This window comes from Neorhizobium sp. T6_25 (genome assembly GCF_002968555.1).
Classification (GTDB): Bacteria; Pseudomonadota; Alphaproteobacteria; order Rhizobiales; family Rhizobiaceae; genus Neorhizobium.
In genome coordinates, this window is sequence record NZ_PVBL01000036.1 from 1 (window position 1) to 49,346 (window position 49,346).

At 60.4% G+C, this 49,346-nt stretch carries 43 protein-coding genes, 1 tRNA gene and 2 pseudogenes; 18 read left to right on the plus strand and 28 right to left on the minus strand.

Annotation, left to right across the window (positions count from 1 at the left end):
• Both C5L10_RS30515 and C5L10_RS30520 read left to right on the plus strand, forming a co-directional pair.
• Positions 1–644: pseudogene (locus tag C5L10_RS30515) on the plus strand (calcium-binding protein); the annotation flags it as partial.
• Between the two features lie 108 nt (positions 645–752).
• Positions 753–938 carry a hypothetical protein gene (locus C5L10_RS30520; RefSeq protein ID WP_105432756.1) on the plus strand — a complete coding sequence of 62 codons (186 nt, stop codon included), beginning with the start codon at positions 753–755 and terminating at the stop codon, positions 936–938.
• 24 nt (positions 939–962) lie between these two features.
• Here C5L10_RS30520 and C5L10_RS30525 read toward each other — a convergent pair whose 3' ends face one another.
• From C5L10_RS30525 to C5L10_RS30535, 3 genes are all read right to left on the minus strand, one after another.
• Positions 963–1,610 carry an imm11 family protein gene (locus C5L10_RS30525; protein WP_105432757.1) on the minus strand — a complete coding sequence of 216 codons (648 nt, stop codon included), beginning with the start codon at positions 1,608–1,610 and terminating at the stop codon, positions 963–965.
• Between the two features lie 104 nt (positions 1,611–1,714).
• The gene (locus C5L10_RS30530) at positions 1,715–1,978 is read right to left on the minus strand and encodes a hypothetical protein (protein WP_172717272.1); all 264 of its coding nucleotides are present in this window, start codon (positions 1,976–1,978) and stop codon (positions 1,715–1,717) included.
• A 1,504-nt stretch (positions 1,979–3,482) separates the two neighbouring features.
• Complete coding sequence (locus tag C5L10_RS30535) at positions 3,483–4,766, minus strand: cystathionine gamma-synthase family protein (protein WP_105432759.1); 1,284 nt, start codon at positions 4,764–4,766, stop codon at positions 3,483–3,485.
• A 229-nt stretch (positions 4,767–4,995) separates the two neighbouring features.
• Between C5L10_RS30535 and C5L10_RS30540 the strand changes: the two genes are divergently transcribed.
• Positions 4,996–6,405 (plus strand): mannitol dehydrogenase family protein, encoded by a 1,410-nt coding sequence (locus C5L10_RS30540; RefSeq protein ID WP_105432760.1) that lies wholly within the window; start codon positions 4,996–4,998, stop codon positions 6,403–6,405.
• Between the two features lie 30 nt (positions 6,406–6,435).
• Here the strand turns inward: C5L10_RS30540 and C5L10_RS30545 are convergent, their stop codons facing one another.
• From C5L10_RS30545 to C5L10_RS30585, 9 genes are all read right to left on the minus strand, one after another.
• Positions 6,436–7,713 (minus strand): L-fuconate dehydratase, encoded by a 1,278-nt coding sequence (locus C5L10_RS30545; protein ID WP_105432761.1) that lies wholly within the window; start codon positions 7,711–7,713, stop codon positions 6,436–6,438.
• A gap of 17 nt (positions 7,714–7,730) precedes the next feature.
• Positions 7,731–8,465, minus strand: coding sequence for an SDR family oxidoreductase (locus C5L10_RS30550; RefSeq protein WP_105432762.1), 735 nt, complete (start codon positions 8,463–8,465; stop codon positions 7,731–7,733).
• Between the two features lie 66 nt (positions 8,466–8,531).
• A complete protein-coding gene (locus tag C5L10_RS30555; RefSeq protein ID WP_105432763.1) occupies positions 8,532–8,861 on the minus strand; it encodes an L-rhamnose mutarotase in 330 nt (109 codons plus the stop codon).
• A gap of 11 nt (positions 8,862–8,872) precedes the next feature.
• Positions 8,873–9,880: a zinc-binding alcohol dehydrogenase family protein gene (locus tag C5L10_RS30560; RefSeq protein WP_105432764.1), complete on the minus strand. Its 1,008-nt coding sequence runs from the start codon at positions 9,878–9,880 to the stop codon at positions 8,873–8,875.
• 4 nt (positions 9,881–9,884) lie between these two features.
• On the minus strand, positions 9,885–10,703 hold the full coding sequence (locus tag C5L10_RS30565) for an amidohydrolase (RefSeq protein WP_105432765.1): 819 nt from the start codon (positions 10,701–10,703) through the stop codon (positions 9,885–9,887).
• A gap of 3 nt (positions 10,704–10,706) precedes the next feature.
• Positions 10,707–11,720 carry an aldo/keto reductase gene (locus C5L10_RS30570; RefSeq protein ID WP_105432766.1) on the minus strand — a complete coding sequence of 338 codons (1,014 nt, stop codon included), beginning with the start codon at positions 11,718–11,720 and terminating at the stop codon, positions 10,707–10,709.
• Positions 11,721–11,795: 75 nt separating this feature from the next.
• Positions 11,796–12,737 carry an ABC transporter substrate-binding protein gene (locus C5L10_RS30575; RefSeq protein WP_105432767.1) on the minus strand — a complete coding sequence of 314 codons (942 nt, stop codon included), beginning with the start codon at positions 12,735–12,737 and terminating at the stop codon, positions 11,796–11,798.
• A gap of 98 nt (positions 12,738–12,835) precedes the next feature.
• Positions 12,836–13,864 (minus strand): ABC transporter permease, encoded by a 1,029-nt coding sequence (locus C5L10_RS30580; protein WP_105432768.1) that lies wholly within the window; start codon positions 13,862–13,864, stop codon positions 12,836–12,838.
• 9 nt (positions 13,865–13,873) lie between these two features.
• Positions 13,874–15,424, minus strand: a complete 1,551-nt coding sequence (locus C5L10_RS30585; RefSeq protein WP_105432797.1) for a sugar ABC transporter ATP-binding protein — start codon at positions 15,422–15,424, stop codon at positions 13,874–13,876.
• A gap of 295 nt (positions 15,425–15,719) precedes the next feature.
• On the opposite strand from C5L10_RS30585, the gene C5L10_RS30590 reads away from it, so the two are divergent.
• Positions 15,720–16,421, plus strand: a complete 702-nt coding sequence (locus tag C5L10_RS30590; protein ID WP_105432769.1) for a FadR/GntR family transcriptional regulator — start codon at positions 15,720–15,722, stop codon at positions 16,419–16,421.
• A gap of 33 nt (positions 16,422–16,454) precedes the next feature.
• Positions 16,455–17,987, plus strand: coding sequence for a UxaA family hydrolase (locus C5L10_RS30595; protein ID WP_105432770.1), 1,533 nt, complete (start codon positions 16,455–16,457; stop codon positions 17,985–17,987).
• Between the two features lie 69 nt (positions 17,988–18,056).
• Here the strand turns inward: C5L10_RS30595 and C5L10_RS30600 are convergent, their stop codons facing one another.
• Positions 18,057–19,292 carry an OpgC family protein gene (locus C5L10_RS30600; protein ID WP_105432771.1) on the minus strand — a complete coding sequence of 412 codons (1,236 nt, stop codon included), beginning with the start codon at positions 19,290–19,292 and terminating at the stop codon, positions 18,057–18,059.
• A gap of 196 nt (positions 19,293–19,488) precedes the next feature.
• The gene (locus C5L10_RS30605) at positions 19,489–23,004 is read right to left on the minus strand and encodes a PAS domain-containing hybrid sensor histidine kinase/response regulator (protein WP_105432772.1); all 3,516 of its coding nucleotides are present in this window, start codon (positions 23,002–23,004) and stop codon (positions 19,489–19,491) included.
• A gap of 195 nt (positions 23,005–23,199) precedes the next feature.
• Between C5L10_RS30605 and mscL the strand changes: the two genes are divergently transcribed.
• From mscL to C5L10_RS30630, 5 genes are all read left to right on the plus strand, one after another.
• Entirely contained in the window at positions 23,200–23,625 is a 426-nt protein-coding gene (mscL, locus tag C5L10_RS30610; protein WP_105432798.1) for a large conductance mechanosensitive channel protein MscL, read from the plus strand.
• 117 nt (positions 23,626–23,742) lie between these two features.
• Positions 23,743–24,912, plus strand: coding sequence for a pyridoxal phosphate-dependent aminotransferase (locus tag C5L10_RS30615; protein ID WP_105432773.1), 1,170 nt, complete (start codon positions 23,743–23,745; stop codon positions 24,910–24,912).
• Between the two features lie 159 nt (positions 24,913–25,071).
• Entirely contained in the window at positions 25,072–26,106 is a 1,035-nt protein-coding gene (gene galE, locus C5L10_RS30620; protein WP_105432774.1) for a UDP-glucose 4-epimerase GalE, read from the plus strand.
• Positions 26,107–26,208: 102 nt separating this feature from the next.
• Entirely contained in the window at positions 26,209–26,541 is a 333-nt protein-coding gene (locus C5L10_RS30625; RefSeq protein ID WP_105432775.1) for a hypothetical protein, read from the plus strand.
• Positions 26,542–26,666: 125 nt separating this feature from the next.
• Positions 26,667–27,455: a polysaccharide deacetylase family protein gene (locus C5L10_RS30630; RefSeq protein WP_105432776.1), complete on the plus strand. Its 789-nt coding sequence runs from the start codon at positions 26,667–26,669 to the stop codon at positions 27,453–27,455.
• A gap of 98 nt (positions 27,456–27,553) precedes the next feature.
• Here C5L10_RS30630 and C5L10_RS30635 read toward each other — a convergent pair whose 3' ends face one another.
• The 3 genes from C5L10_RS30635 to C5L10_RS30645 all read right to left on the minus strand — a co-directional run bounded on the left by C5L10_RS30635 (position 27,554) and on the right by C5L10_RS30645 (position 29,045).
• Positions 27,554–27,919, minus strand: a complete 366-nt coding sequence (locus C5L10_RS30635; protein ID WP_245448310.1) for a DUF1236 domain-containing protein — start codon at positions 27,917–27,919, stop codon at positions 27,554–27,556.
• A 105-nt stretch (positions 27,920–28,024) separates the two neighbouring features.
• Complete coding sequence (locus C5L10_RS30640) at positions 28,025–28,210, minus strand: hypothetical protein (protein ID WP_105432778.1); 186 nt, start codon at positions 28,208–28,210, stop codon at positions 28,025–28,027.
• A gap of 22 nt (positions 28,211–28,232) precedes the next feature.
• Positions 28,233–29,045: a DUF1236 domain-containing protein gene (locus C5L10_RS30645; RefSeq protein WP_172717273.1), complete on the minus strand. Its 813-nt coding sequence runs from the start codon at positions 29,043–29,045 to the stop codon at positions 28,233–28,235.
• Between the two features lie 514 nt (positions 29,046–29,559).
• On the opposite strand from C5L10_RS30645, the gene C5L10_RS30655 reads away from it, so the two are divergent.
• Positions 29,560–30,147, plus strand: coding sequence for a hypothetical protein (locus C5L10_RS30655; protein ID WP_105432781.1), 588 nt, complete (start codon positions 29,560–29,562; stop codon positions 30,145–30,147).
• Here C5L10_RS30655 and C5L10_RS30660 read toward each other — a convergent pair.
• The 5 genes from C5L10_RS30660 to C5L10_RS30680 form a co-directional block, all read right to left on the minus strand.
• On the minus strand, positions 30,121–30,795 hold the full coding sequence (locus tag C5L10_RS30660) for a response regulator transcription factor (protein WP_105432782.1): 675 nt from the start codon (positions 30,793–30,795) through the stop codon (positions 30,121–30,123). The two genes, C5L10_RS30655 and C5L10_RS30660, sit on opposite strands and share 27 nt — an antisense overlap.
• On the minus strand, positions 30,792–32,198 hold the full coding sequence (locus C5L10_RS30665) for a sensor histidine kinase (RefSeq protein ID WP_105432783.1): 1,407 nt from the start codon (positions 32,196–32,198) through the stop codon (positions 30,792–30,794). Before C5L10_RS30665 ends, C5L10_RS30660 begins: the two co-directional genes overlap by 4 nt.
• A 143-nt stretch (positions 32,199–32,341) precedes the next feature.
• Positions 32,342–33,034 carry an FkbM family methyltransferase gene (locus C5L10_RS30670; RefSeq protein WP_105432784.1) on the minus strand — a complete coding sequence of 231 codons (693 nt, stop codon included), beginning with the start codon at positions 33,032–33,034 and terminating at the stop codon, positions 32,342–32,344.
• A 209-nt stretch (positions 33,035–33,243) separates the two neighbouring features.
• Positions 33,244–34,161 carry a hemolytic protein HlpA-like protein gene (locus C5L10_RS30675; protein WP_105432785.1) on the minus strand — a complete coding sequence of 306 codons (918 nt, stop codon included), beginning with the start codon at positions 34,159–34,161 and terminating at the stop codon, positions 33,244–33,246.
• 354 nt (positions 34,162–34,515) lie between these two features.
• Positions 34,516–35,334: a class I SAM-dependent methyltransferase gene (locus C5L10_RS30680; RefSeq protein WP_172717274.1), complete on the minus strand. Its 819-nt coding sequence runs from the start codon at positions 35,332–35,334 to the stop codon at positions 34,516–34,518.
• 309 nt (positions 35,335–35,643) lie between these two features.
• On the opposite strand from C5L10_RS30680, the gene C5L10_RS30685 reads away from it, so the two are divergent.
• Positions 35,644–36,489, plus strand: a complete 846-nt coding sequence (locus C5L10_RS30685; RefSeq protein WP_105432787.1) for a hypothetical protein — start codon at positions 35,644–35,646, stop codon at positions 36,487–36,489.
• A gap of 12 nt (positions 36,490–36,501) precedes the next feature.
• Here C5L10_RS30685 and C5L10_RS30690 read toward each other — a convergent pair whose 3' ends face one another.
• Positions 36,502–37,734, minus strand: a complete 1,233-nt coding sequence (locus C5L10_RS30690; protein ID WP_105432788.1) for a hypothetical protein — start codon at positions 37,732–37,734, stop codon at positions 36,502–36,504.
• 230 nt (positions 37,735–37,964) lie between these two features.
• Positions 37,965–39,746, minus strand: coding sequence for an ABC transporter ATP-binding protein (locus C5L10_RS30695; protein ID WP_105432789.1), 1,782 nt, complete (start codon positions 39,744–39,746; stop codon positions 37,965–37,967).
• A 372-nt stretch (positions 39,747–40,118) separates the two neighbouring features.
• Between C5L10_RS30695 and C5L10_RS30700 the strand changes: the two genes are divergently transcribed.
• The 3 genes from C5L10_RS30700 (at position 40,119) to C5L10_RS30710 (ending at position 43,250) form a co-directional block, all read left to right on the plus strand.
• Complete coding sequence (locus C5L10_RS30700) at positions 40,119–41,066, plus strand: UDP-glucuronic acid decarboxylase family protein (protein ID WP_105432790.1); 948 nt, start codon at positions 40,119–40,121, stop codon at positions 41,064–41,066.
• Between the two features lie 101 nt (positions 41,067–41,167).
• Complete coding sequence (locus C5L10_RS30705) at positions 41,168–42,223, plus strand: DUF563 domain-containing protein (protein WP_105432791.1); 1,056 nt, start codon at positions 41,168–41,170, stop codon at positions 42,221–42,223.
• Positions 42,224–42,485: 262 nt separating this feature from the next.
• Complete coding sequence (locus C5L10_RS30710) at positions 42,486–43,250, plus strand: class I SAM-dependent methyltransferase (RefSeq protein WP_105432792.1); 765 nt, start codon at positions 42,486–42,488, stop codon at positions 43,248–43,250.
• 4 nt (positions 43,251–43,254) lie between these two features.
• Here C5L10_RS30710 and C5L10_RS30715 read toward each other — a convergent pair whose 3' ends face one another.
• From C5L10_RS30715 to C5L10_RS30720, 3 genes are all read right to left on the minus strand, one after another.
• Complete coding sequence (locus C5L10_RS30715) at positions 43,255–45,063, minus strand: ABC transporter ATP-binding protein (RefSeq protein ID WP_105432793.1); 1,809 nt, start codon at positions 45,061–45,063, stop codon at positions 43,255–43,257.
• Between the two features lie 503 nt (positions 45,064–45,566).
• Positions 45,567–45,953 (minus strand): hypothetical protein, encoded by a 387-nt coding sequence (locus C5L10_RS34010; RefSeq protein WP_172717275.1) that lies wholly within the window; start codon positions 45,951–45,953, stop codon positions 45,567–45,569.
• Positions 45,954–46,208: 255 nt separating this feature from the next.
• Positions 46,209–46,283: transfer RNA gene (locus C5L10_RS30720), tRNA-Thr, on the minus strand.
• Positions 46,284–46,435: 152 nt separating this feature from the next.
• Here C5L10_RS30720 and C5L10_RS30725 point away from each other — a divergent pair.
• The 3 genes from C5L10_RS30725 (at position 46,436) to C5L10_RS30735 (ending at position 49,066) form a co-directional block, all read left to right on the plus strand.
• Complete coding sequence (locus C5L10_RS30725; protein WP_105432794.1) at positions 46,436–46,666, plus strand: hypothetical protein; 231 nt, start codon at positions 46,436–46,438, stop codon at positions 46,664–46,666.
• Between the two features lie 124 nt (positions 46,667–46,790).
• Positions 46,791–48,083, plus strand: coding sequence for a UDP-N-acetylglucosamine 1-carboxyvinyltransferase (gene murA / locus C5L10_RS30730; RefSeq protein WP_105432795.1), 1,293 nt, complete (start codon positions 46,791–46,793; stop codon positions 48,081–48,083).
• A gap of 140 nt (positions 48,084–48,223) precedes the next feature.
• Positions 48,224–49,066 (plus strand): oxidoreductase, encoded by an 843-nt coding sequence (locus tag C5L10_RS30735; protein ID WP_105432796.1) that lies wholly within the window; start codon positions 48,224–48,226, stop codon positions 49,064–49,066.
• A 150-nt stretch (positions 49,067–49,216) separates the two neighbouring features.
• Here C5L10_RS30735 and C5L10_RS30740 read toward each other — a convergent pair.
• A pseudogene (locus tag C5L10_RS30740) lies at positions 49,217–49,346 on the minus strand (SAM-dependent methyltransferase); the annotation flags it as partial.

Consider the following 49,346-nt stretch of genomic DNA (forward strand, 5'->3'; position numbering starts at 1 on the left):
CATTGGCGAATATCGAGAACCTCACCTACACCGGCACCGGCAATTTCTCGGGCACCGGCAATGGTGCCGCCAACACGATCGCCGGTGGGGCGGGCAATGACACGCTGAACGGCGGAGCCGGCGCCGATACGCTGATCGGCGGCAGCGGCGACGACACCTATGTGATCGACAACGCCGGCGACGTCGTCACCGAAAACGCTGATGACGGCATCGATACCGTGCGGGTTTCTCTTGCCAGTTACACATTGGGCACCATCGGTGATGTGGAAAACCTCATCTATACGGGCAAGGCAGCATTCACGGGTATCGGTAACGAGCTGGACAATCTCATCGTCGGCGGTGCGGGCTCCAACACGCTAACGGGTGGCGCAGGCAACGATACTCTCACTGGTGGAGGGGCCGCAGACTTCTTCGTGTATCTGCCAGACTGGGGCCACGATACGATCACAAATTTCGTGGCAACCGGCACGGCGCACGACACGATCAAGATCGATGACAGCATCTTTGCCGATTGGGCGTCGCTTCTCGCCGCATCCAACCAATCTGGCGGCGATACGCTCATTATGGCCGATGCGAACAATACAATCACGCTGCAGAACGTGCTCTTGTCAAGCCTTCAGTCGGGGGATTTCCAGTTCACATGATCTTCGCTCGGACTTCCCCGCGGGACGCCTGTCGGGGAAGAGTGGCGCGAAGTTCTATTGTCCGACAGCGTGCCTTGACCTGCGTCCCCGGACGACGGACGGCGACCCATGCCTCCGCGCCCGGTGCGTTTCGAGCACCGGTGCGAATATCCCGACTGCAAACAGTGGGGAGGCCTCGGCTTCGAGCGCGATAAGTCGAAGACCGACTGGTTCTGCATGGAGCATCGGCCGGAGATCTACCGCGGCATTCAGGTCCGGTGGGCCGCAGAAGGAAAGGAAGAGGCCGCGGGTTGAGGATACGGAGCTTGAGATCCGCAGTCACGCGCGTATCGACACGTCCCGGAAGTGGAGGGGTTTTTTGATTCCCGCGTCTACGATCGCCTGTTTCAAAAGCGCATCGCAGAATACGCCGGGCATGTCTTTCTGTCGGAAGATGTGAGCGTCTCCCAACGCTTCCCGCTTAAACGAGACTTCAGGGTCGCCCGCCAGAGTGTAGTATCTCACGTCTTCGATGACCTCATATCCTACTTTAGAGGCCGTCTCGTCGAGTGCGTCGACTTCCCTGATAACATCACACAGGTAGTGTTTCGGCTCGACCGGTCTTCCGCTGATGTGAAAAACTTCGCAATCGGCAAATGAAACACCGGCTGCGTCGATTTTCTCCAGCACCTCCCTGAAGCGTTGCGAGATAATCCAATAGAAATTAAACTCTTCAAGGTCCTTTGGTGGGCGATCATATCCATTCTTTTCGGGTCGGAATCTCGGAATCTCCGGAAACGCTGGAAAGCCATATTTTTGGCCCGATCCCGGTCCGAGCAGTACACGTGGAGGGGTGATAAGCTTATCTCTGTTCTCGAGTTCAAGGCCATGAGAGCCGCCTGAGTAAGTTGGCCCTAGTTGGAAATATGCGCCTATACGCTTTGGTGCGCGCACGCGCTTTGGCCTGAGCGATACGACGTTGGACATGTTTGCCTTCCAGTGGTCTGCGTGCCTGACTTCAGCCTAGTCTAGCTGGACGCTGAAAGAATGTCTCCGCGGCGCCGATGGACGCTTCCCGGAAGGTGCTGCGTCTAGACCTGATCCTGAGCTATGCCGGAATCTAGCGCGTCTTTGATTTCGATAGCAGCGGCGACAAAGCTCTCGAATTCACTCCTCTCGAAGGGGTAATACTGCCGGTTGCCGGCAGAGGTACACGCGAGCACGACATAGGCGTCTTCGCTATCACGTTTCATGCGAAAGGAAATCGCGCACGTGCCGTTCATGATATGAAGGTCCGTGCGCTGGACTACCCGCCCCGTCAGCACACGCTTCATTGACTTAAAAATCCCTGACATTGCAACCTCTTGCGTCGACATCCGACGGGCAGTAAAACTGCCATCCTTAAACTATCCTGTGCAAGACCATAGGGTTGGGGGTCATGCTGACAGGCAAAGACTGCCGCGACGCCGGGTGGGTATGCTCGTCTCACCCAACAAAGCCATTCACCGGAACACACGAATGCGCGTGCGGCGCCGCCGGCATACCATACCCCCGTTGCTCACCGGAGCTCGCATGGATAAGGCGCCGGACTACTCAGGATCTTCAGGTCCGTAACGCACATCGCCGGCAAGAAGGCCAATTGACCTTCATGCGGTCCCGCGGCATTAACTGCCGGCATGGATAGTGAACCCGAGCCTGACCCTTGTAACGGGCGCAGAACGCTTCGGCGCGGTTAAGGTCGCGACCGCAGATTAGAAGATCGATCTCCGGGATATTGGACAACAGTTCCGTCAGGCGGCCACCGAAAACGCCGTACCCACCGATAATCAGACGCAATCTCTCTGCTCGCACAACCTATTCCTATATTCCTGTGTGGCTCACGATGTGAAGGTCATCTTCGCCAAGAGACTGGTTAGCGCCACGTTCGTCTCTGCAGTCACCGAAAGAAGCAGGGGGTATGCAACTACCGTGAATATCAGCCCGCATGCCGGCGAGCGAGATTACGTCATTTGGCGTAACCTGAACGGGGGATGACGTATCTCAGGTTATCTGCGATGTTCCCGCCGCCAAGAGACTGTTGAGGGCTCGAACGGGAAAAACGGGCGAGCCCTCTTCTTTTTGAACCTGTTTGTTCTGCGTCGGGTTGGGGGCCTGCACCACGGCGGACCGGCGCAGGCCCTTGCATCGGCAAATGTTCTTCCCAGAGGCTCGGCAAGGGCGATCGGCGCCTATGGCCGCTGATGAAGTCTCCAGTGGTCGACGGCGCTGCTTCGCCGGCCTAGTCGGCGGCGAAGTTCTGGAACAAGTAGCCAATACAGCGTCCCGCCGTGCAATGAAGGCGGTCGCCTCGGCAGCCCTTTGCGGCTCGCGGTGCCGCCGAGGTAGCCAACAGTCGTCGATCGGCTCCTGTATCTCCACTGCTGCGCGAGGGCTGTGGTCACCGAACGCCAACCGTTAGAGTGCTAACGCCTCTTCGAGGAAGAGGACAAGTAACCCTACCTGCCCGGATTGACCTGGGACGCGTTCAACGCGTTGTCGAAACGCCGGAAATCCCGTGAGAGCTTCAGAAACTCGCCCAGTATTTCACGACCTATCTCGGCTTCGGGAGGCCTGTGACCGTTCTTGCCGCCGCCGGGGCCAGACCTGCAGAGGGTTCTTCGCGGAAGAGCAAATCGCCAAGCTGCGTTACCACGAGGTCTTTCCGCCCTGTATAGGCCCTCGGTGCGCGTCAGAAAGTGCTGGCGGGTATGAGGTGGCTCGGCTGCGAGGATGACGACGAGCCGAAATAGGGCGGTAGGACGGAGGCCCAGGCGAGTGACGGCCCCGATGCCGGCCGGCTCCAGGCGCGACCATCCGCTGTCACGCCTTGTCGAGCGCGATCGTCAAGTCGGCGATCAGGTCGTCGGGATGCTCGATGCCGATCGACAGGCGGATGGTCGAATCGAGCACCCCGATCCTTAAGCGCACCTCGGCCGGCACGCCGGAATGGGTCATGGTCGCCGGGTGGCTGGCAAGCGATTCCGTGCCCCCGAGGCTCACCGCCAGCTTGAAGATCTGCAGCGCGTTCAAGAAACGGAATGAAGCGGGCTGGCCGCCCCTGATGTCGAAGGAGAAGGTCGAGCCGCCGCCCGTGCACTGCGCCGCAAACACTTGTCCGACCGGCGATGCCGGGTCGTGATAGGGCAGGTAGTGGATGTTCTCGACATTCGGGTGCCCGCGCAGGAAGTCGGCGACGGCGAGCGCGTTGGTATTGGCCTTCTCCATGCGGATCGACAGTGTTTCCAGGCTGCGCCCGAGCATCCAGCAGGAATGCGGGTCGAGCTGCGTGCCGATCGCCCCGCGCAGCGCCTTCACCTGTTTCATCACCGCCTTGGAGCCGAGTGCGGCGCCGGCGATCAGGTCCGAATGGCCGCCGACATATTTGGTCAGCGAATAGAGCGAGATATCCGCCCCGTGCTCGATCGGCCGCTGGAAGACCGGGCCGAGCAGCGTGTTGTCGCAGGCGATCACCGGACGATGACCCTGTTTTTCGCCGATCGCCTCGGCCACTCGCCGGATCATCGCCACGTCCACCAAGCTGTTGGTCGGGTTCGCCGGCGTCTCGATCAGGATCACCGAGACGCGGCCCTTGCCCATCGCTTCTTCGGCCGCCGCCGTCACCGACTGCTCGTTGACCCCGTCCGCGAACCCTACCGCCGCAACCCCCATGTTGAAGAAGGTTTTCGAAAGCAGGGTTTCGGTCCCGCCATAAAGCGGCTGCGAATGCAGCACGCTGTCGCCAGGGCGCACGAACGTCATCAGCGTCGTGGCGATTGCCGACATGCCGGAGGAAAACAGCACGCAGCTCTCGGTGCGCTCGTAGACCGCCAGCCGGTCCTCGACGATCTCGCTGTTGGGATGGTTGAAGCGCGAATAGACCAGCCCCGCCCCGGTGCCAGCCGGCGGCTCGCGGCGGCCGGAAACGAAGTCGAAGAAATCGCGGCCCTCCTCGGCGGACTTGAATACGAAGGTGGAGGTGAGGAAGACCGGCGGCTTGACCGCACCCTCGGAAAGCTCCGGGTCGTAGCCGTAGTTCAGCATCTGCGTTTCGGGATGGAGCTTGTGATTGCCGATATGCGTCTTGGAGGGATGCGGGGCGGTCATGATCGGTCTCCTGGTCTGAAAAAAGCGGATGCCATGACCGGAGATAATATCGGAAAAGCCGCCGCCAAGGGGCGGTACCTGCGAAAGCCGGATGGTCTGTGCGGGATCGGGTGATGCGGCTGCGAACGTCCCAAGTCTGTCGTTGACCCGTGCGCTTCGGCAAGGCTATCACTGCTTGCGTCAATAAGGGAGGATGCCCGCGAGTATTTCAGGGCATCATGATCAAAGAATGCCACGCCTTTCCGCCTCCACCGCACTTGCCCCCCATGTCGCCGGACCCGGTTTCGACCGGGCTCTTCTGAAGCCCGGCATTCTGCATATCGGGCTTGGCGCATTCCACCGTGCCCATCAGGCGGTCTATACGGATGCCGCGCTGGCCGCGGAGTTCGGCGACTGGGGTATTGTCGGCGTCAGCTTACGCTCGATCGATATTGTCCAGGATCTTGCGGCGCAGGATGGGCTTTATTCGGTGGTTACCCGCAGCGCCGCAGGCGACAGCGCCCAGGTCGTCGGCTCGGTCGCAAAAGGCCTGTCGGGCGTCGAGGACCAGGCGGAGATCCTGGCGCTGATGGCCGATCCGGCAATCGGGATCGTCACCATCACCGTCACCGAAAAGGCCTATGGCATCGATCCGGTATCCGGTGGGCTCGACCGCACCCATCCCTCCGTCCAGGCCGATCTTGCCAATCCCAGTTCGCCAAAAGGCGTGATCGGTTATCTGGTCGAAGGCCTTTCGCGCCGCCATGCCGCGGGCCTGCCGCCTTTTACCGTGCTTTGCTGCGACAACCTTCCGACCAACGGCCGCATCGTGCGGCGGCTGGTGATCGAACTGGCCGGCGCCCGGGACCCGGCGCTCGCCAACTGGATCGCCGGCCACGGCGCCTTTCCGTCCAGCATGGTCGACCGCATCGTGCCGGCTGCCACCGACGAGACGCGGGAGCTTGCTGCAACGCTGATCGGCGCCGAAGACAGGCTGGCGCTCGGCACGGAACCCTTCATGCAATGGGTGATCGAGGACCATTTCCTCGCCGGCCGGCCCAGGTGGGAAGCCGGCGGCGCGCTTTTTGTCGACGATGTCGAGCCCTATGAGAAGATGAAGCTGCGGCTGCTCAACGGTTCCCATTCCCTGGTCGCCTATCTCGGCCAGTTGAAGGACCTCACATTCGTCCGCGACGTCATGGCCGTGCCGGAATACCGGGCACTGGTGCGCCGCCACATGGCGGAGGCGGTGAAGACGCTCGATCCGGTGCCGGGCATCGATCTCGGCGGTTACATGGACCAGCTGATCGAGCGTTTCGAGAACCCGACGATCGCCCACAAGACGCAGCAGATCGCCATGGACGGCACCCAGAAACTGCCGCAGCGCATCTTCGCAGGCGCGGTGGAAGCGCTGGCGAAAGGTGGAGATGCGTCGTCTGCGGCTTACGTTGTGGCGCTCTGGATCGCCTATGCGCGCAAGACTGCGGAAATCAACGATCCGCGCGCGGCTGAGCTGAAGGCTGCCGCCGCCAGGATGACGGCGGACGATCCGTCAGCACCCTTCTTCGCGCTTCCGGGCCTGTTCCCCCAGGCTCTCACGGAAAATAGCGCATGGCGCGCGCAGGTGAACGCGGAGCTTGAAAAACTGAATGCCGGCTGATGCCGGCATCCTCGTGGGCGAGCTCGTGTATCAGCCCTTGAAGGTGTAATCAGCGATCGATTGCGGTTTCATCTCGATCGAGAAACCAGGCCGCACCGGCGGCATATAAGCCGCGTTCTCGATGATGCAGGGCTCGACGAAATGCTCGTGCAGGTGGTCGACATATTCGATCACCCGGCCTTCCTTGGTACCGGAAACAGCGATGTAGTCGATCATCGACAGATGCTGCACATATTCGCACAGGCCGACGCCACCCGCATGCGGCCAGACCGGAAGGCCGTATTTCGCCGCGACCAGCAGCACTGCAAGCACCTCGTTCAGACCGCCCATGCGGCATGAATCGATCTGGACGATGTCGATCGCGCCTTCTGCGATGAACTGCTTGAACATGATGCGGTTCTGGCACATCTCGCCGGTCGCGACCTTTACCGGGTGAATGCCATTGCGGATCTTGCGGTGCCCGGCAATGTCGTCCGGGCTGGTCGGCTCCTCAATGAAGAAGGGTTTTGCAAAGGCGAGTTTGTTGACCCAGTCGATCGCCTGGCCAACCTCCCAGACCTGGTTTGCGTCGATCATCAGGAAGCGATCGGGGCCGATCACCTCACGGGCGATCGTCAGGCGCCTGATATCATCTTCGAGATCGCGGCCGACCTTCATCTTCACATGGTTGAAACCCGCATCGACGGCCTGCCTGCACAGCCGGCGCAGCTTCTCTTCCGGATACCCGAGCCAGCCGGCCGACGTCGTGTAACAGGCATACCCCTCGCGCTTCAGCACCTCGATGCGCTCCGCCTTGCCCACTTCCGCCCGGTTCAGGATCGCCAGCGCATCCTCGCGCGACAGCACGTCGGTCAGGTAACGGTAGTCGACGATATCGGCGATCTCCTCGGCCGACATCTCTGCAACCAGTTGCCAGACCGGCTTGCCCTTCTGCTTGGCGAGCAGATCCCAGAAGGCGTTGACGATTGCGCCGGTGGCGAGGTGGATGGCGCCCTTGTCCGGCCCGATCCAGCGCAGCTGGCTGTCGCTGGTCAGATGCCGCCAGAACTTTCCGGGCGCCGTGGCGAAGCTTTCAAGTTCCTGTCCAACCACCAGATGCCGCATCGCCTTGATCGCCATGCAGCAGATGTCGTTGCCTCGCCCGATCGTGAAGGTCAGGCCGTGGCCGGCAAGATCTCCGCTATCGGTATCAAGGATGACATAGGCCGCCGAATAATCCGGGTCCGGGTTCATCGCGTCGGAGCCGTCGAGGCTCTGCGATGTGGGGAAACGAAGATCGAAGACGCGGAGATCGGTGATGCGGGTCATGGTTCTCTCGTATTGCCTCAGATGGTCCAGCCGCCGTCGATGGCGTAAGCCTGGCCTGACGTATAGGTGGCGCCGGCGAGGTAGAGGGCGAGCTCGGCGATTTCTTCCGGAGTGCCGAGCCTGCCCATCGGCTGGCGGGCGATGAAGGCGGCGCGGGCCTCGTCGTAATTGCCCTGGGCCCGCATGCGGTCCTGCAGCGAAGGGCTTTCGACGGTGCCGGGGCAGATGGCGTTACAGCGGATGCCGTCGGTCACATAATCGGCGGCGACGGATTTGGTGAGCCCGATCACGGCGGCCTTGGTAACGCCATAGGCGAAGCGGTTGGGCACGCCCTTGATGCTGGAAGCAACCGACGACATGTTGATGATCGCGCCGTCCTTCTTCGCAAGCATGCCGGGCAGCACCGCCCGGATGGTGCGGATCATCGCCCTGACGTTGAGGTCGAGGGCGAAGTCGAAGTCGCTGTCCTTCATCTCGAGGATCGAGCCCCCATGGACGAAGCCGGCGCAGTTGAAGAGGATGTCGACCGTGCCGATGCGCTCGACACAGGCGACGATCGCCGCGTTGTCCAGCACGTCGAGCCTCGCCGTCGTCAGGTTGTCGAGTTTCGGCAAGGCAGCCAGCAAGCTTTCGTTGATATCGGTCGCATGGACGGTCGCGCCGGCTTCTGCAAAGGCGAGCGCCGCCGCCCGGCCGATGCCCTGGCCTGCGGCCGTCACCAATGCGGTTTTTCCATCAAGTCTGATCGTCATGTCTTATCCTCGAATTGCCGGTTCTCATACCGTTTTGGCCGGCCGTCAGTCTGATTGAGGAAATCCTCAATCATGATGAAAGACCTCTTCCATCATCGCCCACCACTCGCCTTCCTTGCGGCTGTCGAGCGGCTTCTGGCAAGGGATGGTGAGAGACCACCACTCCTGATTTTTAGGGTCGGCGGCTATTTTCGCCATATCGGCTTCGAAATCGCTGCCGTGATATTCCCAGGTGCCGAACAGCAGGTTTTCCGGCTCGCGCAGGAAGATCGTATAGTTCCTGATATTGGCGCGGCTGATGAGGGCGAGCACGTCCGGCCAGACGGCCGCGTGCAGGCGCTTGTATTCCGCGATCATCTGCGGCTCGATGCCGATCACCATGCCCATTCGCTGCATCTTCGCCTCCTTCAGACTTCCACCAGCGCCTTGACGACCCCGGCCGCCGGATCGGTCAGTCCCGAAAAGCGTTCCGGTACCTCTGACAGCATCATTCTATGGGTGATGAGGGCTGCGGGGATCCTGCCCTCGCGCATGGCCTGCATCACCCGCTCGAAATCCACGGCCGTCGCATTGCGGCTGCCCAGCAGCGTCGTTTCGCGCTTGTGGAATTCCGGATCGGAAAAGGTGATGTCGCTCGAAACGATCGAGACCAGCACGTAGGTGCCGCCATGGGCGACGAAACCGAATCCGCGTTCAATCGCTTTCGGATTGCCGGTCGCATCGAAGACAGCATCGAAGAAGTCGCCGCCGGTCAGCGCCGAAAGCTGCCCCTGGTCGTCCGGACCAAGTTGAACCGTGGAGGCGAGCCCAAGCTGCTGGCGGGCGAAGTCCAGCCGGTCGCCACGACTGTCGAGAAGCGCCACCGCAGCGCCCTCGAGCGTCGCGAAGATTGCGACCGCCAGCCCGATCGGCCCCGCGCCGGTGACCAGAACGCTCTGTCCCGGCTCGATCCGGGCGCGGGCAACCGCATGGGCACCGATTGCCAGAAATTCCACCATTGCCGCCTGGTCGAGCGAAAGCCCGTCGGCCTTCATCACGAATGCTTCCGGCAGGCTCAGATATTCGGTCATGCCGCCGTCGCGATGCACGCCGAGGACGCCGAGGTTGCGGCAGCAATTGGTCCGGCCCTTGAGGCAGGCATGGCAGTGGCCGCAGGAGATGTAGGGCATGACTGAGACGGTATCGCCGACCGCAAGCGTACTGCCGGCCGGTGCTTCCTCGACCGTGCCGGCGAGCTCGTGACCCATGACGCGCGGATAGGACAGATAGGGCTGGTTGCCGGTGAAGATATGCAGGTCGGTGCCGCAGACGCCGATGCGCTGCAGCTTCACCAGCACTTCGCCTTCACCGCGAAGAGGCTTGGGACGGTCGATGGCGCTGAGTTTGCCTGGTTCGTCGCAGATGATAGTCAGCATGTTCTTACGCTCCGAGTCGATAGAAACGCTGGGCATTGCCGCCGAAGACCTCGCCATGAGCGTCGGCGGGCACGATATCGAGGCATTGGTCCAGCCAGGCCTGGTAATCTCCGGCAAGCCTCAGCACCGGCCAGTCGCTGCCCCAGATGACCCGTTCCCGGCCGAACAGGTCGAAAATGGTTTCGGCATAGGGCCGCACCGCCTGGGGCTTCTGGTCGCCCGCCTCGGTCAGCAGGCCGGACAGCTTGCAATGAACGTTCGGCAGTTCGGCGAGCACTTTTATGCGCGCATACCAGTCGATGAAACGGCCTTCAGAGATCGGCGGCTTGGCGCCATGGTCGATCACGATCGGCAGACCGGGGTGTCGCCGGGCGAAGGCGAGCAGCGGTTCGAGATGGCGCGGCAGCACCAGCGCATCGAAGACCAGATGGTGCTCGCGCATGGCGGCAACAGCGGCGTCGAGCGCCGGATCGCCGATCCAGTGGTCGTCGGCGATATCCTGCAGCATCGGCCGCAGCCCTTTGAGCTTCGGATGCCGGGCCAGTCGGGCTATGGTGGCCGGCGCGCCCGGCGCTTTCATGTCGGTCCAGCCGACCACGCCGAGGATGAAAGGCGTGCTGTCGGCGAGATCGAGCATGAAAGCGGTGTCCGCTTCGCTCTCCATGGTCTGCACCAGCACCGTACCGTCGATGCCGGCGACCTTAAGAAGCGGACGCATATCGCCGGGCAGGAAGTCCCGATGAATCGCCTGAAGCTCGGCCGGCGGCCATTGTCCGGTCCGGTCCGCGATCCGCCAGAAATGCTGATGCGCGTCGACCCGCATGGTTCAGCCCTCCTGGCCGGGCAGCGGTGCGCCATCGGCGATCAGCCCGCGGGCTTTCAGGCGGGACCAGAAGGAGGCGGGGATTTCTTCTCCGAACCAGTCGACATTCGCCCTGATCTGTTCGGCGGTGCGTGCGCCGGAGACGACCGTCACCACGGCCGGATGGGCCAGCGGAAACTGTAATGCCGCCGCCTGCAGGCTGACGCCCTCTTCCTCGCAGGCCGCCCGCAACACGTCGACGCGGGCGAGGATATCGGCCGGCGCGTCCGCATAGTTGAATTTGCGGTTGCCGGCGAGCAGGCCGGAATTGAACGGCCCGGCCACCACGATGCCGACCCCCTGGCTGGCGCAGTCGTCCATGAAGGAGAGGCTCTGCTGTTCGAGCAGCGTATAACGGCCGGCGAGCATGGCGACGTCGATATCGAAGACCTGCATCGCGTCGCGGATGATCTCCCATTCGTTGACGCCGAGGCCGACCGCCTTGGTAAGTCCTTCCTCACGCAGCTTTTTCAGCGCGCGAAAGCCGCCGCCGGCGGTCAGCTGGTACCAGTAGTGTTGATGGCGGTCGCCATGGGTCATGCTGCCGATGTCGTGGATATAGAGAATATCGGGCTTGAGGATGCCGAGCCGCTGCTGGCTTGCCTCGAAGGACCACATGATGCCGTCGTAGCTGTAGTCGAAGACCGGCCGGAAGGGCAGCGGCTCGACATATCCGTCTTCCTGCGAACCGACCGTCTCGTCCGGCTGCATCAGCCGGCCGACCTTGGTGCTGAGCACGAAGTCGCTGCGCGGCAGGTCCGTCAGCATGGTGCCGAGCCGCCGCTCCGAGCGGGTGTATCCGTAGAAGGGCGCCGTATCGTAATAGCGGATGCCGGCCTCCCAGGCGGCTCCAAAAGCGCCGGCGGATTCCTCGTAAGAGGTCTTGTGGTAGAGACTGCCCATCTGCGCGCAGCCGAGCCCCATTTGGGTCAATTCGACGGAGGCGTGGGGCAGCTTGCGGCGCTCAGTGACATTCATGGGATCGTCCGAAGTCCTTTGGAATAGGATCACGGACGCGCATCATTCGCGATGCGCGCCCGCTGGGGGGTAAGGTTAGTAGAGAACGTTCTTGGCTTCCGGCTTGTCGATATTGTCCTTGGTGACGACGACGACACCGGTATCGACGAACTTTTCGACCTTCTCCTTGTTGATCGACTGGAGCACGGTCTTGACGCCGAGTTCGCCCATCTGGAAGGAGCCCTGTACCGCGATGGCGGAAAGCGTCCCGTCCTTGACGAATTCCTGCAGGTCCTGGTTTCCGTCAAACCCGATCGCAACCACTTTGCCGGCCTTGCCGGACTGTTTCAGCGCGCGGCCCATGCCGATCGCCGTCGGCTCGTTGGCGCCGAAAATGCCCTTGAGGTCGGAATTGGCGGCAAGCACGTCGGTCGTCTGGTTGAGCGCGGTCGCCATCTGGGACTGCGAGTAGAACGGTCCGACGATGGTCAGCTTCGAGTTCGCCTTGATATAGTCGGTAAATCCGCCGACGCGGCCGATTTCGGAGCCGGCACCCGCCACGTAGGACATCACCGCGATCTTGCCTTCCTTGCCGACCTTGTCGATCAGCGCCTTGGCGGCAAGCTCGCCGGCCTTCTTGTTGTCGGTGGCGAGGAACGACTGGTAATACTGCTCGGATCCCTTGGCGAGCAGCGAGTCGACGATGATAACCGGAATGCGGGCTTCCCAGGCCTTCTTGACGGCCGGAACCAGCGCGTCCGGATCGGACGGCGCCAGGACGATGCCGGAAACCTTGCGGTTGACGGCGTTCTCGACCATGTTGACCTGGTCGGCGATCGCGGATTCCGCAGCCGGTCCCTGGAAGGTCATGGTGTTGCTGCCTCCGCCGGCCTTTATGGCGGCATCGGCACCCTTCTGGACATTCTGCCAGAAGGTGGAATTGACGGTCTTCACGATGACGGCGATTTCGCCGGCCTGAGCCGAGAACGCAGTCAGTGCGATCACGGATGTCAGCAGTGCGGCAGCAAGCTTTTTCATGTCTTCCTCCTCTTTTCGTTGGCCTGAAACGGCCGGTTTTTCTAGAGAGCTCCTCACTCCCTTGACGTCCCGCGGGTAAAGGTCCGCGTGCCCTTATCTCAGCGGCGGTTGCGCAGCTGGTCGATCCAGACGGTGACCAGAATGACGAGGCCGATGATGATCTGCTGCGTGAAGGCGGAGACGCCGTTCATGTTGAGGCCGTTGCGAAGGATGCCGATCACGAAGGCGCCGATCGCGGTTCCAGAAATCGTGCCGACGCCGCCGATCAGCGAGGTGCCGCCGATGACGGCGCTGGCGATCGCGTCGAGCTCGTACATCACGCCCTCGTTCGGCTGGGCGGTGACGAGGCGCGACATCAGCACGCAGCCGGTCAGGCCGGCGAGCGTGCCGGAGAGAACATAGGTGAAGCTGACGATGCGGGCGACATTGACGCCGGAAAGCCGCGCCGCATCGGCATTCGAGCCGACCGCATAGATATGCCGGCCGAGCACCGAGCGGTTGAGCATGTAGGAGACGGCGATCGCGATCGCGATCATCAGGATGACCGGGTAGGGGATGCCGGGGAAAACGATGGTCGGGAAGCCGTCGTTGCCGATGGTGACGACCCGGAAGAGCGAACCATTGCCGAGCTCGCCGAAGGATTCGCCAAGCCCCGAGACGGCCCGCGCACCGGTGATCTGCAGCGCCACGCCGCGGGCGATCAGCATCATCCCGAGTGTCGCGATGAACGGCGGCAGCTTCATCTTGGTGACGAGAATGCCGTTGACGTAACCGCAGGCCGAGCCGGTAAGAATGCCGCAGATCATGCCAAGCCAGACGGGCGTTCCGAAATCCTTGACCGCCAGCGCCGCGACCACCCCGGAAAGCGCCAGGACCGAGCCGACCGACAGGTCGATGCCGCCGGTGATGATGACGCAGGTGGCGCCGATGCCGAGAAAGGCGATCGAGGTCACCTGCAGCGCGACCGTCATGCCGTTGTCGATGGTGAAGAAGGCGCTGCTGGTCGCCGAAAACACCCCGATCAGCACGAACAGGCTGCCGAGCGCGGCGAATTTCTGGATGATATCCTTCTGGCGGTCGCTGAACGTGCCGCTCTTCTGTTTGGTAATTTCGGTAATGTCAGCCATGTAATGCCCTCATCCTGCCGACCGAGCGTAGCCGGAGGCGTATCGCATGATCTCTTCCTGATCGGTTTTCGCAGTCTCCAGCACGCCGGTGATGCGGCCCTGGTGGAAGACGGCGACGCGGTCGGTCATGCCGAGAATTTCCGGAAGCTCGGAACTGATCAGCACGACGCCGATGCCGTTTGCCGCAAGCTCGTCCATGATCCGGTAGATCGCCAGCTTGGCGCCCACGTCGATGCCCCGGGTCGGTTCGTCGAAGAACAGCATCTTCGACTTCCGGAACAGCCATTTGCCGATGATGATCTTCTGCTGGTTGCCGCCCGAAAGCAGCCGCACCGGCTGCTTGATCGAGGGCGTGCGGATGTTCAGGAGGTCGATGTACTCTTTCGTCGCGCGGGCATGCTTGGCAAAGTCGATCAGGCCGAAGCGGTTCGAGACCGCCTCCATGTTGGCGAGCGTCATGTTGGCGTCGACGGGCATCTTGACCGCCAGCCCCTGCGCCTTGCGGTCCTCGGACAGATAGGCGATGCCGGCGGCGATCGCATCGCGCGGCGAGGTGATGGTGAGCGTATGGCCATGCAGGGTGACCGTGCCGGTATCGAGCGGATCGGCGCCGAAGATAGCGCGCGCCACTTCCGTGCGCCCGGCACCCATCAGGCCGGCAAAGCCGAGGATTTCGCCGCGGCGCAGCGTGAAGGAAATGTCACGGAAGACGCCGGCGCGCGAAAGGCCCTGTGCCGAGAAGATGACCTCGTCGCCCGGAACCGAGGTCCGCTCCGGAAACTTCTCCTCCAGCGACCGGCCGACCATTTTGGAGACGATCGCGTCGATGCTGGTGGCGGCAAAATCGTCGGTGGAGATGTAGCGGCCGTCGCGCAGCACCGTGACGCGGTCGACGATCTCGGACATTTCGTCCAGCCTGTGCGAGATATAGACGATGCCGACGCCCCCCGCCTTGAGATCGCGGATGACCTTGAACAGCAGCTGCGTCTCCTGCTCGGTCAGCGAGGACGTCGGTTCGTCCATGATCAGCACTTCGGCGTCGAGCGACAGCGCCTTGGCGATTTCGACCATCTGGCACTGGGCGACGGACAGACCCCTAACCGGACGATCCGGATTGATGTCGACCCCGAGCCGGTCGAGGCAGCGCTTGGCGTCGGCGCGCAGCGTCTTGCGGTCGACGAGAAAGCGTCCTGCGAGGAAACCGCGGCGCGGCTCGCGGGCAAGATAGATGTTTTCCGCCACCGTCAGGTGCGGCACGAGGTTGAGTTCCTGGTGGATGATGGCGATACCGGCGGCTTCCGATTCCCGCGTCGAGGAGAAATGCCGTTCCTCGCCCTTGTAGGTGATCGTGCCGGCGCTCGGCTGGTAGACGCCGCTGACGATCTTCATCAGCGTCGATTTGCCCGCGCCGTTTTCGCCGCAGACCGCATGAACTTCACCGCGGCGGAGGTCGAAATGGACGTTGGCAAGCGCTTTGACGCCTGGGAAGTCCTTGCTGATATTGTCGAGGCGGAGCAGCGGCTGGGTTGTCGAAGCCGATGCGGCACGGCCCGGCAGCATGGCGGCGCCATGCATAGTCTGCCCAAGCTCGGCCGGACGGTTTTCCACATTTGCCTCCCCGGGCCGGTCAGGCCCATTCGCCGGCGGCTCCTCCCTCCGGCGTTGATAATGGGTAAACCTGAGGGCGGAAGTGGTCAAGCCAATTTTTTCAGAATGCAACGGCAGACCCCTGACGGCGAAAGGCACAGGAGGGAAAAGGGATTAAAGTCGTTAGAAATCAACGACGGAAATTTCATTGTTGCTCTCCTCGCGCCTGCTGATATGGTAAGGCCACATTGTCAGGACGATCGAATTCATGAACGGACCCATCAAGACGGCAGAACCGCGGCGGCTGTATCAGCAGATCGCCGATCAGATCCGGGTGCTGATCCAGGGCGGCCAGTTTCCGGCCGGCGCACGCCTGCCGGCCGAGCGGGAGCTTGCCCAACAGCTTGGCGTCTCGCGTCCGTCCTTGCGCGAAGCGCTGATCGCGCTTGAGATCGACGGAAGCGTCGAAATTCGAATGGGGTCGGGCATCTACGTGACGGCAGAGCCGGACCGCCGGCCATGGCAAAGCGGCTCCATGGGCGAAAGCCCGCTTGAGCTGATGCAGGCAAGAGCCGCCGTCGAAGGCGCGGTCATCCTGCTTGCAGCGGCAAGGGTCACGCCGGAGACATTGCGATCGCTGCGCCAGACGCTCGACCAGATGCGCACGGAAATCGCCGAAGGGCGCAAGGCGCTCGACCTCGACCGGCTTTTCCATCTGACCATCGCCAGCCAGTCGGGCAATTCGGTGCTGGCGCATATCGTCGGCGACCTGTTCGACGAGCGCCACAGCCCGATGTCGGCGCAGATCCGGGTGCGGTTCGAGACCCCGCAGACCTGGGGCGCTGCTCTGGCCGAACACGAGGCGATCTATGCGGCGCTGGAAACACGCAACCCGCTTCTCGCCCAGGCGATGATGCATGCCCATCTGGAGGAATCGAAACAGCGCTGGATGAACCACGAGACACGGTGATATTCCTGTGGCTGTTTCGGGAGGAAACAAAAAATGGATTTTGCGGCTTCACCCATCATCATCTTGAACCCGGTCGACGACGTGGGTGTCGCGCGGCGGTCGATGCAGGCCGGCGCCCCGACCGGTTTCGGCGACCTTGCTGCCCGCGAGCTGATCGGCCGCGGCCACAAGGTGGCGATCAGGGCAATACCCAACGGCGGCGAGGTGAAGAAATACGGTCAGGTGATCGGCGTCGCAACGCAGGACATCGCCCCCGGCAGCCATGTGCACCTGCATAACCTTGCCATGCTGCCCTCGGAACACGAGCACCAGTTCAGCGTCGATATCGAAGAAAAGGGCATGCTGCCGGAAGCCGAGCGGCATACCTTCATGGGTTACGACCGGGGCCTCGGCGGCGCCGGCACCCGCAACTATATCGGCGTCATTTCGTCGGTGAATTGTTCCGCCACGGTGTCCCGCTACATCGCCGACTATTTCAACCGCCTGGGTGGGTTGGACGGTTTCGACAATATCGATGGCGTCGTGGCGCTCACCCATGGCGGCGGCTGTGCGCTCAACAACAAGTCGGAGGGTTACCGGCTGCTGATCCGCACCATCCAGGGATATGCCCGGCATCCGAATTTCGGCGGCATCCTGATGATCGGCCTCGGCTGCGAAACCAACCAGATCGCCCCGATCCTCGAACATTACCGCATGGAAGAGGGCGAACGGCTGCGGACCATGAACATCCAGCAGCATGGCGGCACCCGCAAGACCATCGATGCGGCAATTGCGATCATCAAGGAAATGCTGCCCGGCGTGAATTCCGCGACGCGCACGCCGCAGCCGCTGTCGAAACTGAAACTGGCGCTCGAATGCGGCGGCTCGGACGGTTATTCCGGGATTTCCGCCAATCCGGCGCTTGGTTACGCCTCGGACCTGATCGTTCGCAACGGCGGCACGACGGTGCTGTCGGAAACGCCGGAGATCTACGGCGCCGAACATCTGCTCACCCGCCGCGCGGTGACGCCGGACGTGGCCCAAAAACTTCTGCAGCGGATTGACTGGTGGCGCGATTATACCGCCCGCAACGGCGACGAGCTGAACAACAATCCATCCCACGGCAACAAGCTCGGCGGCCTGACCACGATCCTGGAAAAGTCGCTCGGCGCGGTCGCCAAGGGCGGTTCGATGCCGTTGAAGGCGGTCTACGAGTTCGCCGAGACGGTGACGGAACCGGGGTTCGTGTTCATGGATACGCCCGGCTACGATCCGGTCGCGGTGACCGGGCAGGTCGCGGGCGGCTGCAACGTCATCTGTTTCACCACCGGCCGCGGCTCGGTTTCGGGCTTCAAGCCGTCGCCCTGCATCAAGATCGCCACCAATTCCGAAATGTACGAGCACATGAAGGAAGACATGGACCTGAACTGCGGCGGCATCGTCACCGGCGAGGAGACGATTGAGCAGGCGGGACTGCGGATTTTCGAGGATGTGATCGCGGTCGCCTCGGGCAAAAAGACGCTCAGCGAGATTTACGACTATGGCGACAACGAATTCGTGCCATGGCAGGTCGGGGCAGTAACGTAAAAATTCCCCTCGCCGAAATTTCTAAGGGCAGTGGCCTGAGCCACTGCCCTTATTTTTGCCTGCAGCGGTTTACCGAATGACCATCTGCTGCGGTGCGCCGGGATTTGCCGGCTGCTGCACCTTGACCGGCGCCGGTTGCGCCGTGCCGAACAGCTTGTCGCGTTCGCGCCACAGGGCCGGCAACGACAGCAGCGCGATCGAGACCAGCGCAATCGCCGTCTTGGTGAACTCGTCGAGCTCCGGCGTCCGTCCGTCGAAATAGTAGACGAAATAGACGATCGCCACGTGCCACACATAGACGTAGAGCGAGTGGCGGCCGAGAAGCTGCAGGTACTTGATCGAGAACACCCAGGTGATGGCACCGGCGATGCGGCGCACCCATTCGGCCTTGTGTTTCGGGCCGGCCACGATCAGCCAGGTGACGAGCATGGCGACGGCTGCGAAGTTCAGGAGATAGACCGGGCCGAAATCGGCGCGGATCTCCATGGAGGCGAACTTGCCGATCATGTGCGGCGGCATCAGCTCATGCGCGGTGATCAGGCGCAGCGGCAGGAAGAAGAGAACCATCAGCAGCGCCAGCTTCGGGATGAAGGTATTGTCCGGCGACAGGATATTGCTCCACTTGATCCTGCCGGACGAGGTAAGCGCCCCGAGCACGAGGCCCGAATAGAACACGACCTGCCAGCCGAGCAGGTTGAACGACACGCGGATACCCTGGTCGTCGGCACCCATGACCATGTCGTTGAGCGGTGTCGTGGCGATCTGCTGCAGGCCAAGCTGGGCTGCCATCCATAGGATCACTGAACCAGCCACCACGTAATGCCACTTGTCCTCCAGCACGAGCTTTACCAGCATCGGCGCGAAGAGCATGTAGACGATATACTGGGGCAGGATGTCCATGAAGGTCGGCTGGTAGAGGAACGTCGCGATCGCTGCCAGACGCAGCGGGTCGTCGAAGGTCGTGTAACCCAGCCAATTGAACCAGATCGAATAGGCGCCGGGCAGGAGCATCTGCGCGACCAGCACAACCAGCACGATGCCCATCGCATAACGATAGAGCTCGAACGCCCGGTTGTAAATGGCCGTCCGTCCGGCCGCATACCCGTTCTTCAGCATCTTCTTGGCATAGACCATGCCGATCAGCAGACCGGACAGGAAAACGAAGCCCTGGGCGTCTTCAACGAAGGCGAGCTGATTGTGGTTGATCTTCACTAGAAAATAGCCGCCGGCAAAGATCAGATGGTTCAGCACCATGAAAACGAGGAAATATCCTCGCATACCATCAATAATATCAAAGCGTTTCATCGGTCGCGGTCTCCGTCTTTGCCGGTCCCGACAGCTTTCGCCTTTCGGTCCGTAAGGCCTCTGCGGGCCAGGATGTACGCGGCTAAACGCGGTAAAAAGCCGGACAGTTCCAGCCCTTTTTGAGCGTTTAGACCTGATCTACTGTAAACAGTCCGTGATGACTCCGCGATGAACGCTGGGTTGGGTGAGGTTCACACTATTCCGCCGCGACGCGCTTCAGCCCTGCAACCTGTGTGAGGTAGGCCCGCATGGCGGCGGGCTTCACCGGCTTGTGCTGAACGCCGATGTCGTGACGCTCCGCTTCGGCGCGGACTTCGGGCGTGCGGTCGGCGGTAATGATCAGCGCGGGGATGTCCGCCTGGTACTTCTGGCGGAGCTTGAGAACAGCCTCGATGCCGTTGCCGTCGTCGAGATGATAGTCGGCGATGATGATTTCCGGCGGCGGTTCGCGGCGCTCAATGATGTCGTCGAGTGCCGCCAGCGAATCCGCCTGGCCGACGGTGCAGCCCCAGCCGGTGATCAGCAGCGCCATGCCCTCGAGGATCCGTGGCTCGTTGTCGATGCACAGCACCCGCAGCCCGTTCAGCGGCTGCGAGCGCTTGCGGCGCTCCAACTGGTCGGCGCCGTGGGTTGTCTGCGATGCGGTCAGGTCCATCGGCACCTGCACCCGGAAGGCGGTGCCTCGACCGGGCGTGGAGGCGAGCTGGACCGGATGGTTGAGCACCCGCGAAATGCGGTCGACGATCGACAGGCCGAGACCGAGACCGGCCGCGGTCTTGGCACCCTCGTCCAGCCGGGCGAATTCCTTGAACACGGTGCGGAACTTGGAGGACGGAATGCCGATACCGGAATCGAGCACTTCGATGACCACCTGGTCGCCCCGCCGGCGGGTGCCGATCAGCACCTTGCCGTCGATCGTGTATTTGATCGCGTTGGAGACGAGGTTCTGCACCAGCCGGCGCAGCAGGTTGGCGTCGGAGCGGACCTTCAGCGATGTCGGCATGACGACGAATTTCAGGTCCTTCTCGCGGGCCATCGGTGCGTAGTCGGTCTCGATGCGTTTCAGAAGATCGTCGAGCGGCACCGAGGTGAAACGCGGCTTCATGGCTCCCGTATCGAGCCTGGAGATGTCGAGAACCGCGCCGAGGATCGCCTCGACCGATTCGAGCGCCGAATCGATATTGCGAACCAGCGAGCCGTTGTTGTCGGAGGCGCCGAGCCGCTCCACCAGTGCCGAGGAATAAAGCCGGGCGGCATTGAGCGGCTGCAGGATGTCGTGGCCGGCGGCCGCGAAGAACCGGGTCTTGCCGATATTGGCCTCGTCGGCGGATGCCTGGGCCTCGGCAAGCTCCTTGTTGACGCGGGTGAGCTCGGCGGTACGTTGGCCGACCCGCTGTTCGAGCGTCTCGTTTGCCTGTTTCAGCGCCTGGTCGGCCGCGACCCGCTCGGAAACGTCGGTAAAGGTCGCGACGATGCCCTTGTCGGGCATGGCATTGGAGCGAACCTCGATGATCCGCGAACCACCGTTGAGCACCAGCGAGAAGGGGGCGTCGAGCGTCTGGAACTGGCGGATCACCTCCGTCTGGTCGACTGCCGCGATATCGCCGCGTTCCGAAAGGATGGCGACCATGTCGGCCAGCGGAAAACCGACCTGGCCGACCTGTTCGGGCAGATCCAGGAGATTGCGGAAGCGGCGGTTCCAGATGGTCAGCCGTTCGGAACTGTCGAAGACGGCAATACCCTGGTCCATCTGTGACAGCGCCGTCTGCAGCATGTCCTGGTTATATTGCAGCGCCTCGCTTGCCTGGTCGAGCAGCCAGGCGGTGTCGGAATTGGTGTCCTCGGCCTTCTGCAGGATCAGCGACAGAACAAGCCGGGCAGAGGACGAGCCGATCGCGCTGCCGAGCAGCTGTTCGGAAAAATGGATCATCGCCATGTCGGCGGGCTGGTCGTCGGCGAATTTGCGGCCGGCCGTCTTCTCGTAGTTGGAAAAGGAGCGCCGCATGCGTTCCTCTCCGAGATACCGGGCGATCGCCGTCTTCAGGTCGCCGACGCCGACCCGGGTCTTCCAGCCGCGCGTTGCAAATTGCGAGCGCAGATGCCTTTTGACGAAGATGCCGGCCTGGATGCGCTCGACCGGCCGCGGATTGCGCGACAGCGACCCGAGCACGAAGGCGAGCATGTTGAGCGTCAGGCTGAAGATTGTCGCATTGACCAGCGAGTCCGTCTGTGGCCCGGAGAATATGCCGGTGCCGGGGAACAGAAAATTGAGGACAGCCGTCGCCACATGGGAATTGTCCGGGCCGCCGAGGCTCGGCACGAACAGCAGATAGGCCCAGGCGAGGAAGCCGAAGGACATGCCGAGGATCGCGCCGCGGGCATTGGCACGGCGCCACACGAGGCCGCCGAGGAGGGCGGGAGCCACCTGGGCGATCGCCGCGAACGCCAGCAGCCCGATCGAGGCAAGCCCGGACTGACTGTCGGCCATGCGGTAATAGGCATAACCGAGGATGAGCACGCCGAAGATCGCGACGCGGCGGATGTGCAGCAACGTACGGGTAAAGTCGGTGCGCTGGCCGGAGCGGGCGGCCATCAGCCGTTGCCTGAGGAAGATCGGGATGATGATGTCGTTCGATACCATGATCGAAAGCGCCACGGATTCGACGATCACCATGGCAGTGGCGGCGGAAAAGCCGCCGATGAAGGCGATCAACGAAACGACCTTGAGTTCGCCTGCAAGCGGCAGTGTCAGCACGTAGAGGTCGGCGTCGCCGGTGCCGCCGAAAGTGATCAGCCCGGCCATCGCGACCGGCAGCACGAAGATATTGATGGCGATGAGGTAGAGCGGCAGAAGCGCGCCGGCCACCTTGCGTTCCTTGCTGGTGCGGTTCTCGACCACGGTCACGTGGAACTGCCGCGGCAGCATGATGATTGCGAACGCCGACAGTGCGATCAGGATCAGCCAGCGGCTGATCGGCGTCTCATAGGCGAGCGCCGAACCGACGAGCATGTTTTCCGATGCCTTGGCCAGCAGGTCGGCCGGCCCGTCGAAGAGAATGAAGAAGACCGAAAAACCGACCGTCGCAAAGGCGAGCAGCTTGACCACCGATTCCATCGCCACCGCAAGGATCAGCCCGTCCTGGTGTTCCGTCGCATCCGTGTGGCGGGTGCCGAAGATGACCGCGAAACAGGCCATCATCAGCGTGACGATCAGGGCCAGGTCGATGAAGTAGAGATTGCCGCTGCCGATGCCGTAATCCGAAGGGTTGACCATGGCCGCCACCGAACTCGACACCGCCTTCAGCTGCAGCGCGATATAGGGGACGGCGCCGACGAGCGCGATGATCGCGACGATCATCGCGACGGTGGAGTTCTTGCCGTAGCGGGCGGCGATGAAATCGGCGACCGACGTCAGCTTCTCGGCCTTGGCGAGCTCGACGATGCGCCGGATGATCGGCATGCCGAGCGTGAAGGCGAGGATCGGGCCGATATAGATGCCGGTGAATTCCAGGCCCCTTTGCGAGGCAAGCCCGACGCCGCCGAAATAGGTCCAGGAGGTGCAGTAGATCGCAAGGCTCAGCGCATAGACGATCGGCCGGCCGTTCTTCGGCACGCCGAAGACACGGCTCCGCCGGTCGCCGTAACTCGCCACCGCAAACAGCAGCAGGACGTAGGCGAAAGCCGAAACGAAAATGACCCAGCCAGGAAGCATTGCTCCTCCGCAAAAAGCCCTAGAGCGTAAAACATTAGGGGAAAAGCATGCGCTTGGAAATCAGGAGGCCTCTCGGCAAAAAGTCCAATAGACGATCGTTAGGCCTTCGCCTGACGCCATCTTTTCACGTCCCCAGAAAGCGCTATGTTGCGGCCTACCGAAACCTGAATGCCATGGGGGATATTGGCGATGTCAATGGTCAGCGAATTCCGTTCCTTTATTGCCAAGGGCAATGTCGTCGACCTCGCTGTCGGCATTATCATCGGCGGCGCCTTCACGGGCATCGTCAATTCACTGGTGAACGACCTCGTCATGCCGGTCGTTGGCGCGATCACCGGCGGCGGCTTCGATTTTTCGAACTACTTCCTGCCGCTTTCGAACGCCGTCAACGCCCCCGCCCTTGAAGAGGCACGCAAGCAGGGCGCGGTCTTTGCCTATGGCAGCTTCATAACGGTGATGATCAACTTCCTGCTCCTCGCCTGGATCATCTTCCTGATGGTGAAGGCGGTGAACCGGATGCGTCTTGCCGACGAAAAGAAGCCGGCCGATGAAAAGCCGGCTCCGCCGCCGGCCGACATCCAGCTTTTGACCGAAATCCGCGACCTCCTGAAATCGAAGTGATCTTTTGATCACGCGTCAAGGATTCATCAGCAGAATCGATCTCCGCGTCACGGATTATCATGGGATTCCGCGGCTTTCCTGCGCTAATGATGTGGGAAACCGCCTTGAGGGAATTCCATGTCGATCATCTCCAGTCTCAGCCCCCGTGCCGTCGCAGCGCCCGAAAGCGGCATTGTCGAGGTCCTCAACTACGCCCGCGGGCGGGAGGGATTGATCCCGCTCTGGGCCGGTGAGGGCGACCTGCCGAGCCCCGATTTCATCAACCGCGCCGCAACCGAGGCGCTTTTGGGCGGCGAGACCTTCTACACCTGGCAGCGCGGCATTCCCGAGCTGCGCCAGGCGCTGTCGAACTATTACGCGCGGCATTTCTCCGTCTCGCTGTCGGTCGAGCATTTTTACGTCACCGGTTCGGGCATGCACGCGATCATGCTGGCGGTGCAGGCGGTGACGTCTCCCGGCGACGAGATGATCTACCTGTCGCCGACCTGGCCGAACATCATCTCGGCGATCGAGATCTCCGGCGCCCATTCCATCGGCCTGCCGCTCGATTTCGTGGGTGGCCGCTGGTCGCTCGATCTTTCCAAGCTGGAGGCGAAGATCACCCCGAAGACCAGGGGCCTGTTCATCAACACCCCGGCCAACCCGACCGGCTGGACAGCGACGCTTGACGACCTGAAGAACATCCTGGCGCTCGCCCGCAAGCATGGCATCTGGATCGTCGCCGACGAGATCTATGCCCGGTATTATTACGGCGGCGCTGCAAGGGCTCCGTCCTTCCTCGACATCATGGAGGAAGGCGACCGGATCATCTTCGCCAATTCCTTCTCCAAGAACTGGTCGATGACCGGCTGGCGGGTCGGCTGGATCGTCGCTCCGCCGGAAATGGGACAGGTGATCGAAAACCTGGTGCAGTATTCCAATTCCGGCGTGGCACAGTTCCTGCAGCGCGGCGCCGTGGTGGCGCTCGACCAGGGCGACGACTTCGTGAACGCCAATATCGCGCGGGCGACCACGGCCCGCGACATCCTCTGCGACGCGCTGATTGCCACCAACCGGGTCGAGACCCTGAAGCCCGACGGCGCGCTTTACGCTTTCGTCAAGGTGGACGGCATCACCGACAGCCGCAGTGCGGCGCTCGATATCGTCGACAAGATCGGCGTGGCGCTGGCCCCCGGTTCGGCTTTCGGCAAGGGGGGCGAGCTTTTCCTGCGCGCCTGTTTCCTGCGCGATCCAAAGCAGATCGAAGAGGCTGCCGGCCGCCTCTCGGATTATATCAAACGTCTCTGATCCGATCCGGCACGCAAACGCTAAAATTCGAGCGATTTGCTAAAGAGTTTCTTTGCCCTGACCCGAGATAAACCCGGCGCAATCAGCGTCGGGTAAGCATTGTTGAAGACGGCCCGTGTTTTTGTCCTGCCAACGATAAGAAAGCAGGGAAGTATAGACATGGCAGTTCTGGTAACAGGCGGCGCGGGTTACATCGGCAGCCACATGGCCTGGGCTTTGCTCGACGCGGGCGAGCAAGTTGTCGTTCTCGACCGGCTCTCGACCGGTTTTCGCTGGGCCGTGCCGGCCGAGGCGCGCTTCTATCTCGGCGACGTCGGCGACCGTGCCGTCCTCTCGCAGATCTTTGCGGAAAACGACATCAACGCGATCCTGCATTTCGCGGGATCGATCGTGGTGCCGCAATCGGTCGCCAACCCGCTGGATTATTACGAGAACAACACCGGCAATACCCGGCTGCTGGCCGCCGCCGCGATCGCCGCCGGTATTCGTCATTTTGTCTTCTCTTCGACGGCTGCCGTTTATGGAGACCAGAAAGACGACACCCCCGTCTTCGAAAACGCCGACCTGCACCCCAAGAACCCCTATGGCCAGTCGAAGCTGATGTCGGAGATGATGCTGCGCGACGCCGCCGCGGCGCATGATTTCCGTTTCGTGGCGCTGCGTTATTTCAACGTTGCCGGGGCCGATCCGCTCGGCCGCACCGGACTGTCGACCGAAGGCGCGACCCACCTGATCAAGATCGCCTGCGAGGCGGAACTGGGCAAGCGCCGTGGGGTGGATGTCTACGGGACCGATTATTCGACACCCGATGGTACCGGCATCCGCGACTATATCCATGTCACCGACCTCGTGGACGCGCATCTGAAGGCGTTGAGCTACCTGCGTCGCGGCGGCGAGCCTGTGATCGCCAATTGCGGTTATGGCCGCGGCTATTCGGTCCTGGAGGTTCTAGACGCGGTGATGCGGGTGGGCGGCCGCAAGTTCGAAATCCGCTATGGACCCCGCCGGCCGGGCGACGCGGCAAGCGTGGTTGCCAATTCGACGCTCGCCCGCCGGTTGCTTGACTGGAAACCGCGCCACGACGATCTCGATCTTATCGTCGAGACCGCGATCTCATGGGAGAAGGGCCTGGCTTCCCGCAAGGCCGAAGACCTCAAATCGCTGCAGAGCAGGCTGGCGTCGGCACGCTTCTAGTCGGTTCGGACATTCATGGAACATTCTTGGCCTTCCTGGGTTTGACTGGAGCGGGCAAACCCAATCCGCCGGTTCTACCGGTGGTTTAACGGAGGAAATCCCATGACTTTCAAGCTTGTGACCGTTTCGATTCTTTCCCTTGGCCTCGCGGCCGGCGGCGCGCTTGCCCAGACGAGCGGCTCGGGGAGCGCAAGTTCCACCGGAACCTCGGCCAGCGATAGCAGCGACGGCCAGAAGAAGATCGATCCCAACGCCACCAACAGCACGACCGGCGGCGCCATGGGGAACGCAGCGGGCACGAAGGATACGCGCACCAACTGCGCTCCGAACCTTCAGACGCGGGGCTCTGCCACCACGCCTGACACGACTGGCACCGCATCGGTTCCCTCGGGGCAGGCCGGCACGAACACAAACGGTCAGGCATCCGACTGCTGATCTGAACGTCTTTCACGAAGAAGGCCGGGCATCGTCCGGCCTTTTTTGTGGCCGTCGATTCCGTCGCATGGCGTCTTTAAGGATTTGCCGATAAGGGAGAGCCTTCTCGATACCGGTATCCCATCATGCGACGCATTCTGCTTTGTACCTTCCTCCTGCTGCCTTTGGTGGCCGGCGCTCAGAACCTGCCCCAAAAGCAGTCCCCAAACCTCTCTTTGTTGCAAGATATCGTGCCCCCTCCCACATTGGTCGAGCCGCATCTGCATGTCAGCCGTTCCGGCAATGCCAGCCATCCCCGGGTGGCGCTGACCTTCGATGCCTGCATGGGCAAGGCGGACGAGCGCATCCTGTCCACCTTGGTCAGAGAGAGAATTCCCGCGACCATTTTCGTTACGGCTCGCTGGCTGAGAAACAACCCGCAGTCGGTTGCAATCTTTCTGCAGAACCTCGACCTCTTCCAACTGGAAAACCACGGCCAGAACCATGTGCCGGCGGTCGATGTGCCGGTCCTGATCTACGGCATAGCCGCTGCCGGATCGCCCGAGGCGGTTCGCCAGGAAGTGACAGGTGGCGCTGATGCCATGCGGGCGGCGGGTTTTTCCGCACCACGCTGGTTCCGCGGCTCGACCGCAAAATACGACCCTTCGGCCATACGCCAGATCCGCGATATGGGCTATCGGGTCGCCGGGTATTCGCTGAACGGCGACGGCGGCTCTCTGCTTGGTGCCGACGTCACCGAAAAACGCATCGCTGCCGCCAAGGACGGCGATGTCGTCCTTGCACATATCAACCAGCCGACGCATGCGGCCGGCGAGGGCGTGGCCCGCGCGCTCGTTGCCCTGAAACGGCGCGGTGCCGAGTTCGTACGCCTTTCCGACGTCGACGGCACGGGCGACGACGACACGACCCAGTGAGGGTAGGGTCTGTCGGACCACTCTTTGATCCTGGAATACAGATCGGGGGAGAGACGGATCCCATCTCTCCCCGATCTCCTTTCGGCAATGGGTGGTATTTACCGGACGACCTGCACAACCGTACGGGTCTGCGGATCGACGATGACCCGCTGTTCGTTCACCACCGCATAGGCGTATTTTGGGCTGTCCGGAACCGGGGTCAGCACGACGGCCTCGGGGATCGGCTTGCCGACGACGATCTTCTCCTTGATGACGACGGGTGACGCCGGGGCAGGAGCCTGTTCCACATAGGTCACGACGCGTTCGGGCGGCGGGTCGATGGCGGTTCCGGCAACTGCGCCGGCGACGCCGCCGACGGCAGCACCGACCGGGCCTCCGATGATCGCACCGGTGACAGCGCCGCCGGCCGCACCATTGACCGTGCCTTGCTGGGCCGAAGCAACCGGGGCGAGGACACCGAGCATTGCGGTGGATAGAATAAGGATCTTGGTCTTCACGATGGTTCTCCTTCTGGGTGTTGTGACGCGGGCGAACGGTTCGCGCCGCGCCTTGGGATGCGATCGAGGCTGCTATCGGGTGACCGGCGCAGGCGGCTCGATCTTCGGCAGAGTCACCGCGATGCCGATGTCACGGTTTCCGATGTACCCGCTTTCGAACAGGAACAGCCCGCCTGCGATGACCACGATCAGGAGGATGACGGCGACGGCCCAACCGCTGCCGCCCCTATGGATCACTGTCGGTTCCCGGTCACGCATGGTGTTCTCCCGCGGTCAGCGCTTAGCCGACCAGGATGTAGACGACCTCATGGCTCGAGGGGTCGACGATGATGATCCGGCCGTCCGCCAGCACGAAATATTCGTAACCGCGATAGGCCGGTGCGATCTCGACGATGCGCGGCGGCAGCGGATGCAGTTCCACGGTGGTCGGAACGGCGACGCCGACATCGACATTGATATTCACATCGACCGGCTCGACCTTGTTCTGGACGAGGACATTGCGCACCTCCGTCTTCTGCTCGGCCGAGATATTGATGCTGCCGGTCGTCTCGTTCGAAGGTTTGTCGGTGGCAGCCTGATCCGAACCGGGCTGTTGGGCGCCGTTGTTCTCGCGGGCAGTGTCGTCCGTTGCCGGCTTGCCGGCATCCGTTCCAGAGCCCGCGTTGGCGGTCGTGGAACTGCCGCTCTGGTCGGCAGGTTTCTGCTGCGCCCTATTGTCCGTGGCGGGCGACTGGGCGTCGCTTGCCTGCGTCTTCGGCGGATCGTCGGATTTCTCCTGAGCCGCCCTATCGCCCTTCGGCTTCAGGCGCTGCTGGTCGCCGCCCTCGGCCTGGGCGTTCATCTTGTTATTACCGTCGGCTGAATCCTGCAGCTGTTGTGTCGTGGCGCCCATATCCTGCTGCGGTCGAGCCTGTTTGGCGCCCGATGAACCGTCCGCGCCCGGGATGCCTTTGCGTGGCAGGATAGGCACTGGCGAACTGCTGCCGTCCTGACTGACAGCCGGAGCCTGACTTTGAGCGATCGCCGGCACCACTGACAGCGTCGAGCCGGCCAGAAGCGCAATTGCGAGCCTCTGTTTCATTGACGGTTTCATGATGTTTCCTCTATTTTTCAGTTGCGAACCCGAGGGTTGGCTCACAGCTCGAACGTCCGCTGCCATCGCTCGTTCCGGGATTCGGGCTTCAGTCGGGCAGGGCGGGACTTCAGGCCGACCATTTCTTGGGCCTTTGGTCTGACGGGGCGAGGTAAAGGTCCAAAGGGGGATGAAATCGACGAAGCGCGCTGATAGGGTGCCGTTGATCTTGGGGGGCAGGGGGCCGTCCCGAAGAACGGCATGTTCCCGGCCAGATGGCTATCGATCCCCGTCGCGGCTTTTGTCTGCATGGCCATCTTGGAAGCGCCTGCCGTCTGATGGATCAGACCCGGTTCCTGCGCGATCATCGGTCCTTTTCAGCGCAGAACCTTGCCCGCCGACCATCCTGTCGCGGTCGGCGGGCTCTTTGACCGGCAATTCCGGCTACGGAACCATAAGCCAGCCCTCCGGTTTAGACTTGTGTAACGGTTCAAAGATGCCACACCCAGGAGATGGCCACACCAGGAGCCAAGAGATGCCGACACGCAAAATGCTGTTCTTGAGCGGAGCGCTCACCGCGATTGTTGCAACCGTGCTGCCTTTGAAGGTTGTGGCCGGTGCGGACGGCTTGCTGCGCGTCACGCTGTCGAGCGTCGCGGCCCAAGGCAACGGCAATGGCGGCGGAAGCAACGGTGGAAACGGCGGTGAAAACGGCAACGGCGGTTCCGGCGGGAGTGGCAACGGAAACGGCAGCGACAATGCCGGCGGCAATTCCGGCAATAGTGGAAATGGCAACGGCAATAGCGGCGGCAACGGAAATGGCAACGGCGGGACCGGTGGTCCGGGAACCGGTACAAGTGCCGGATCGACCCCGGCAGGCGGGGCCGCAAATCCAGGCAGTGCCCCGGCGACACCCGCGCGACCTGCAACCCCGGCTGCTCCCGCGAAAGCCAGTGTCGAGATCGATGTTCGGGGACCCTCGATCACCGTTCGCCATCACAACGGCGCGACGGAGCGGATTTCTCAAGGGCGTTACGAGATGCGGGATTCGCGCTCCCGAACGATCGTCAACCGGACCGCGACCCCATCGGATGCCTCACGATTGCGGTCGTTCGGCCGCTGATCGTTGGTCGGTCGCATCGCGAAGGGCGAGCGCCGCCTCCGTTCGATTGGTCACCTTCAGCTTCGAGAGGATGCGGGTCATGTGGTGCTTGACGGTCTTTTCGTGAAGGTTGAGTTCCCGCGCCACCCGCTTATTGCTGAGGCCGGAGGCGACGAGGCTCAGAACCTCCTGTTCGCGGTCGGTCAGTTCCGACAAAAGGCTAGGCTTTTCCGGCGCTTCGCTGGAGCCTGACAGGCCGGCAATCAGTCGCGCCGAAAGGCCGGGCGAAACATAGCTGTCTCCGGATGCCACGGTTCTGACCACATCTGCCAGGCCTCTGGAGCCGACCCCCTTGAGCACATAGCCCTTTGCCCCGAGTTTCAGCGCGGCCGCAATGTCTTCGCTTGCCTCCGAGACCGTCAGCATGACGATCTTGAGGTCCGGGCAACACTCCAGCGCTTCGGCAATGGCGTGAAGACCGTTTCCGGGCATGGAAATGTCCATCAGCATCACGTCCGGGCACAATTCCCGCACGATGCGCAGCGCGTCGTCACGCGAACCGCCTTCACCGACCATCTCGAAATCCTCGATCTCGCCGAAGCTGCGCGTCACCCCTTCGCGGAACAACGGATGATCGTCGACGACCGCAATCTTTATTCCTGCCATCAGGCCTGCTCCATTTCCTGCACGTTCAGCGACATTCTGACCGTGGTTCCGTCCTTCGATGTGATGATTGAAAATGTGCCGCCGAGGCTTTCGATCCGCTCCCTGAGCCCCGCGAGCCCGAGACCCTCCGGGCGTATGTGCTGGGGGTCGAAACCCGGCCCCCGGTCGGCAACTTCGACAACGACATTGCCGTCGTCGAAACTCTGGCGGACGCTCTGATCCACGCCGCCGCCATGCCGGAAACCGTTGTTAAGCGCTTCCTGCACGAAGCGATAGATGCAGATCTTGGCCGAGGGCGAAAGTGGCCGCGATCCGCTCGACACCGAGAGCGTCACGGCGGCGCCCGTGCGCTGCCGGTGCGCGTTGACGGCGCGCTGCAGAACGTCCGGCAGCTCGGCAGTCTCGATCTGCGGCAGAACCAGACCGCTGCAAATGCTGCGGATCTCGTCCATCGCTTCGTCGAGGCGAGCCTTGATCGTGGTGACTTCCGCTTCGCGGGCGGTCGGCGGCGTGGCAGGATCGGTCAGGAGCCGGCTGTCCACCCGCAGTGCCGCATAGGCGACAAGCTGGGCCGGTCCGTCATGCAGATCGGCGCCGAGCCGGCGCAGGTAACTCTCGTTGAGGGCCGTGGCGCGCCGCGAAGCCCGCTGGGCCCGGGCGTGGAGAGCCTTGTTCTGCGAAAGCAGGTCGGAGAGTTCCGCCACCCGCTGCGTCAGCGCCTGTCGCTGATGGTCGATCGTGCGGCTGCCGCGAAACACGATCGCCGAAAGGATCAGGAAAAAGGCGAGCGTGACGCCGGCCACCGCCGCCCAGCTTCGAAGTTGCGCCTGGTAAAGGCTGCGCTCGAAATCGCCCGCAACCTCGTAGAACTCCGAGACTGCGACCACCTCTCCCGACCAGGGCTGCAGGATGGGATTGTAGATTTCGAGAAGCGGCATCCCGGTCGCCCGCTCGATCTTGCTTTCAGGGTCTTCGGCAAGTCCGAAGCGTGCCACCATCTGTCCGGAAAATGCGGTTTGCAGGCCCTCGCTCGGACCGAATTTCTGCCCCACCATGCTTTTGTCCGTCGCATAGAGGATCGTGCCGTCCTTGCGCCAGAGCTTGAAGGATATGACCTTGCCGCCGAGGGCGCCCTGGCCGAAGGTCTCGTCGAGGGCACGGGTGGTGACGTCGTCGAGCGTCTGGTTGGTCTTCATGTCCGGAAGCAGCGGGGCGATGATGCTGTCGACATAAAGGGCGGTGGAAGCGGCCGAATTGCGGGTGACCGCCGCCTCGATGAGGCTGGTCACGAAGGCACCGACCAGAAGCATCGCCGCGAAGGCGACGAGGCCACCCGCGAGCAGAAACTGCCGGGCGAGAGATTGGTCGTTCCAGCGATCAAGAATTGCGCCGAGCCGCATCAGCATGCCATGTTGGTGACCCGCACCATGCGAGCCAATGGCGCGCAACGCGCAAGGGGGTCAATCCGTTGCATTGGGGGTGGATTATCCGAGACAGGAGACAAGCACCGCACGCCAATAGCTTGCGTCGGTGCTTCGGAGGCGGATCATCAGGCTGTCCCGGCCATATTGAACTTGAACAGGTAGTCGTGCCCTGTAAGCTGATCCAGAAGGGTGTAGCCTTTGGCTTCCAGGAAGCTGCACATCCGGTCGATGTTCCGGCACTCTATCACCATGAACCTGAAATTATGGCGGTCGAAATCCACCCCCATCAGGACCTCCAGTTCGGCACCTTCGACGTCCAGCGACAGCACGTCCATGAGCGCCGGCGCCTTGCCCTCGTCCAGGATCGTGCTGAGCGGTTTTGCCACTGCACCAAACTCGAATGTCGCTTCCCGATTCCTCAGGAATTTGCGCGAAAGTTCCAGATGGGCAGGTACGCTCTCCAAATCGACCTCGACATTGGTGGAGACACTCATCAGGTTCCCGTAAGTCATGTCCACATATTTATGGGGATAACCGAAGCGTACGCAGGCATTGCAGAAAATCGCGTTCTTCTCGCTGCGGTTCTTTCTGCATTCCAGAAAATTGTTCGGCGAAGGTTCTATGAGGATGCCGCTCCATCCGCGGTTTTTCTCGAAATAGTAGGTGTTGGACTGGCGAATGCCGTCGTTGGCGCCGAGTTCCACATAGAACCCGTTGTCGTAGTCGACATATTTTTCGATCTTCCGATCCAACTCGTTGAGCCCAAAATACGCGCTGACGGGCTTCTTTTTCTTAAAAGGCAGACGTAGTTTGGGCATCAAATTCACTCCTAATTCCAGAAACGAGCGATATTCGTTCCCAGATCTCCTCGCAGGGGGGCATGGTGCATGGCCGCAGATAACACCCTAAATTGGGCCTCTACGATAACATTGCTAAAAGATACAGGCGGGCAGGGCTGTCTTGCAACGCGCCATGCGTTTGCCCCGACGCCGCGACGGCGATCGGACTGCCGCGGCATAAGTTGATTTCACTTAGGAAATACCTTCCCCCAGATGCGCTTCAGCCCCTTTTCCTTCTTCTTCCGATAGCAATGTTCGCGCATGTAGATATCGTCGGCAAGGAAGTTTAAGGCGGGCACCTGCGGATGGCGAAGCGGAAATTCCAAAGCCTGCCGGGGAAGGTCGGCAACGTTGTTAGAGCCCGACGTGTGCGTTGCATCCGCACGGAAACCAAGATTGCTGATCAGGTTACCCTTCGGCTGTATACTGATTTGTCGCTGAAGCCACTGTGAGAAGGTAAATTGATAACCCCAAGCGTCGAGTCCGCCGTCGTATACCCGATTGAAGGCCTTGATCCAATGTTCGAACTCACTGGGATTGGCAACGGTGTTGAGCCAATTGTTCTCCCGCAAGATTCCCCAGTGTTTTATCGATACGTCATAGTTTTTCCAGACCCGGCGCCAGGTAGCCCAGCCCCAGATCAGCGGATAGCGGCTGAAGTAATAGCTATCCTCGACTTCTACACGGCCATGGGTGAAATTTGAGCCATTGATGGAACCCACGCGGTCGTCATTCTCGTACTTTCCCAACAGTTCAGTGCAATATGGGAAGAAACTGGGATCCGGAAGGCAGTCGTCTTCGATAATGATAGCGCGGTCGGTCTGCGAGAATACCCAGTCCAATCCAGAAGAAATCCGCTTGCGGCATCCCAGATTCGCGTCGGAATAGTTGCGGAACACCTCGCAATCCCAAGTGATGGTCTCGACCACCTTCCTTGTTTCGGCGCATTTCTCGGCCTCGTTCGCACGGTCTGCACGTGGCCCGTCAGCTACGATGAAGAGCTTACCAGGTCGAGCTTTCGCGATTTCACGGAACACCGATTCGGTAAGATCGGGTCTGTTGAAAATGATGAAGACTACAGGGGCAATCGATTTAGCGTCGTTCATTTGTCCACCGCTCACGGACTGATTGAATTGAAATCGCGCCCATAGTGCCTTCGCGCGCTCGGCTCGCCACGCTTATGGCATGTTTTGGCTGCTCGTAACCCAGATTTCACCTTTGGGCAAGCGATCGGGCAAGGCCTGCAAACACCTGTCCATGCGTCCCCCTCGGGCTTCGATGCGCCGCTCTTTTCGTCTGCACGGCCGGACGAAAAGAGCGATACATAACGCTACGGCGTGCGCTTGAGCTCGCCGCTGCGCATTTGCAGATGTCCGTCATCGCTGGCGTCAATGTTTCAACGATGGGTGGGTCTTTCGGCAGATTGGGTGCCCCTTGGCAGCTAACAGCACTCGTTTGTCTTAGCCGGATATGATTTTGCGTATGAGTTCCCAATCCCTCTGCATCAGGCTTTCACGACGACCGACGCGGGTCCGGTCGAATTTCTCAATCAATCGACGGGCCTTGCGCACGATGAACGGCTCCCGTCTTCCAAAAGGATTGGTAGCGAGAACTCGTTTTGTAAAGAGGTGAAGCGAGCTACCGTCACTATAGAAGTTAAGATTGAGCTTCTTCCCAATAAAACGAAGCGATGCCTCGTTGAAGAGCGAGACATGCTGGCCGGTTTCAGGGATGAAATACCACCAGTCGTCGATTGTCGTGATCTTCCTCTTGGGTTGCAGCTTCGTGGAGAAGGCGATGCTATCGCTGTATTGTAGCATCTGCGACACCTCCGCTATCGGGTCCGGCAGGTGTTCGAAAACTTCCATTGCCGTCACCAGCTCGAAACTTGAGCCTACGCCAAGGTCTTTCAGATCAAAAAATTCGGCGAACAGGTTCTGGGTGTACGGATCGGTATGATAGAAATTGTAGCCAATGTCTCGCATCATGCGAGTAAATAAGCCATAACCTCCCGCATAATCCAAATAACGTCCATTCTCGTCAAATCCTGACGCATGAATTAACCGCGCGAGTGTTTCCGAAAACTGGATATTCCGACTGACCAGACCGACGTCAAGTTTGGTTATTGCCGAAGCATATGCTTCTTCCAGCCAATACGGTTCCTCGGTTTGAATAAACCCCGTTTCTTGACAGGTGTAATAACGCACATCGTATTTGTTCAATACTTTTGTAGTAAACAGAAGGTTCGTATTGCCGCCAGTTATTTTGCTCTTAACCATAGTCGAATCTCTTGCGTCCATATCATTCCTGCGATTCACGGTCTGCCTGCACGTCAGGCGGTATCTAGATAGGCCCGCGGCAGTGCGAGCAAAACACACTGTAGCATTTATAGGCAAAACGCATATCCAGGTCCTCGACCAGTTCTTTGGAGGAATGTATGAACAGGATGTCGCTGCGGCCGCCAAGAGTTTGAATGGGCCAAAAACAACGATGAAGCGATCATCGACTTATGGTGGCAACAAGGTTTTTCCGACTTTTCACGGGCCGAGACATTGATCAGCGTGTGCCATTCGCTTTAGGAAAACTAAATGATTGAGAAAAAAGCGCTGATCGTCGGGACGGCACGGGACTGCGAGGAAGGTTTAAGGGCAACACTTCCGCGTCTTACCCGTCTACGAGAGAGCTTCAGGACGACGAAATTCCTCTTTGTCACCAACGATTCCAAGGATGGTACGGAGAGGGTTCTAAGGGAATGGGCAGCTGATGTTCATGATGCACATATACAAAGTGTCGACGGACTTGCTGCCAACGTAAGTCTACGGACGCCCCGTCTGGCGGTCGCAAGGAACCTCTATCTCGCCGCTTTGCGCCAAGATCTGTCAGCAGGGATCAATCATGAAATTCTCGTGGTGCTGGACCTTGATGGGGTAAATGAGAAGTTGATTGAGGAGCCCTATCTTTCTGACGCGATCAACGCCGCGCCCGATGATTGGGGCGGCCTTTTTGCCAATCAACGCGATTGGTATTACGACATCTGGGCTCTGCGCCATCCCACGTGGTGCCCGACGGATTGTTGGCAAGAAGTGCGCAATGTGCAGCAGGCATGGTTCAACAAAAGAAAAAAGACCAAGGCTGCAATAGAGAAGTTCGTTACGGGCCGCCAGAAAAGGATAGCTGCAGACGATGAGCCAATCCGTGTAGAGTCTGCCTTTGGTGGTTTTGGTATCTACCGAACTCGGTTTCTTTTGGATTCTTTCTATGCCGGCCTTGATCAAGCGGGTCAGGAAATCTGTGAGCACGTCTCCTTAAACAAATCGATCGGTCAGCAAGGAGGCGGGCTTTATATATTGCCTGGTCTCTTGAATGATACTCCGCAGGAACATGTGGCGGAAAGATTGAGACGCCAGGAAATGAAATTATCGGAACAGGTTTAACGTCCGTGCCAGCTAACTTCTTGAGATGCGGAAGAGCGGACTGTGGGCAAGGACATCCTGGAAATAGGCGGCCGCGCGCTCTGTGCCCGGCTGAAAACGTGAGGGATCGGCTGCGATTCGTAATATTGCTTCCGCGAAATCTTGATTGGTCGTCGCGGGTAAGGCATTTCCGAACGAAAGAAACGCCTTCATCGACATACCCTGGGCATAGATGATGGGCCTATAGGCCGCGACTGCGTCTTGAACGACGCCGGATCCTTGGAGACCATAGGTCGCCGCCTCGTAAGGCAATAGGATCGCATCTGACGAATGAAACAGCTGCTCGAATTCTTGTGGCGATATACGGTTGCCTTGCGGAGAAACGGTGATATTTCGTCCACCACCGTTGAAATTTTGCAGGCCTCCATAGACACCGCCTTCACTGAAGTCCGCGGTCGAGCCTTGGATGGCGAAATCTATTGTCCCGACGGATCCGCTTTCAGCCAGCTCAGCAACGGCCGCGACGATATCCGCGATCCGCGCACTACCCTTTTCGGGGCGAGGTTCTCCGAATATTCCCACGCGGAAGCTCCTGTTATTACCCGTCTTATAGCCTGGGGGTGCTGCGAGTGGCATACTGCAGGGGAGGTAAAACCCGCCTTCGACGGGCATGCCGAAACTCGCCTGAAAATAGGCCGCCAGTTCCTCGGTCTCGCTGAATAGGAAAACGTTCGCCGGGAGTTTTGCAAGGATCGCGCTCAGCCGCCTCGACCGAATCTTTTCGTTTCGGTCCCCCAATTCGGAATTCAGGAAGCGGAGGCAAATTCTGGGTGTTTCATCTGTCAATACAGCGCTTAGCTCAACCGCTGACTCGAGGGTATCCAAGTCTGCCGTCGGTATAACGATGAGATCGTTTGCTCCCACACCAAGGCTACGGCATATGTCAGTCAGTTGCTTACCAAAGGCGGAAGGAAGCAGGTTGAACGAATGCTTGGCTTTAAGCACGCCGAATACGGCAGCCATTTGCTCGAAGGCATTTCCGTAGAGCAAACGTGACCGCAGTTTTGCAAGCTTGATCGACCTGTTGGTAAGCTTTCCCGCCGCTGCTCCCAGGAACCCGTCGTAGGCTTCCCCAGCCACGATAACCGTCTCATGATGCGGGAAGTACCGACGCAACGCGGCAATTTGTGTGTGATGGTGTCCGCGATTGTGGACGAGCTTGCGTTCCACGATCAGAAGCTTTTGGCGCGCGCTTGCGTCGCTCATGGAGTCTTGCTCTGTTGGAGGGCTGGGCCTAAGTTCGAAGAGGCATCCAGATCGGCCCAATGGATTTTCGCTCATGCAGCTGCGTACAACTCTGTTGGGCCAGACATAAGGACTTATTCTTCTGCAGCAGGGATCAGGAGGGTTCGCAAGAAGCTCGCATCTGGATAGCTCGCTTGAGCAGCGGGAGCCTCAGAACCCATCGGTCATCGCGTTTCGTAGCATCCTGCATCTCATTCCAGCTCAACCTTTTCGGGTGATTGAAGATTGTTCAGGCGAGCGTAGAGGCCATCCCTGCGGGTTGCAAGTTCCTCATGGGTGCCTTCTTCCACTGCCCGGCCTTCATGCATGACGATGATCTTGTCGGCTTTGACGATTGTGGACAGGCGATGGGCGATGACGACAACGGTCCGCCCGTTCATGGCGGAATCGAGTGCCCTTTGCACGGCGGCTTCGGATTCATTGTCGAGCGCTGATGTGGCTTCGTCGAGAAGCAGGATCGGTGCGTTGCGTACGAGTGCGCGTGCGATCGACAGACGTTGCCGCTGACCGCCGGAGAGGGTCATGCCGTGTTCGCCGACCGGCGTTTCGTAACCGGCCGGCTGCATGAGTATGAAGTCGTGGGCATGGGCAAGTCGGGCGGCCTCCTCGACTTCGGCATCGGTCGCCTCGGGCCGTCCATAGCGGATATTGTCGCGGATCGTTCCTTCGAACAGATAGGGTTGCTGTGTGACATAGGCGAGGCTGTGACGCAGCGACGCCTTGGTCACATGGGCTATGTCCTGTCCGTCGATCAGGATCTGGCCTTCGGCCGGATCATAAAAACGAGGGATCAACGAGATGATTGTCGACTTGCCCGCTCCCGAGGGGCCGACCAGAGCGGTCGTCTTGCCGCCTTCTGCGATCAGGTCTACCCCCTTGAGAATTGGCGCTCCGCTTCCATAGGCGAACACGACACCCTTCAGTTCGATCTGAGCATTGGTGACGACAAGGTCGGGTGCGTTTGGATTTTCCCGCTGTAGCGGCTGCATGTCGAGCAAACTGTAGATCATTCTGGCATTAACGACGGCTCTTTCGATCTGAACCTGCATCCGGGCAAGCCGGCGGGCTGGGTCGTAGGCCATCAATAGCGCTGTGATGAAGGCGAAGAAAGCGCCGGGGGCAACATCGTCATAGATGGAGCGGAAGGCGGCGTAGCCGATCACGCTGGAGATCGCCACGCCTGCGAATGTCTCGGTAAGGGGCGCGGTGCGTTCGGACAGGCGGGCGATCCGGTTGCTCTGTCTTTCGGACGTTTCGATAATGCGCCGGACCTTCTGTTCCAGCTGCTGTTCCATTGTAAATGCCTTGACGACCGTAATGCCCTGGATCGTTTCCTGCATGGCGCCCAGCACTTTGCTGCTCACCTCGACGGCTTCGCGCGTCACGCTACGCAGCCTCTGCGATAGGTAGCGGATGGCAAGAATAAGCGGTGGTGCCACGGCAAACACGATCAGCGAGAGAACCCAGTCCTTCAAAACCATCACGACGATCAACGACACAAGCGTCAGCAGATCGCGCGCCGTCGAGGTGACCACCAGGTTGAGAACGTCTCTTATGCCGCCGATATTCTGGTTGACTTGCCCGGCGAGGCGGGCTGAGCGCGATTCCGCGAAAAACCCCACGGACAGCTTCATGAGATGCGAATAAAGACGCTGCTGGTAACGGGCGACGATATTGTTGCCGATCTTGGATAGCGTCACCGCCTGCCCGTAGGTCGCCAGCCCGCGAACCACGAAGGCGGCAAAGATCGCAAAGCAGATGACCAGGACCATATCGGCCCGTTTGTTGGCGAAAGCCTCGTTGACAACGGACTCCATGATCCACGCCGTAAAGGCGGTGGACATGGCTGTGGCAATCAGACAGAAAATCGCAAACGCATAACCGCGAATATGGTCCCTGCCGTTTTCGGCGATCACCCGTTTCAGAACGCTAGCGACAGTGCCTGAATCCAGATGGTTCTTCTTGGCGTTCAATTGGGCTCCCGCTCGTCGCACCCGACGATAACTTCTCACATCGGTGGCGTAATAAACGCTCGGAGACCACTTTGCCAACCGCGCAATTACGATTCTGCATGGCAGTTGCACGCTCGCATGGAGCCTTCAGGATCAAACGACACGCCGATACGGGCTCAGCCTCATAGGTGGAGCAGCCGGCTTGCAAGCTTCCTAAGCGTAACGCACCTCTGACGAGATCGTCATATATCGGCCTAGCAGCGCTGTGGCCATCTCTCTTGATGAAGTCTACCCGGATTGCTGCAGGTCAGCACAACGCGAATATTTCTATCGGGGATTTTGACATCAAATTACTTCTCGGCTAGGTAGAGATAGGGTCATGCGGAGGCAGAGATGAACGCGAGAATATTGGTAACAGGTGGCGCTGGATTTCTTGGGTCACACCTCGTCGAGCGCCTGCTTGATCGCGGAGACGAGGTCCTTTGCGTCGACAACTTCTTTACCGGTACTCGCGGAAATGTGGAGCATCTGATCGGCCATCCACGATTTGAACTGATGCGCCACGACGTCTGTTTCCCACTTTATGTTGAGGTTGATGAAATCTACAACTTAGCGTGCCCTGCATCTCCTGTTCACTACCAGCACGATCCCGTCCAGACGACCAAAACGTCCGTTCACGGCGCCATCAACATGCTCGGGCTAGCAAAGCGAGTGCGCGCAAAGATTTTGCAAGCGTCGACATCCGAAGTCTATGGAGATCCTAGCATCCATCCCCAGGTTGAAGAATACTGGGGCAATGTAAATCCTGTAGGGATCCGTTCCTGTTATGATGAAGGCAAGCGCTGTGCTGAAACTCTGTTCTTCGACTATCGGCGCCAGCACAAGCTGCGAACAAAAGTAGTGCGTATCTTCAATACCTACGGGCCGCGCATGCATCCAAATGACGGCCGGGTCGTATCCAACTTTATCGTTCAGGCCCTCAAGGGTAACGACATCACCATTTTCGGCGACGGCAAGCAAACCCGCTCGTTCTGCTATCGCGACGATCTGGTGGAGGCTCTGCTGAGAATGATGGCGACGGGAGATGATGTCGTCGGCCCGTTCAACGTCGGAAACCCGAACGAATTCACGATACGGGGTCTCGCCGACCTCGTATTAGAGCTGGCAGGCTCAAAATCGCGTTTGATATTCAAACCATTGCCGTCCGACGATCCGATCCAGCGTCAGCCAGACATCTCCAAGGCGAAGCAGTTTCTCGACTGGCAGCCGACGGTCGAATTGCGGGCGGGACTAGAAAAGACGATTGCTTATTTTGATGAACTACTTGCCAACGCCCCCTAGATCCCTGATTTTGGGGTTCAGGTTTTTCGCCACGCTGTGGCGCCGCTCGACAGCTAGGAGCCCTGCTGGCCCTGCGCCGGCGCTGATCGTCTGAGGGTTTGATGTTTGACCTTATTGCTTGGCCTCAGAATAAAACCGTCTCGACGGTGGGCGAACCTGCGGCGGTTACCCGCATTCTGCCGAGGAATTTTGAGGAAAAAGATGCCGGCCTGTTCGAGCCAAATCTTCGGTACGATGTCCCGGCGAGCCGGATTTGGCAGCTTGAGAACATCACCGCGCACGCCAATGGCTGGCTTTATCAAGGGCATAGCTTGTTGAAAGACAGCTTCGCCGGTAGCCGTCAAATAAGTGCAATGCGACGTCTGAAAGCGGTCGCAACGCGACACCGGTTGCCCACTAAACGGATTTCCAAGGGCGTCTGGATCACAGACAACTGGAGCAGCAATTATTTTCACTGGTTGACGGACGCGATACCGAGGCTTCACTTGGCGACGGAGCAGGATCACGACCTCCACCTGATCCTGCCCTTCTCGTTCCAATTCGTTCCCTTCGTCGAGCAATCGCTCTTGCCTTTCGACCTCAGGTCCACGACGTTCATACCGGAAGACACGACCCTCACAATTGAGAGGCTGACACTTCCCGCACACACCGCCGCGACAGGCAACTACAATGAGCGCTTGATCAGATGCGTTGCGCAGAGATATCGCCAGGCTTTTGGATCCGGGCGAAAGCCTGACCGTCGTATCTATATCAGTCGCAGCAAGGCGCCGGTCAGAAGGGTGGTAAATGAGGACGAGATCGCACCGGTTCTCTCTAGACATGGTTTTGAAGTAATCCAGGGCGAAAGCTTGTCCTTTTCCGAACAGGTGCGGCTTCTAAGCGAATGCGCCATGCTCGCCGGCCCGCATGGTGCAGGTTTCGTCAACATGTTGTTCATGATGCCGGGAGCCTCGATATTAGAAATTCATCCGTGGGACACGAAAACCAATAATTGCTATTTTACGCTCGCGTCAGCACTGTCGCATCCGTACCACTATATGCTGGCGGATACGGTTTCCAAGCAGGTGGAATCTCATCACGACAACATGATCGTCGATCCCCAGGCGCTCGAGAGAAATCTCGACCGCATGTGCTCCATGGCGCGCGCCCCTGAATGAAAACAAACTGCCCCATCGATTTCTTGGTTGGCGGCCGAACTCGCCCCTTTCTGCCTCCTGTGTGTAACCAGCCTTTTGAGCCGCTAGACGACGACCTCCAGGATCTGCCGCCGCGCTTGACTCATTGCCTTCTGCGCGTGCGGTTTCCACTGAATCCTCCATCTGGTCGGCTTCACACGTCTCCAGGTGGAAGATATGATTTAGTAGCGCAAGCGAGCCGTTTGTTCGGTTTCTTGTGTCTTATTCGAAGCAAGGAAACGGTGTGGTAAGCAAAGTGAGTTTTTCAAGGCTGCGCCAATCAATCGCCGAAGAGATTTCCGACATTAAGTTCCTCCTTCGGTCCGGATCAGGGCTCCAGATCGTTCTCAAGTACATGAAGTTCCGCAGAAAGCGGCGCAGCATCGAGAGGAAATACAAACCCGCCACAAAGGCCTTCGTTGCGTCTGAAATAAAGGACCTGCAACTTAGCAATGATTGGTTCGTCGGCCATCTTCCAATCTGGATGTGGTTGTTCGAACGCTTCGATCTCCGCAGCAGAGCCGGCCTGAAGGCCCTCGAGATTGGCAGTTGGGAAGGCATGTCAGCCTTTTTCTTCCTTAAAACGTTGCCGAACGCAACGTTGACCTGTGTGGATACCTGGGCGGGCTCTGATGAACATGACAAAGAGGCGATGTCGGCCGTCGAGGGCCGATTCAATGCGAACCTTGTGGGTCATGACGGACGAGTGACTAAGTTTAAGGGAACGTCCTACGCCTACTTCATGGAGAAGCCGAAGGACCTTACGTTCGATTTCATTTATATCGACGGCTCGCACCTAGCGGACGACGTGATGATTGATGCCGTGAACGGCTTTGCAGCACTCAAGCCCGGGGGAATAATGGTATTTGACGACTATATCTGGGGCTACTATGTCGACGCGAACGACAATCCGGCGAATGCCGTCCACCGCTTTCTGGAAATGAAGAGGGGAAAGTTTGAACTTGTCTACCTGTTCCAGCAGGTCATCATCCGCAAGACCTCGCGATGACACCTCAGTTCGTAAATTTGTCTCGATAAGGGGCAGATGTCTTAACCTTTTCGGGTGATTGAAGATTGTTCAGGCGAGCGTAGAGGCCATCCCTGCGGGTTGCAAGTTCCTCATGGGTGCCTTCTTCCACTGCCCGGCCTTCATGCATGACGATGATCTTGTCGGCTTTGACGATTGTGGACAGGCGATGGGCGATGACGACAACGGTCCGCCCGTTCATGGCGGAATCGAGTGCCCTTTGCACGGCGGCTTCGGATTCATTGTCGAGCGCTGATGTGGCTTCGTCGAGAAGCAGGATCGGTGCGTTGCGTACGAGTGCGCGTGCGATCGACAGACGTTGCCGCTGACCGCCGGAGAGGGTCATGCCGTGTTCGCCGACCGGCGTTTCGTAACCGGCCGGCTGCATGAGTATGAAGTCGTGGGCATGGGCAAGTCGGGCGGCCTCCTCGACTTCGGCATCGGTCGCCTCGGGCCGTCCATAGCGGATATTGTCGCGGATCGTTCCTTCGAACAGATAGGGTTGCTGTGTGACATAGGCGAGGCTGTGACGCAGCGACGCCTTGGTCACATGGGCTATGTCCTGTCCGTCGATCAGGATCTGGCCTTCGGCCGGATCATAAAAACGAGGGATCAACGAGATGATTGTCGACTTGCCCGCTCCCGAGGGGCCGACCAGAGCGGTCGTCTTGCCGCCTTCTGCGATCAGGTCTACCCCCTTGAGAATTGGCGCTCCGCTTCCATAGGCGAACACGACACCCTTCAGTTCGATCTGAGCATTGGTGACGACAAGGTCGGGTGCGTTTGGATTTTCCCGCTGTAGCGGCTGCATGTCGAGCAAACGGTAGATCATTCTGGCATTAACGACGGCTCTTTCGATCTGAACCTGCATCCGGGCAAGCCGGCGGGCTGGGTCGTAGGCCATCAATAGCGCTGTGATGAAGGCGAAGAAAGCGCCGGGGGCAACATCGTCATAGATGGAGCGGAAGGCGGCGTAGCCGATCACGCTGGAGATCGCCACGCCTGCGAATGTCTCGGTAAGGGGCGCGGTGCGTTCGGACAGGCGGGCGATCCGGTTGCTCTGTCTTTCGGACGTTTCGATAATGCGCCGGACCTTCTGTTCCAGCTGCTGTTCCATTGTAAATGCCTTGACGACCGTAATGCCCTGGATCGTTTCCTGCATGGCGCCCAGCACTTTGCTGCTCACCTCGACGGCTTCGCGCGTCACGCTACGCAGCCTCTGCGATAGGTAGCGGATGGCAAGAATAAGCGGTGGTGCCACGGCAAACACGATCAGCGAGAGAACCCAGTCCTTCAAAACCATCACGACGATCAACGACACAAGCGTCAGCAGATCGCGCGCCGTCGAGGTGACCACCAGGTTGAGAACGTCTCTTATGCCGCCGATATTCTGGTTGACTTGCCCGGCGAGGCGGGCTGAGCGCGATTCCGCGAAAAACCCCACGGACAGCTTCATGAGATGCGAATAAAGACGCTGCTGGTAACGGGCGACGATATTGTTGCCGATCTTGGATAGCGTCACCGCCTGCCCGTAGGTCGCCAGCCCGCGAACCACGAAGGCGGCAAAGATCGCAAAGCAGATGACCAGGACCATATCGGCCCGTTTGTTGGCGAAAGCCTCGTTGACAACGGACTCCATGATCCACGCCGTAAAGGCGGTGGACATGGCTGTGGCAATCAGACAGAAAATCGCAAACGCATAACCGCGAATATGGTCCCTGCCGTTTTCGGCGATCACCCGTTTCAGAACGCTAGCGACAGTGCCTGAATCCAGATGGTTCTTCTTGGCGTTCAATTGGGCTCCCGCTCGTCGCACCCGACGATAACTTCTCACATCGGTGGCGTAATAAACGCTCGGAGACCACTTTGCCAACCGCGCAATTACGATTCTGCATGGCAGTTGCACGCTCGCATGGAGCCTTTCGCCGCTGTTGACAGCATTTTGGCGCGCTAACACTTCTTTCGGTGGGGCAGGGAGAGTTGAAGGATACGACGTGGGGACCACTGCTCTGATCATGTCGGATGAGTGGCGACATCGTTGCGCGCCTCATCGGGGTCATCGGGCGGCACGGCGTGCAAGAAGGGAGAAGCCGTGGGCACAACCAGCGGGCTTTCGGCCCGTCGATAGTCCGTCGCTCCTCTCCCCAATGCCGCCGTTGCCTCCGTTGTAAGCACTCGGTGGACGATCTCCGCAGCATCCACGAGCGGCCATGCGACAGCCAGGGTCGGTGGGCCGCGCGCCGAACAGCATCGACCGGTGCCATCTAAAGCCAAGCGTGATGGTGCGACCCAGAACCCTTAAGCTCGGGAGCAGCCTGGAGCCCGGGAGATGATGACCGAATCCGAGCGGCCACGGGCTCCGCCGCGCTTGCCGTATCCGGCGATATAATAGTAATTGCGCTGCGTTGCAGTGATATACGGATCGTCCAAGTACCGTGAGGCGGCGGCTAGAGCTGCGCGCGGACTACAGCCGCGGCGATCATAGCGACGCTCGTCGCGGCGCTCATATCGCCGATCATACCGGCGATCGTACCGTCGATCATAGTCATCCGGGCGCTCGATCCGCATGCCACGTTCTCCGAACTCTAATTCGAAGCCTTGGGCGGCAGCAGGCGCAGGTTGAATGCTGATGCCGACAAGCAAGGCTGATATGCCCGCCAGCAATCCAAATCGTTTGGCTTTCATTTGTTCTCTCCAGCAACGGTGACGCATCAAAGTAGCAGAGCTAAAATGAACGGCAGCATAACAAGTTCCGTTCACTAGGCCCTCGCCCTTGAAGTTCGTGCTTAATGTTGGAGGGAAGGATGAGAGACGGCAAGAAACCGGGGGGCGCGGCGCGTCCTGTAAATCGAGACAAGCTCAAGGCTCGTTGATTGAGGGAAGCGTCGCTGAAAAGACGAAGTTACTTGAGAAAGAGTAAGCCGCATTTCAAGCGAGAAATGGTGCTGCTAGAGAGATTTGAACTCTCGGCCTCTCCCTTACCAAGGGAGTGCTCTACCCCTGAGCTATAGCAGCGTCAACCGGCGCGAAAGACCCGCGTCGTCGGCAGCGGCCTATTGCCATAGGTTCACCGGCAGCGCAAGCAGCAAATTCCAAGTTCTTTGCCGAGGAGTGGGGAAAACGTGGCTTCCGCTTTTAAGAATCCGGCTTTTTGGGTATGGAGGGCCATGGCGAATGATGAAGAACGGCACGATCCAGAAGGCGCAGATATCGGCGAAGGCCGCGGCGACAGGGCTCGCAAGGCGGCCGCAGTGCGCGAGGCGCAGCGCAAGGCAAAGGCTGCGGCCAAACTTCGCGAGAACCTGATGCGCCGCAAGACCCAGGCGCGGGCCCGCCGGGCGGGCGAGGAGGATTCGACGGAAGGGCTGCCTGCCGCAAAAACGGACGAATCATCATAGCTTATGCGCCGGGACGGGTCAGCAGGCGGGCTATTCGGGCGGGCCATTTCAGCAATCATTGAAGCAGCGGCGGATTTCGTCTAAGGACGCCACCTTTCGCGCTCAGAAGGAAGAGTTACAACTTATGGATCGCATTAGAATTGTGGGCGGCAACGAACTCAAGGGCACCATTCCGATCTCGGGAGCGAAAAACGCCGCTCTGCCGCTGATGATCGCCTCCCTTCTAACGAGCGACACGCTGACGCTCGAAAACGTGCCGCATCTGGCCGACGTGGAACAGCTCCTGCGCATCCTCGGCAATCACGGCGTCGATGTCGCCGTCAATGGCCGCCGCGAACGCCAGGAAGAGAGTTATTCCCGCACCATCAACTTCACCTGCCGCACCATCGTCGATACGACCGCTCCTTACGAGCTGGTCTCGAAGATGCGGGCGAGCTTCTGGGTCATCGGGCCGCTACTCGCGCGCGAAGGCCAGGCGCGCGTTTCGCTGCCGGGCGGCTGCGCCATCGGCACGCGCCCGGTCGATCTCTTCCTCGAAGGCCTGCAGGCGCTCGGCGCCACCCTGGAGGTCGACGGCGGTTATGTGAACGCCACGGCGCCGAAGGGCGGCCTGATCGGCGCCCGCTACGTCTTCCCGAAAGTGTCGGTCGGCGCGACGCACGTGATGATGATGGCGGCGACGCTTGCCCGCGGCACGACGGTGATCGAAAACGCCGCACGCGAGCCGGAGGTCGTCGATCTTGCAAAATGCCTGACCGCCATGGGCGCCAAGATTTCCGGCGCTGGCACCCAGACGATCACCATCGATGGCGTCACCTCGCTCTCGGGCGCCCGCCATCGGGTCCTGCCGGATCGCATCGAGACCGGTACCTATGCCATGGCGGTTGCGATGGCCGGCGGCGACGTCGTGCTGGAGGGCACCGAAGCTTCGCTGCTCGACAACGCTCTCGACACGCTGCGGCTGGCCGGCGCCCATATCACCGAGACGGAAAGCGGGCTGCGCGTCGTACGCAACGGCAACGGCATCCAGCCGGTCGATATCACCACCGAGCCGTTCCCGGGCTTCCCGACCGACCTGCAGGCGCAGTTCATGGCGTTGATGACCCGGTCTTCCGGCGTCTCGAACATTACCGAAACCATTTTCGAGAACCGCTTCATGCACGTGCAGGAACTTGCCCGCCTTGGCGCCAGGATCTCGCTCTCCGGGCAGAAGGCCCGGGTCGAAGGCGTAACGCGGCTGAAGGGCGCTCCCGTCATGGCAACCGACCTGCGCGCTTCCGTCTCACTGGTCATCGCCGGCCTTGCCGCCGAAGGCGAGACCATTGTCAGCCGCGTCTATCACCTCGACCGCGGTTTCGAGCGGCTGGAAGAAAAGCTTACCCGCTGCGGCGCGGTGGTCGAACGCGTCAGCGACTGATCGATCCGCAAGGCCGATATTTTGCAAAGGACGGTCGGGGCATTGCCCTTGCCGTCCTTTTTTGCGTTTCTATCTCTTCGAGACGTCCATCTCTTTGCCGCCACATATTGTTTGATCCGGCACCCCACGGAGATTTCCCCATGACCGATACTCAAGCCCCCGTCTGGTTCATTACCGGCTGCTCCACCGGCTTTGGCCGCGAACTCGCCAAGCTGACAATCGAGCGCGGCTGGCCAACCGTCGTTACCGCCCGTGGCAAGGATCGGGTCGCCGATCTGGCCGACGGCAAGGATTATGTCCTGGCGCTCGATCTCGACGTGACGGACATGAAGCAGATTGCCGATGCGGTTTCGGCCTCCGAGCAGAAGTTCGGGCGCATCGACGTGCTGGTCAACAATGCCGGCTACGGTTATCAGGCATCGATCGAGGAAGGCGAGGAGGATGAGATCCGCGCGATGTTCGACGCCAACGTCTTCGGCCTGTTCGCCATGACCCGGGCCGTGCTGCCGGGCATGCGTGCGCAGCGCAAGGGCCATATCCTCAACATCACCTCGATGGCTGGCTTCATGGGCCTTCCGAGCTCGGGCTACTACGCGGCGAGCAAACATGCGGTCGAAGGTTTTTCCGATGCGCTCGCCCATGAAGGCGCGCCGCTCGGCATCAAGGTCACGTGCGTCGAGCCCGGTCCGTTCCGCACCGACTGGGCCGGCCGATCCCTGAAGCAGACGCCGAGTACGATCGCCGACTATGCCGAGACCGCCGCCGCCCGCATGGGTGCGACGGCCGGCTATAGCGGCCGTCAGCCGGGCGATCCGGTGCGCGCCGGCGAGGCGATGATCGCCGCGACCGAAGCGGATCAGGCGCCCCGCCACTTGGTATTGGGGGCCATCTGCTATAACGCCGTCACCCACAAGCTAAAGGAGCGCCTGGCCCAGATCGAACTCTGGGAGGAAATCAGCCTTTCAGCCGATTTTCCCAGCTGAATGCCGGGGGGTTCTGCGACCCCGCCCGACATCACCTGGTATTGTTGGCGTCAGGGCTTCGGTTCGGTTTGCGTGTCCGGAACCGTGTAAACCCAACGCGTTTCAGGCCCGCACCTCGAAGATCATGTTGAATGGCGTTTCGCTGGCCCGTCAGAAGTGCGAATAGCCAGCGTCGAGCGCCACCTTGCGAAGCTTCATCTCCCCAGCCTGGGCTCCAAGGCCAAGGCCTACCTCCTGTGCCATGGAGGCGGGAGTGCAGATCATCGTCGAGGCGCCGTAA

Coding starts and splice junctions, on each gene's coding strand:
- C5L10_RS30565 (WP_105432765.1), bottom strand. CDS start 10,703: ATGCGGGTCGACGCGCATCAGCATTTCTGGCGGATCGCGGACCGGACC.
- C5L10_RS30600 (WP_105432771.1), bottom strand. CDS start 19,292: ATGAAACGCTTTGATATTATTGATGGTATGCGAGGATATTTCCTCGTT.
- C5L10_RS30595 (WP_105432770.1), top strand. CDS start 16,455: ATGGATTTTGCGGCTTCACCCATCATCATCTTGAACCCGGTCGACGAC.
- C5L10_RS30550 (WP_105432762.1), bottom strand. CDS start 8,465: ATGACGATCAGACTTGATGGAAAAACCGCATTGGTGACGGCCGCAGGC.
- C5L10_RS30685 (WP_105432787.1), top strand. CDS start 35,644: ATGATTGAGAAAAAAGCGCTGATCGTCGGGACGGCACGGGACTGCGAG.
- C5L10_RS30665 (WP_105432783.1), bottom strand. CDS start 32,198: ATGCTGATGCGGCTCGGCGCAATTCTTGATCGCTGGAACGACCAATCT.
- C5L10_RS30540 (WP_105432760.1), top strand. CDS start 4,996: ATGCCACGCCTTTCCGCCTCCACCGCACTTGCCCCCCATGTCGCCGGA.
- C5L10_RS30680 (WP_172717274.1), bottom strand. CDS start 35,334: ATGGTTAAGAGCAAAATAACTGGCGGCAATACGAACCTTCTGTTTACT.
- C5L10_RS30700 (WP_105432790.1), top strand. CDS start 40,119: ATGAACGCGAGAATATTGGTAACAGGTGGCGCTGGATTTCTTGGGTCA.
- C5L10_RS30725 (WP_105432794.1), top strand. CDS start 46,436: ATGGCGAATGATGAAGAACGGCACGATCCAGAAGGCGCAGATATCGGC.
- C5L10_RS30630 (WP_105432776.1), top strand. CDS start 26,667: ATGCGACGCATTCTGCTTTGTACCTTCCTCCTGCTGCCTTTGGTGGCC.
- C5L10_RS30690 (WP_105432788.1), bottom strand. CDS start 37,734: ATGAGCGACGCAAGCGCGCGCCAAAAGCTTCTGATCGTGGAACGCAAG.
- C5L10_RS30645 (WP_172717273.1), bottom strand. CDS start 29,045: ATGAAACCGTCAATGAAACAGAGGCTCGCAATTGCGCTTCTGGCCGGC.
- C5L10_RS30580 (WP_105432768.1), bottom strand. CDS start 13,864: ATGGCTGACATTACCGAAATTACCAAACAGAAGAGCGGCACGTTCAGC.
- C5L10_RS30735 (WP_105432796.1), top strand. CDS start 48,224: ATGACCGATACTCAAGCCCCCGTCTGGTTCATTACCGGCTGCTCCACC.
- C5L10_RS30635 (WP_245448310.1), bottom strand. CDS start 27,919: ATGCTCGGTGTCCTCGCCCCGGTTGCTTCGGCCCAGCAAGGCACGGTC.
- C5L10_RS30585 (WP_105432797.1), bottom strand. CDS start 15,424: ATGCTGCCGGGCCGTGCCGCATCGGCTTCGACAACCCAGCCGCTGCTC.
- C5L10_RS30605 (WP_105432772.1), bottom strand. CDS start 23,004: ATGCTTCCTGGCTGGGTCATTTTCGTTTCGGCTTTCGCCTACGTCCTG.
- C5L10_RS34010 (WP_172717275.1), bottom strand. CDS start 45,953: ATGAAAGCCAAACGATTTGGATTGCTGGCGGGCATATCAGCCTTGCTT.
- murA (WP_105432795.1), top strand. CDS start 46,791: ATGGATCGCATTAGAATTGTGGGCGGCAACGAACTCAAGGGCACCATT.
- C5L10_RS30575 (WP_105432767.1), bottom strand. CDS start 12,737: ATGAAAAAGCTTGCTGCCGCACTGCTGACATCCGTGATCGCACTGACT.
- C5L10_RS30615 (WP_105432773.1), top strand. CDS start 23,743: ATGTCGATCATCTCCAGTCTCAGCCCCCGTGCCGTCGCAGCGCCCGAA.
- C5L10_RS30675 (WP_105432785.1), bottom strand. CDS start 34,161: ATGAACGACGCTAAATCGATTGCCCCTGTAGTCTTCATCATTTTCAAC.
- C5L10_RS30670 (WP_105432784.1), bottom strand. CDS start 33,034: ATGCCCAAACTACGTCTGCCTTTTAAGAAAAAGAAGCCCGTCAGCGCG.
- C5L10_RS30570 (WP_105432766.1), bottom strand. CDS start 11,720: ATGAATGTCACTGAGCGCCGCAAGCTGCCCCACGCCTCCGTCGAATTG.
- C5L10_RS30520 (WP_105432756.1), top strand. CDS start 753: ATGCCTCCGCGCCCGGTGCGTTTCGAGCACCGGTGCGAATATCCCGAC.
- C5L10_RS30530 (WP_172717272.1), bottom strand. CDS start 1,978: ATGTCAGGGATTTTTAAGTCAATGAAGCGTGTGCTGACGGGGCGGGTA.
- C5L10_RS30625 (WP_105432775.1), top strand. CDS start 26,209: ATGACTTTCAAGCTTGTGACCGTTTCGATTCTTTCCCTTGGCCTCGCG.
- C5L10_RS30640 (WP_105432778.1), bottom strand. CDS start 28,210: ATGCGTGACCGGGAACCGACAGTGATCCATAGGGGCGGCAGCGGTTGG.
- C5L10_RS30555 (WP_105432763.1), bottom strand. CDS start 8,861: ATGCAGCGAATGGGCATGGTGATCGGCATCGAGCCGCAGATGATCGCG.
- C5L10_RS30560 (WP_105432764.1), bottom strand. CDS start 9,880: ATGCTGACTATCATCTGCGACGAACCAGGCAAACTCAGCGCCATCGAC.
- C5L10_RS30590 (WP_105432769.1), top strand. CDS start 15,720: ATGAACGGACCCATCAAGACGGCAGAACCGCGGCGGCTGTATCAGCAG.
- mscL (WP_105432798.1), top strand. CDS start 23,200: ATGGTCAGCGAATTCCGTTCCTTTATTGCCAAGGGCAATGTCGTCGAC.
- C5L10_RS30655 (WP_105432781.1), top strand. CDS start 29,560: ATGCCGACACGCAAAATGCTGTTCTTGAGCGGAGCGCTCACCGCGATT.
- C5L10_RS30705 (WP_105432791.1), top strand. CDS start 41,168: ATGTTTGACCTTATTGCTTGGCCTCAGAATAAAACCGTCTCGACGGTG.
- C5L10_RS30535 (WP_105432759.1), bottom strand. CDS start 4,766: ATGACCGCCCCGCATCCCTCCAAGACGCATATCGGCAATCACAAGCTC.
- C5L10_RS30545 (WP_105432761.1), bottom strand. CDS start 7,713: ATGACCCGCATCACCGATCTCCGCGTCTTCGATCTTCGTTTCCCCACA.
- C5L10_RS30525 (WP_105432757.1), bottom strand. CDS start 1,610: ATGTCCAACGTCGTATCGCTCAGGCCAAAGCGCGTGCGCGCACCAAAG.
- galE (WP_105432774.1), top strand. CDS start 25,072: ATGGCAGTTCTGGTAACAGGCGGCGCGGGTTACATCGGCAGCCACATG.